General features: G+C 70.7%; 56 protein-coding genes and 4 pseudogenes (2 of these 60 cut by a window edge). 35 read left to right on the top strand and 25 right to left on the bottom strand.

Annotated features, from left to right (window positions below):
- From prmC to OHA65_RS25835, 15 genes are all read left to right on the top strand, one after another.
- On the top strand, positions 1-473 hold the 3' portion of the coding sequence (gene prmC, locus OHA65_RS25765; RefSeq protein ID WP_327285488.1) for a peptide chain release factor N(5)-glutamine methyltransferase. 373 nt of this gene lie to the left of the window's left edge; only the last 473 of its 846 coding nucleotides appear in the window; its start codon lies beyond the left edge, outside the window; it ends in the stop codon at positions 471-473.
- A 49-nt stretch (positions 474-522) separates the two neighbouring features.
- Positions 523-1170 (top strand): L-threonylcarbamoyladenylate synthase, encoded by a 648-nt coding sequence (locus tag OHA65_RS25770; protein ID WP_030153769.1) that lies wholly within the window; start codon positions 523-525, stop codon positions 1168-1170.
- Entirely contained in the window at positions 1167-1823 is a 657-nt protein-coding gene (locus tag OHA65_RS25775; protein WP_405762514.1) for a protein-tyrosine-phosphatase, read from the top strand. Before OHA65_RS25770 ends, OHA65_RS25775 begins: the two co-directional genes overlap by 4 nt.
- Positions 1824-1985: 162 nt before the next feature.
- The gene (glyA, locus tag OHA65_RS25780; protein WP_327285490.1) at positions 1986-3215 is read left to right on the top strand and encodes a serine hydroxymethyltransferase; all 1230 of its coding nucleotides are present in this window, start codon (positions 1986-1988) and stop codon (positions 3213-3215) included.
- A gap of 116 nt (positions 3216-3331) precedes the next feature.
- The gene (locus OHA65_RS25785) at positions 3332-4654 is read left to right on the top strand and encodes an MraY family glycosyltransferase (RefSeq protein ID WP_327285491.1); all 1323 of its coding nucleotides are present in this window, start codon (positions 3332-3334) and stop codon (positions 4652-4654) included.
- 283 nt (positions 4655-4937) lie between these two features.
- Positions 4938-5375 (top strand): hypothetical protein, encoded by a 438-nt coding sequence (locus OHA65_RS25790; RefSeq protein WP_048476400.1) that lies wholly within the window; start codon positions 4938-4940, stop codon positions 5373-5375.
- Between the two features lie 210 nt (positions 5376-5585).
- The gene (gene atpB, locus OHA65_RS25795; protein WP_328765234.1) at positions 5586-6425 is read left to right on the top strand and encodes a F0F1 ATP synthase subunit A; all 840 of its coding nucleotides are present in this window, start codon (positions 5586-5588) and stop codon (positions 6423-6425) included.
- A gap of 76 nt (positions 6426-6501) precedes the next feature.
- Positions 6502-6735: an ATP synthase F0 subunit C gene (atpE, locus tag OHA65_RS25800; protein WP_030857147.1), complete on the top strand. Its 234-nt coding sequence runs from the start codon at positions 6502-6504 to the stop codon at positions 6733-6735.
- 43 nt (positions 6736-6778) lie between these two features.
- Positions 6779-7318: a F0F1 ATP synthase subunit B gene (locus OHA65_RS25805; RefSeq protein ID WP_327285492.1), complete on the top strand. Its 540-nt coding sequence runs from the start codon at positions 6779-6781 to the stop codon at positions 7316-7318.
- On the top strand, positions 7315-8130 hold the full coding sequence (locus OHA65_RS25810; RefSeq protein ID WP_328763732.1) for a F0F1 ATP synthase subunit delta: 816 nt from the start codon (positions 7315-7317) through the stop codon (positions 8128-8130). Before OHA65_RS25805 ends, OHA65_RS25810 begins: the two co-directional genes overlap by 4 nt.
- Positions 8131-8259: 129 nt before the next feature.
- Positions 8260-9855, top strand: a complete 1596-nt coding sequence (atpA, locus tag OHA65_RS25815; RefSeq protein WP_327285494.1) for a F0F1 ATP synthase subunit alpha — start codon at positions 8260-8262, stop codon at positions 9853-9855.
- Positions 9856-9875: 20 nt separating this feature from the next.
- On the top strand, positions 9876-10793 hold the full coding sequence (locus OHA65_RS25820) for a F0F1 ATP synthase subunit gamma (protein ID WP_327285495.1): 918 nt from the start codon (positions 9876-9878) through the stop codon (positions 10791-10793).
- Positions 10793-12235 (top strand): F0F1 ATP synthase subunit beta, encoded by a 1443-nt coding sequence (gene atpD / locus OHA65_RS25825; protein WP_327285496.1) that lies wholly within the window; start codon positions 10793-10795, stop codon positions 12233-12235. The genes OHA65_RS25820 and atpD overlap by 1 nt, the downstream gene beginning before the upstream one ends.
- A gap of 128 nt (positions 12236-12363) precedes the next feature.
- Positions 12364-12738 carry a F0F1 ATP synthase subunit epsilon gene (locus OHA65_RS25830; protein ID WP_008738187.1) on the top strand — a complete coding sequence of 125 codons (375 nt, stop codon included), beginning with the start codon at positions 12364-12366 and terminating at the stop codon, positions 12736-12738.
- A gap of 155 nt (positions 12739-12893) precedes the next feature.
- Positions 12894-13340, top strand: a complete 447-nt coding sequence (locus tag OHA65_RS25835; RefSeq protein ID WP_327285497.1) for a DUF2550 domain-containing protein — start codon at positions 12894-12896, stop codon at positions 13338-13340.
- A gap of 155 nt (positions 13341-13495) precedes the next feature.
- On the opposite strand, the gene OHA65_RS25840 is transcribed toward OHA65_RS25835, so the two are convergent.
- The 3 genes from OHA65_RS25840 to OHA65_RS25850 all read right to left on the bottom strand — a co-directional run bounded on the left by OHA65_RS25840 (position 13496) and on the right by OHA65_RS25850 (position 17405).
- Positions 13496-15319, bottom strand: a complete 1824-nt coding sequence (locus tag OHA65_RS25840) for a glycosyl hydrolase family 18 protein (protein WP_371646932.1) — start codon at positions 15317-15319, stop codon at positions 13496-13498.
- Positions 15320-15534: 215 nt separating this feature from the next.
- Entirely contained in the window at positions 15535-16188 is a 654-nt protein-coding gene (locus OHA65_RS25845; protein WP_327285498.1) for a response regulator transcription factor, read from the bottom strand.
- Positions 16185-17405 (bottom strand): sensor histidine kinase, encoded by a 1221-nt coding sequence (locus OHA65_RS25850; RefSeq protein WP_371644857.1) that lies wholly within the window; start codon positions 17403-17405, stop codon positions 16185-16187. The genes OHA65_RS25845 and OHA65_RS25850 overlap by 4 nt, the downstream gene beginning before the upstream one ends.
- Before the next feature lie 189 nt (positions 17406-17594).
- Here OHA65_RS25850 and OHA65_RS25855 point away from each other — a divergent pair, with 189 nt between their 5' ends.
- A complete protein-coding gene (locus tag OHA65_RS25855; protein ID WP_371644859.1) occupies positions 17595-18170 on the top strand; it encodes a hypothetical protein in 576 nt (191 codons plus the stop codon).
- A gap of 8 nt (positions 18171-18178) precedes the next feature.
- Here OHA65_RS25855 and OHA65_RS25860 read toward each other — a convergent pair whose 3' ends face one another.
- Positions 18179-18751, bottom strand: coding sequence for a cob(I)yrinic acid a,c-diamide adenosyltransferase (locus tag OHA65_RS25860; RefSeq protein WP_328763736.1), 573 nt, complete (start codon positions 18749-18751; stop codon positions 18179-18181).
- 416 nt (positions 18752-19167) lie between these two features.
- Here OHA65_RS25860 and OHA65_RS25865 point away from each other — a divergent pair, with 416 nt between their 5' ends.
- The 4 genes from OHA65_RS25865 (at position 19168) to OHA65_RS25880 (ending at position 23504) form a co-directional block, all read left to right on the top strand.
- Entirely contained in the window at positions 19168-19329 is a 162-nt protein-coding gene (locus tag OHA65_RS25865) for a hypothetical protein (protein WP_405756789.1), read from the top strand.
- Positions 19330-19487: 158 nt separating this feature from the next.
- Positions 19488-20336 (top strand): 3-hydroxyacyl-CoA dehydrogenase family protein, encoded by an 849-nt coding sequence (locus OHA65_RS25870; RefSeq protein WP_327285503.1) that lies wholly within the window; start codon positions 19488-19490, stop codon positions 20334-20336.
- 202 nt (positions 20337-20538) lie between these two features.
- A complete protein-coding gene (locus tag OHA65_RS25875; RefSeq protein ID WP_030153791.1) occupies positions 20539-20862 on the top strand; it encodes an STAS domain-containing protein in 324 nt (107 codons plus the stop codon).
- A 194-nt stretch (positions 20863-21056) separates the two neighbouring features.
- Positions 21057-23504: an ATP-binding protein gene (locus tag OHA65_RS25880; RefSeq protein WP_405756792.1), complete on the top strand. Its 2448-nt coding sequence runs from the start codon at positions 21057-21059 to the stop codon at positions 23502-23504.
- 129 nt (positions 23505-23633) lie between these two features.
- Here the strand turns inward: OHA65_RS25880 and nucS are convergent, their stop codons facing one another.
- The gene (nucS, locus tag OHA65_RS25885; RefSeq protein WP_327285505.1) at positions 23634-24305 is read right to left on the bottom strand and encodes an endonuclease NucS; all 672 of its coding nucleotides are present in this window, start codon (positions 24303-24305) and stop codon (positions 23634-23636) included.
- A gap of 220 nt (positions 24306-24525) precedes the next feature.
- Between nucS and OHA65_RS25890 the strand changes: the two genes are divergently transcribed.
- Positions 24526-24918, top strand: a complete 393-nt coding sequence (locus tag OHA65_RS25890; protein ID WP_030153794.1) for an SCO5389 family protein — start codon at positions 24526-24528, stop codon at positions 24916-24918.
- A gap of 148 nt (positions 24919-25066) precedes the next feature.
- Here OHA65_RS25890 and OHA65_RS25895 read toward each other — a convergent pair whose 3' ends face one another.
- Positions 25067-26086, bottom strand: coding sequence for an LLM class flavin-dependent oxidoreductase (locus OHA65_RS25895; RefSeq protein WP_329314572.1), 1020 nt, complete (start codon positions 26084-26086; stop codon positions 25067-25069).
- Positions 26087-26337: 251 nt separating this feature from the next.
- Here OHA65_RS25895 and OHA65_RS25900 point away from each other — a divergent pair, with 251 nt between their 5' ends.
- Positions 26338-26697, top strand: coding sequence for an ATP/GTP-binding protein (locus OHA65_RS25900; protein WP_327285507.1), 360 nt, complete (start codon positions 26338-26340; stop codon positions 26695-26697).
- Positions 26698-26715: 18 nt separating this feature from the next.
- Here OHA65_RS25900 and OHA65_RS25905 read toward each other — a convergent pair whose 3' ends face one another.
- The 7 genes from OHA65_RS25905 to mce all read right to left on the bottom strand — a co-directional run bounded on the left by OHA65_RS25905 (position 26716) and on the right by mce (position 37056).
- A complete protein-coding gene (locus OHA65_RS25905; protein WP_327285508.1) occupies positions 26716-27549 on the bottom strand; it encodes an ABC transporter permease in 834 nt (277 codons plus the stop codon).
- Positions 27546-28673 (bottom strand): ABC transporter ATP-binding protein, encoded by a 1128-nt coding sequence (locus OHA65_RS25910; protein ID WP_327285509.1) that lies wholly within the window; start codon positions 28671-28673, stop codon positions 27546-27548. The genes OHA65_RS25905 and OHA65_RS25910 overlap by 4 nt, the downstream gene beginning before the upstream one ends.
- A gap of 178 nt (positions 28674-28851) precedes the next feature.
- Complete coding sequence (locus tag OHA65_RS25915; RefSeq protein WP_327285784.1) at positions 28852-29631, bottom strand: ABC transporter permease subunit; 780 nt, start codon at positions 29629-29631, stop codon at positions 28852-28854.
- Between the two features lie 2 nt (positions 29632-29633).
- Complete coding sequence (locus OHA65_RS25920; protein WP_327285510.1) at positions 29634-30632, bottom strand: ATP-binding cassette domain-containing protein; 999 nt, start codon at positions 30630-30632, stop codon at positions 29634-29636.
- A 138-nt stretch (positions 30633-30770) separates the two neighbouring features.
- Entirely contained in the window at positions 30771-31709 is a 939-nt protein-coding gene (locus tag OHA65_RS25925; protein ID WP_030153801.1) for a cellulose-binding protein, read from the bottom strand.
- A 193-nt stretch (positions 31710-31902) separates the two neighbouring features.
- Positions 31903-36435, bottom strand: a complete 4533-nt coding sequence (scy, locus tag OHA65_RS25930; RefSeq protein ID WP_328763738.1) for a polarized growth protein Scy — start codon at positions 36433-36435, stop codon at positions 31903-31905.
- A gap of 192 nt (positions 36436-36627) precedes the next feature.
- On the bottom strand, positions 36628-37056 hold the full coding sequence (mce, locus tag OHA65_RS25935; RefSeq protein ID WP_327285512.1) for a methylmalonyl-CoA epimerase: 429 nt from the start codon (positions 37054-37056) through the stop codon (positions 36628-36630).
- A gap of 135 nt (positions 37057-37191) precedes the next feature.
- On the opposite strand from mce, the gene OHA65_RS25940 reads away from it, so the two are divergent.
- Positions 37192-38391, top strand: a complete 1200-nt coding sequence (locus OHA65_RS25940; protein ID WP_327285513.1) for an acetyl-CoA C-acetyltransferase — start codon at positions 37192-37194, stop codon at positions 38389-38391.
- 105 nt (positions 38392-38496) lie between these two features.
- A complete protein-coding gene (gene meaB / locus OHA65_RS25945; protein WP_327285514.1) occupies positions 38497-39459 on the top strand; it encodes a methylmalonyl Co-A mutase-associated GTPase MeaB in 963 nt (320 codons plus the stop codon).
- A gap of 80 nt (positions 39460-39539) precedes the next feature.
- On the opposite strand, the gene OHA65_RS25950 is transcribed toward meaB, so the two are convergent.
- The 6 genes from OHA65_RS25950 to OHA65_RS25975 all read right to left on the bottom strand — a co-directional run bounded on the left by OHA65_RS25950 (position 39540) and on the right by OHA65_RS25975 (position 43043).
- Positions 39540-39614, bottom strand: a complete 75-nt coding sequence (locus tag OHA65_RS25950; protein ID WP_099895366.1) for a 50S ribosomal protein bL37 — start codon at positions 39612-39614, stop codon at positions 39540-39542.
- An 83-nt stretch (positions 39615-39697) separates the two neighbouring features.
- Complete coding sequence (locus OHA65_RS25955) at positions 39698-40261, bottom strand: PepSY domain-containing protein (RefSeq protein WP_327285515.1); 564 nt, start codon at positions 40259-40261, stop codon at positions 39698-39700.
- 126 nt (positions 40262-40387) lie between these two features.
- Positions 40388-40864 (bottom strand): MarR family transcriptional regulator, encoded by a 477-nt coding sequence (locus OHA65_RS25960; protein WP_327285516.1) that lies wholly within the window; start codon positions 40862-40864, stop codon positions 40388-40390.
- A gap of 63 nt (positions 40865-40927) precedes the next feature.
- The gene (locus tag OHA65_RS25965) at positions 40928-41758 is read right to left on the bottom strand and encodes an AIM24 family protein (protein WP_371644863.1); all 831 of its coding nucleotides are present in this window, start codon (positions 41756-41758) and stop codon (positions 40928-40930) included.
- Entirely contained in the window at positions 41755-42405 is a 651-nt protein-coding gene (locus OHA65_RS25970; protein WP_327285517.1) for an AIM24 family protein, read from the bottom strand. Before OHA65_RS25970 ends, OHA65_RS25965 begins: the two co-directional genes overlap by 4 nt.
- Positions 42405-43043, bottom strand: coding sequence for an AIM24 family protein (locus OHA65_RS25975; protein WP_327285518.1), 639 nt, complete (start codon positions 43041-43043; stop codon positions 42405-42407). The genes OHA65_RS25970 and OHA65_RS25975 overlap by 1 nt, the downstream gene beginning before the upstream one ends.
- A gap of 161 nt (positions 43044-43204) precedes the next feature.
- Here OHA65_RS25975 and OHA65_RS25980 point away from each other — a divergent pair, with 161 nt between their 5' ends.
- A complete protein-coding gene (locus OHA65_RS25980; RefSeq protein ID WP_327285519.1) occupies positions 43205-43555 on the top strand; it encodes a DUF3817 domain-containing protein in 351 nt (116 codons plus the stop codon).
- Positions 43552-43677 (top strand): annotated as a pseudogene (locus OHA65_RS25985) (MTH1187 family thiamine-binding protein); the annotation flags it as partial. The gene OHA65_RS25980 and the pseudogene OHA65_RS25985, both read left to right, overlap by 4 nt.
- 86 nt (positions 43678-43763) lie before the next feature.
- Here the strand turns inward: OHA65_RS25985 and OHA65_RS25990 are convergent.
- Together OHA65_RS25990 and OHA65_RS25995 are read right to left on the bottom strand one after the other, a co-directional pair.
- On the bottom strand, positions 43764-43982 hold the full coding sequence (locus OHA65_RS25990; protein WP_327285520.1) for a hypothetical protein: 219 nt from the start codon (positions 43980-43982) through the stop codon (positions 43764-43766).
- Positions 43982-44197, bottom strand: coding sequence for a hypothetical protein (locus OHA65_RS25995; RefSeq protein ID WP_329314574.1), 216 nt, complete (start codon positions 44195-44197; stop codon positions 43982-43984). The genes OHA65_RS25990 and OHA65_RS25995 overlap by 1 nt, the downstream gene beginning before the upstream one ends.
- A gap of 114 nt (positions 44198-44311) precedes the next feature.
- Here OHA65_RS25995 and OHA65_RS26000 point away from each other — a divergent pair.
- Both OHA65_RS26000 and OHA65_RS26005 read left to right on the top strand, forming a co-directional pair.
- Positions 44312-45054: pseudogene (locus OHA65_RS26000) on the top strand (XRE family transcriptional regulator).
- 4 nt (positions 45055-45058) lie between these two features.
- Entirely contained in the window at positions 45059-45529 is a 471-nt protein-coding gene (locus OHA65_RS26005; protein ID WP_327285522.1) for an NUDIX domain-containing protein, read from the top strand.
- Between the two features lie 11 nt (positions 45530-45540).
- Here the strand turns inward: OHA65_RS26005 and OHA65_RS26010 are convergent, their stop codons facing one another.
- Positions 45541-46119 carry a recombinase family protein gene (locus tag OHA65_RS26010; RefSeq protein ID WP_328763739.1) on the bottom strand — a complete coding sequence of 193 codons (579 nt, stop codon included), beginning with the start codon at positions 46117-46119 and terminating at the stop codon, positions 45541-45543.
- Positions 46120-46720: 601 nt separating this feature from the next.
- Positions 46721-48100: a recombinase family protein gene (locus OHA65_RS26015; protein ID WP_328763740.1), complete on the bottom strand. Its 1380-nt coding sequence runs from the start codon at positions 48098-48100 to the stop codon at positions 46721-46723.
- A gap of 73 nt (positions 48101-48173) precedes the next feature.
- Between OHA65_RS26015 and OHA65_RS26020 the strand changes: the two are divergent.
- Positions 48174-48332 (top strand): annotated as a pseudogene (locus tag OHA65_RS26020) (MTH1187 family thiamine-binding protein); the annotation flags it as partial.
- Between the two features lie 89 nt (positions 48333-48421).
- Positions 48422-48651 (top strand): annotated as a pseudogene (locus tag OHA65_RS26025) (glycosyl transferase); the annotation flags it as partial.
- Positions 48652-48769: 118 nt separating this feature from the next.
- Here the strand turns inward: OHA65_RS26025 and OHA65_RS26030 are convergent.
- Entirely contained in the window at positions 48770-49768 is a 999-nt protein-coding gene (locus tag OHA65_RS26030) for a DUF5937 family protein (RefSeq protein WP_327285525.1), read from the bottom strand.
- An 85-nt stretch (positions 49769-49853) separates the two neighbouring features.
- On the opposite strand from OHA65_RS26030, the gene OHA65_RS26035 reads away from it, so the two are divergent.
- The 4 genes from OHA65_RS26035 (at position 49854) to OHA65_RS26050 (ending at position 53859) form a co-directional block, all read left to right on the top strand.
- Positions 49854-51137 (top strand): MFS transporter, encoded by a 1284-nt coding sequence (locus OHA65_RS26035; protein ID WP_327285526.1) that lies wholly within the window; start codon positions 49854-49856, stop codon positions 51135-51137.
- A 21-nt stretch (positions 51138-51158) separates the two neighbouring features.
- Positions 51159-51668, top strand: a complete 510-nt coding sequence (locus OHA65_RS26040; RefSeq protein ID WP_054223644.1) for a MarR family winged helix-turn-helix transcriptional regulator — start codon at positions 51159-51161, stop codon at positions 51666-51668.
- A 58-nt stretch (positions 51669-51726) separates the two neighbouring features.
- Positions 51727-52062 carry a DUF3817 domain-containing protein gene (locus OHA65_RS26045; RefSeq protein WP_327285527.1) on the top strand — a complete coding sequence of 112 codons (336 nt, stop codon included), beginning with the start codon at positions 51727-51729 and terminating at the stop codon, positions 52060-52062.
- A 96-nt stretch (positions 52063-52158) separates the two neighbouring features.
- Entirely contained in the window at positions 52159-53859 is a 1701-nt protein-coding gene (locus OHA65_RS26050; RefSeq protein ID WP_327285528.1) for a methylmalonyl-CoA mutase family protein, read from the top strand.
- A gap of 96 nt (positions 53860-53955) precedes the next feature.
- Here the strand turns inward: OHA65_RS26050 and OHA65_RS26055 are convergent, their stop codons facing one another.
- Complete coding sequence (locus OHA65_RS26055) at positions 53956-54582, bottom strand: TetR/AcrR family transcriptional regulator (protein WP_327285529.1); 627 nt, start codon at positions 54580-54582, stop codon at positions 53956-53958.
- A 261-nt stretch (positions 54583-54843) separates the two neighbouring features.
- On the opposite strand from OHA65_RS26055, the gene OHA65_RS26060 reads away from it, so the two are divergent.
- A protein-coding gene (locus OHA65_RS26060) for a tetratricopeptide repeat protein (RefSeq protein WP_327285530.1) crosses the window boundary here: on the top strand, positions 54844-55177 show its 5' portion. 671 nt of this gene lie beyond the right edge of the window; the window shows 334 of its 1005 coding nt (coding positions 1-334); it begins with the start codon at positions 54844-54846; its stop codon lies beyond the right edge, outside the window.

The raw sequence follows: 55177 nt of genomic DNA on the forward strand, positions 1-55177 counted from the left end.
TCGCGCTGGCCATGGCACAGGAGGTGCCGCGCTCGCGCGTGCACGCGGTCGAGCTGTCCGAGGACGCCCTGCGGTGGACCCGCAAGAACGCCGAAGGCTCCCGGGTCACCGTCCACCAGGGCGACGCGCTGAGCGCCCTGCCCGAGCTGGACGGCCAGGTCGACCTGGTGATCTCGAACCCGCCGTACATCCCGCTCACCGAGTGGGAGTACGTCGCCCCCGAGGCCCGCGACCACGACCCCGAGATGGCGCTGTTCTCCGGCGAGGACGGCCTCGACACCATCCGCGGCATCGAGCGCACCGCGCACCGCCTGCTGCGGCCCGGCGGCATCGTCGTCATCGAGCACGCCGACACCCAGGGCGGCCAGGTGCCGTGGATCTTCGCCGACGAGCGGGGTTGGGCCGATGCCGCCGACCACCCCGACCTGAACAACCGCCCGCGCTTCGCCACCGCCCGCAAGGCCCTGCCGTGACGGGCGCGACCCCTACCGCCACCCCCCTGCTGCACGAGGAGTCCCGCTGATGGCCCGGCGATACGACTGCAACGACGCGACGGACCGCAAGACGGGTCTGCGTGAAGCCGCATCCGCCGTGCGCCGCGGCGAGCTCGTCGTGCTGCCCACCGACACCCTCTACGGGATCGGCGCGGACGCCTTCAGCGCGGAGGCCGTCGGTGACCTGCTCGCCGCCAAGGGCCGTGGCCGCAACATGCCGACCCCGGTGCTCATCGGCTCCCCGAACACCCTGCACGGCCTCGTCACGGACTTCTCCGAGCAGGCCTGGGAGCTCGTCGACGCCTTCTGGCCGGGCGCGCTGACGCTCGTCGCCAAGCACCAGCCCTCGCTGGCCTGGGACCTCGGCGAGACCCGCGGCACCGTGGCCGTCCGGATGCCGCTGCACCCCGTCGCCATCGAGCTGCTGACCGAGGTCGGCCCGATGGCCGTGTCCTCGGCCAACCTGACCGGGCACCCGGCGCCGGAGGACTGCGACGCGGCGCGCGAGATGCTGGGCGACTCCGTGTCCGTGTACCTGGACGGCGGTCCGACCCCGGGCATCCAGCCCTCGTCGATCGTCGACGTCACCGGGAAGGTTCCCGTCCTGCTGCGCGAGGGGGCGCTGACCGCCGAGCAGCTGCGGGAGGTCGTACCCGACCTTGAGGTGGCCCCGTGAGCCCTCGGGGGCGTGGCATAGCAAACGGGCACTCCCCGGCGGCCGCCGGAGGGGGCACCTTCCGCATCCTTCACGTCAGCACCGGCAACGTCTGCCGCTCGCCGATCACCGAGCGGCTGACCCGGCATGCGCTGGCGCACCGGCTGGGTGGCATTCCGGCCGGCGACCTGATCGTGGAGAGCGCGGGGACCTGGGGCCACGAGGGCGCGCCGATGGAGGCGAACGCGGCCGCCGTGCTCGCGGACTTCGGCGCGGACGCGTCCGGGTTCACCGGCCGGGAGCTGCTGGACGAGCACGTCATACGGGCCGACCTGGTGCTGACGGCCACCCGCGACCACCGGGCCCAGGTCATCTCGATGGGGCACTCGGCGGGCCTGCGGACCTTCACGCTGAAGGAGTTCACCCGGCTGGTCCGGGCGATAGATCCGGCCACCCTCCCGCCGCTGGACGACGGGGTGGCGGAGCGGGCGCGGGCGCTGGTACGGGCCGCGGCGGCGCTGCGCGGGTGGCTGCTGGCCCCCTCGCCCGACGCGGACGAGGTGTACGACCCGTACGGTGCGCCGATCACCTTCTTCCGCTCGATCGGCGACGAGATCAACCAGGCGCTGGACCCGGTCGTCACGGCCCTGACGGGCGTGACGGCTTCCCGCTGACGGTGGCCGGCCGGAGGCCGGCGCAGCCGGTCCTGACGGGCGACACGGCCCGCACCACCGACGGGCCGGGAGCAGGGCGGCGCGTCCCACAGCGCTGAGGGGCGGGATCTGGGCCGCGGGCCTACAGTGGCGAGTACCGGGACAGCCCACTGGAGTCGCGCCATGAGCGTCATCACCCCGCCGACGGACCTGCTGCGGCAGCAGGATCCGCAGATGGCCGACGTGCTCGCGGGCGAGGCGCAGCGCCAGGCCACGACACTGCAGCTGATCGCCGCCGAGAACTTCACTTCTCCCGCCGTGCTCGCGGCACTGGGCTCTGCGCTGGCCAACAAGTACGCCGAGGGGTACCCCGGTGCGCGCTACCACGGCGGCTGCGAGTACGCGGACCTCGCCGAGGGACTGGCCGTCGAGCGGGCCCGGGCGCTCTTCGGGGTCGAGCACGCCAACGTCCAGCCGCATTCCGGTTCCGCCGCCGTACTGGCCGCGTACGCCGCGCTGCTGCGGCCCGGGGACACCGTGCTGGCGATGGGGCTCACGTACGGGGGGCACCTCACGCACGGCTCGCCCGCCAACTTCTCCGGACGCTGGTTCGACTTCGTCGGGTACGGGGTCGACGCCGAGAGCGGCCTGATCGACTACCTGCAGGTGCAGGAGCTGGCGCGGACGCACCGGCCCAAGGCGATCGTCTGCGGGTCGATCTCCTATCCGCGGCACCCGGAGTACTCGGTGTTCCGGGAGATCGCCGACGAGGTGGGGGCGTACCTCATCGCGGACGCCGCCCATCCGATCGGGCTCGTCGCCGGCGGGGCCGCGCCCAGCCCCGTCCCGTACGCCGACATCGTCTGCGCGACGACCCACAAGGTGTTGCGCGGCCCGCGCGGCGGGATGGTGCTGTGCGGCGCCGAGTTCGCCGAGCGGATCGACCGGGCGGTGTTCCCCTTCACCCAGGGCGGCGCGCAGATGCACACCATCGCCGCGAAGGCGGTCGCCTTCGGCGAGGCCGCGGCGCCGGCGTTCACCACGTACGCCCACCGGGTCGTGGCCAATGCGCGGGCGCTGGCCGACGAGCTGGCGGCGCACGGTTTCGCGGTGACGACGGGCGGCACCGACACCCACCTGATCACCGCCGACCCGGCACCCCTCGGCGTCGACGGCCCGGTCGCCCGTGGCCGGCTCGCCGCCGCCGGCATCGTGCTGGACACCTGCGTCCTTCCGTACGGGGACCAGCGCGGGATCCGGCTCGGCACGGCCGCCGTCACCACCCAGGGCATGCGGGAGCCCGAGATGGCCCGGATCGCCGAGCTGTTCACCGCAGTACTGCGCGGCGCGGGGACGGGTATCCGCGCAGAAGTGGCCGAGCTGACGCGTAGATTTCCCCCATACGGGGAGTAATCAGTGCAAGCAGGGCGTACCGCAACCGCGGTAACGCCCCCTCGCGTCCTCGGTGAGGGGTACATCGCAGCTAATGTGTGGGGCTGAGATGGCCGGCGATACATCTGGGGCAGCCCGTGCGTGAATATCTGCTGACGCTTTGCGTCACGGTCGCGGTGACCTACTTGCTCACCGGGCCCGTGCGGAAGTTCGCGATCGCGGCCGGTGCGATGCCGGAGATCCGCGCCCGCGACGTGCACCGCGAGCCCACTCCGAGACTCGGCGGCATCGCCATGTTCGGCGGACTGTGCGCGGGGCTGCTGGTGGCGGACCACCTGCGCAACCTCAACGGCGTCTTCGAGCTGTCGAACGAACCGCGGGCGCTGCTCTCCGGAGCGGCGCTGATCTGGCTGATCGGCGTGCTCGACGACAAGTTCGAGATCGACGCCCTGATCAAGCTCGGCGCGCAGATGATCGCCGCCGGTGTGATGGTCATGCAGGGTCTGACGATGCTGTGGATCCCCGTCCCCGGCATCGGGACGGTCGCGCTGACCCAATGGCAGGGCAACCTGCTCACGGTGGCCCTCGTCGTGATCACCATCAACGCGGTGAACTTCGTGGACGGGCTCGACGGCCTGGCCGCCGGCATGGTCTGCATCGCCGCCACGGCGTTCTTCCTCTACTCGTACCGGATCTGGTTCGGCTACGGCATCGAGGCGGCAGCGCCCGCGACCCTCTTCGCCGCGATCCTGATGGGCATGTGCCTGGGCTTCCTGCCGCACAACATGCATCCGGCCCGGATCTTCATGGGCGATTCCGGATCGATGCTCATCGGCCTGGTGCTCGCCGCCTCCGCGATCTCGATCACCGGGCAGGTGGACCCGGACACCATGGCGCTGTTCGCCGGCGGTGAGCGCAACGCGACGCACGCGATGCTCCCGGTCTTCATTCCGCTTCTGCTCCCGCTGACGATCATCGCGATCCCGATGGCGGACCTGGTCCTGGCCATCGTGCGCCGCACCTGGAAGGGCCAGTCGCCCTTCGCGGCCGACCGCGGACACCTGCACCACCGACTGCTGGAACTCGGGCATTCGCACAGCCGCGCGGTGCTGATCATGTACTTCTGGTCAGGACTGATCGCCTTCGGCGCGGTGGCGTACTCGGTGCACTCGGCGTCGATGTGGATCGTGCTCGCGATCGTCGCGCTGAGCGCGGTGGGCCTGGTCCTCCTGCTCCTGCCGCGCTTCACCCCGCGCGCCCCGCGCTGGGCCGAGGGTCTGGTCCCGCCGCGCTACCGGCACGCGGAGCGCGCCGCCGAGGCGGCCGCCCAGGACGCCTCGGGCCGCGAGCCGGATCCCGCCCGTCAGATCAGGGTCGGCGTCTCGGGCGTCAACGGAGCGACCGCCGTAGGCCCCCGTTCGCGCTTCCCCGACCGGCGTAAGGCCGAGTCGACGCGCTGACGGCCGCGGTACATGTCGGACATGGAACGCCTTTACCACACACAACGACGGGTTGTCGCGCACACACGGGCGGGTTAGCTCTCATGTGTGACAGTCGGCACACTCCACAGGTAAAGCTCTCATCAAATAGTTTGTGATACCGTTCACTAAACCCGGCGACAGAGCCGAAGGACCGTAGTGCGACGGTCCATTGGCCCGAGGCTCGATCTCGGACCGGGCTTACGCTCGTCCCGTACGAGTCCGTACGAGTCCGTGCCCCCACCACCACGCGGAGCAACCCGCCATGCGGTCAGATGACGTCCGATCCCTCCTGCATGCCGCTGTACCCACAGCTGTCGCCGGCGCTCTCGCCGCCGTCATCAGCGCCGTGGTGGCAGGCGGCAAGGGGGCCCTTGGCGCTGTCATCGCGACGCTGCTGGTGATGCTGTTCATGGGCATCGGATTCGTCGTTCTGCAACGCACCGCGAAATCGCTGCCGCACTTGTTCCAGGCCATGGGGCTGATGCTCTACACGGCCCAGATCCTGCTGCTCTTCGTCTTTCTCGCCGTGTTCAAGAACACGACGCTGTTCAACCCCCGTGCATTCGCGATCACGCTCGTCGCCACCACCCTCGTGTGGATCGGTGCACAGACGCGTGCTCACATGAAGGCCAAGATCCTGTACGTCGAACCGGACTCGACAAAGGGCGACAAGCCCGAAAATTCGGGGCCGAAGTCGTGAGGGGTAGGGCCGGGATAAGTGAGCGTTCGAGATGCTGCTATCGTCCGGTTCCAACTGCGGCATTGCGGGCGCGGGCATCTGAGCTGACGCCTGTTCCATCGCGAGGCTCGATGCCTGATCGCCGCCCCCACACCCGTAACACCAGTCCAGTGCCGAACAGCGGCTGTGCGCCGCGCCGACACAACGAGGTTGCCGTACCTATGCGCCACGCTGAAGGAGCCCGCGGTGAGTGCTGACCTGACGCAGGTGCTCGCTTTCGAGACCGACTGTCACATCTTCGACGGATGTGGCTTCCCCGGTCCGGGCCTGCACTCGTTCCTCTTCGAGCCGCTGTGGGGCGAACCCGGCCTGACCAGTGTGTACTTCAACAAGCCGATGCTGCTGGCCCTCCTGGGCTCGCTGATCATCGTCGGTTTCTTCTGGGCCGCGTTCCGGAAGCCGAAGGTCGTTCCGGGCAAGCTTCAGATGGTCGCCGAGGCCGGTTACGACTTCGTGCGCCGCGGCATCGTGTACGAGACGCTGGGCAAGAAGGAGGGCGAGAAGTACGTCCCCTTCATGGTGTCGCTGTTCTTCTTCGTCTGGGTCCTGAACGTCTGGTCGATCGTCCCCGTGGCGCAGTTCCCGGTGACCGCGATCATCGCGTACCCGGCGATTCTCGCGCTGATCGTCTACGTCATCTGGATGTCGGTGACGTTCAAGCGTCACGGCTTCGTCGGCGGATTCAAGAACCTGACCGGCTACGACAAGTCGCTCGGCCCGGTCCTCCCGCTCGTCATGGTCATCGAGTTCTTCTCGAACGTCCTGGTCCGCCCGTTCACCCACGCGGTCCGACTGTTCGCGAACATGTTCGCGGGTCACACCCTGCTGCTGCTGTTCACCATCGCCAGCTGGTACCTGCTGAACGGGATCGGGATCGCCTACGCGGGCGTCTCTTTCATCATGGTCGTCGTGATGACGGCCTTCGAGCTCTTCATCCAGGCTGTCCAGGCCTACGTCTTCGTGCTGCTGGCCTGCAGCTTCATCCAGGGCGCGCTCGCCGAGCACCACTGAGTCCGGCCCTCCCCCAAACCCCCTGTCGTCCGGTGGCCAACCCCCACCGGTCCGTGAAAGAGAAGGAAGAACTGGCATGTCCCAGATCCTCGCTGCCGCCGAAGGCGTCACCGGTTCCCTCAGCTCCGTTGGTTACGGTCTCGCGGCCATCGGCCCGGGTGTCGGCGTCGGCATCATCTTCGGTAACGGCACGCAGGCTCTCGCCCGTCAGCCCGAGGCTGCCGGTCTGATCCGCGCCAACCAGATCCTCGGCTTCGCCTTCTGTGAGGCGCTCGCCCTCATCGGTCTGGTCATGCCGTTCGTCTACTAAGACGAGCCACGACCACTAGTCCGATTAGACGAAAGGCACTGATGTGAACCTCCTGGTTCTCGCGGCTGAGACGGAAAACCCGCTCTTCCCGCCGATCCCCGAGCTCGTCATCGGTCTGATCGCCTTCGTCATCGTCTTCGGTTTCCTCGCGAAGAAGCTCCTCCCGAACATCAACAAGGTTCTGGACGAGCGCCGCGAGCAGATCGAGGGCGGTATCGAGAAGGCTGAGGCCGCTCAGACCGAGGCCCAGAGCGTGCTGGAGCAGTACAAGGCCCAGCTCGCCGAAGCCCGGCACGAGGCCGCGCGCCTGCGCCAGGAAGCGCTGGAGCAGGGCACTGCGCTCAAGGAAGAACTGCGCGCAGAGGGCCAGCGGCAGCGTGAGGAGATCATCGCTGCCGGCCACGCCCAGATCGAGGCCGACCGCAAGGCCGCCTCTCAGGCGCTGCGCCAGGACGTCGGCAAGCTCGCCACCGACCTGGCCGGCAAGCTCGTCGGGGAGTCCCTTGAGGACGCCGCCCGGCAGAGCCGCACGATCGACCGCTTCCTCAGCGAGCTTGAGGAGAAGGCCGAGGCGGCCCGATGAACGGAGCGAGCCGCGAGGCGCTGGCCTCCGCGCGCGAGCGTCTCGACGCGCTGACGGACAACACGTCCGTCGACGTGGCGAAGCTCGCCGGCGAGCTGGCAGCCGTCACCGCGCTGCTCGACCGTGAGGTCTCGCTGCGTCGGGTCATCACGGACCCGGCGCAGTCCGGCGAGGCCAAGGCCGAGCTGGTACGCCGGCTGCTGGGCGCCCAGGTCGGCGGGGAGACCCTCGACCTGGTGTCGGGCATGGCCCGGTCCCGCTGGTCGCAGTCCCGCGACCTGGTGGACTCGCTTGAGGAGCTGGCGGCCACCGCCGACCTCACGGCGGCCCAGCAGGCCGGTGGACTGGACGAGGTCGAGGACGAGCTGTTCCGCTTCGGCCGGATCGTCGCCTCGAACACCGAGCTGCGCGCCGCGCTGACCGACCGGGCGGCCACCGCCTCCGCGAAGAGCGCGCTGCTGAGCAGCCTGCTCGGCGGCAAGGCGAACGCCGTCACCGAGCGTCTGGTCACGCGTCTCGTCACGCACCCGCGTGGACGTAGCCTGGAAGCGGGACTGGAGTCCCTCTCCAAGCTCGCCGCCGAGCGCCGTGACCGCATGGTCGCCACCGTGACCACCGCGGTTCCGCTCAGCGACGTGCAGAGGCAGCGTCTCGGCGCGGTGCTGGCCAAGCTGTACGGCCGCCAGATGCACCTGAACCTCGACGTGGACCCCGCGGTCCTCGGCGGGATCTCGGTGCGGGTCGGCGACGAGGTCATCGACGGCACCATCGCGGACCGCCTCGCCGAGGCGTCCCGCCGCATGGCCGGCTGACCAGCCACCAATAGAACAACGCATTCCTAGCGGCCCGGTTGGGCCGTGCAGAACTTGCAGAAGATTCCTGGGGGTCGCCCCCAGACCCCTAAGAAGCTTCAGGCCCAACAAGGAGAGCAGGGAACCCAGATGGCGGAGCTCACGATCCGGCCGGAGGAGATCCGGGACGCACTGGAGAACTTTGTCCAGTCGTACCAGCCGGACGCGGCCTCGCGCGAGGAGGTCGGAACGGTCAGCGTTGCCGGCGACGGCATCGCGAAGGTGGAGGGCCTGCCCTCCGCCATGGCGAACGAGCTGCTGAAGTTCGAGGACGGCACCCTCGGTCTCGCCCTCAACCTTGAGGAGCGCGAGATCGGTGCGATCGTCCTCGGCGAGTTCAGCGGTATCGAGGAGGGCCAGCCGGTGCAGCGCACCGGTGAGGTTCTCTCCGTAGGTGTCGGCGAGGGCTACCTCGGCCGTGTTGTCGACCCGCTCGGCAACCCGATCGACGGCCTCGGCGAGATCGCGACCGAAGGCCGTCGCGCCCTCGAACTGCAGGCCCCGGGCGTCATGGTCCGTAAGTCGGTGCACGAGCCCATGCAGACCGGCTACAAGGCCGTCGACGCGATGGTGCCGATCGGCCGTGGCCAGCGTCAGCTGATCATTGGTGACCGTCAGACCGGCAAGACCGCTCTGGCCGTCGACACGATCATCAACCAGCGCGACAACTGGCGCTCGGGCGACGTGAACAAGCAGGTCCGCTGCATCTACGTCGCCATCGGCCAGAAGGGCTCGACCATCGCGTCCGTTCGCGGCGCCCTGGAAGAGGCCGGCGCGCTGGAGTACACGACGATCGTCGCCGCCCCGGCGTCCGACCCGGCCGGCTTCAAGTACCTGGCGCCGTACACCGGCTCCGCCATCGGCCAGCACTGGATGTACGCCGGCAAGCACGTCCTGATCATCTTCGATGACCTGTCGAAGCAGGCCGACGCCTACCGCGCCGTGTCGCTGCTGCTGCGCCGCCCGCCGGGCCGTGAGGCCTACCCGGGTGACGTCTTCTACTTGCACTCGCGTCTGCTGGAGCGCTGCGCCAAGCTCTCCGACGAGATGGGTGCCGGTTCGATGACCGGTCTGCCGATCGTCGAGACCAAGGCGAACGACGTGTCGGCGTTCATCCCGACCAACGTCATCTCCATCACCGACGGCCAGTGCTTCCTGGAGTCCGACCTGTTCAACGCGGGCCAGCGCCCGGCGCTGAACGTCGGTATCTCGGTCTCCCGCGTCGGTGGTTCCGCGCAGCACAAGGCCATGAAGCAGGTTTCCGGCCGTCTCCGCGTGGACCTCGCCCAGTACCGCGAGCTGGAGGCGTTCGCCGCCTTCGGTTCCGACCTGGACGCCGCGTCGAAGAACTCGCTGGAGCGCGGCAAGCGCATGGTCGAGCTGCTGAAGCAGGGCCAGTACCAGCCGATGCCCGTCGAGGAGCAGGTCGTCTCCGTCTGGGCCGGCACCACCGGCAAGATGGACGACGTTCCGGTGGCCGACATCCGTCGCTTCGAGTCGGAGCTTCTGGAGCACCTGCGCCGCGAGCGCAAGGACCTCCTGACCTCCATCGCCGAGGGCGGCAAGATGTCGGACGACACGCTGACCTCGATCGCTGACGCCATCGCTGCCTTCAAGCAGCAGTTCGAGACCTCGGACGGCAAGCTCCTGGGCGAGGACGCGCCGGCCGTCAACGTCTCCAAGTGACGACGGAAGGGACCTGACTCATGGGAGCGCAGCTCCGGGTCTACAAGCGTCGCATCCGTGCCGTCACGGCGACCAAGAAGATCACCAAGGCGATGGAGATGATCGCCGCCTCGCGCATCGTCAAGGCGCAGCGCAAGGTGGCGGCATCGATGCCGTACGCGACCGAGCTCACCCGTGCGGTGACCGCGGTGGCGACCGGCTCGAACAACAAGCACGCCCTGACCACCGAGGTCGAGGCGCCGACCCGCGCCGCGGTCCTGCTCATCACGAGCGACCGCGGTCTGGCCGGCGGCTACTCCTCGAACGCCATCAAGCAGGCGGAGCGGCTCACCGAGCGGCTGCGTGCTGAGGGCAAGGACGTCGATGCCTACATCGTCGGCCGCAAGGGTGTCGCCTACTACGGCTTCCGCGAGCGCAAGGTCGCGGACTCGTGGACCGGCTTCACCGACAGCCCGGCTTACGCCGACGCCAAGCGCGTCGCGGCGCCCCTGATCGAGGCCATCCAGCTGGACACGGCCGAGGGCGGCGTCGACGAGCTGCACATCGTCTACACGGAATTCGTGTCGATGATGACGCAGAACGCGGTGGACGGCCGGATGCTGCCGCTCAGCCTCGACAAGGTTCAGGAAGAGACCGGCACGAAGGGCGAGATCCTTCCGCTGTTCGACTTCGAGCCGTCGGCGGAGGACGTCCTCGACGCCCTGCTGCCGCGCTACGTCGAGAGCCGTATTTACAACGCACTGCTGCAGTCGGCTGCCTCCGAGCACGCCGCCCGCCGCCGCGCGATGAAGTCGGCGACCGACAACGCCGGAGACCTCATCAAGAGCCTCTCCCGGCTTGCCAACGCGGCCCGCCAGGCCGAAATCACCCAGGAAATCAGCGAGATCGTCGGTGGCGCGAGCGCCATGGCTGACGCGACCGCGGGGAGTGACAAGTAATGACGACCACTGTTGAGACGGCCGCCGCCACGGGCCGCGTCGCCCGGGTCATCGGCCCGGTCGTCGACGTGGAGTTCCCCGTCGACGCCATGCCCGAGATCTACAACGCCCTCAAGGTCCAGGTCGCAGACCCGGCCGAGGACGGCAAGCTCAAGACCCTGACCCTTGAGGTCGCGCAGCACCTGGGTGACGGCATGGTCCGCACCATCTCGATGCAGCCGACCGACGGTCTGGTCCGCCAGGCCGCGGTGACCGACACGGGCGAGGGCATCACCGTCCCCGTCGGTGACTTCACCAAGGGCAAGGTGTTCAACACCCTGGGCGAGGTGCTCAACTACCCCGAGGCGAACGCCGAGGTCACCGAGCGCTGGCCGATCCACCGCAAGGCCCCGAACTTCGACGAGCTTGAGTCGAAGACCGAGATGTTCGAGACCGGCGTCAAGGTCATCGACCTTCTCACCCCGTACGTCAAGGGTGGAAAGATCGGTCTGTTCGGTGGTGCCGGTGTCGGCAAGACCGTTCTGATCCAGGAAATGATCTACCGCGTCGCCAACAACCACGACGGTGTGTCGGTGTTCGCGGGCGTCGGTGAGCGTACCCGTGAGGGCAACGACCTCATCGAGGAGATGGGTGACTCGGGCGTCATCGACAAGACCGCCCTCGTCTTCGGCCAGATGGACGAGCCGCCGGGCACGCGTCTTCGCGTCGCGCTCGCCGGTCTGACCATGGCGGAGTACTTCCGCGATGTTCAGAAGCAGGACGTGCTCTTCTTCATCGACAACATCTTCCGGTACACCCAGGCCGGTTCCGAGGTGTCGACCCTGCTCGGCCGCATGCCCTCCGCGGTGGGTTACCAGCCGAACCTGGCCGACGAGATGGGTCTCCTCCAGGAGCGCATCACCTCGACCCGTGGTCACTCGATCACCTCGATGCAGGCGATCTACGTCCCCGCGGACGACCTGACCGACCCGGCGCCGGCGACCACCTTCGCCCACCTCGACGCGACGACGGTTCTCTCCCGTCCGATCTCCGAGAAGGGCATCTACCCGGCCGTGGACCCGCTGGACTCGACGTCCCGCATCCTCGACCCGCGGTACATCGCGGCGGACCACTACGCGGCCGCCATGCGTGTCAAGGGGATCCTGCAGAAGTACAAGGACCTCCAGGACATCATCGCGATCCTCGGTATCGACGAGCTGGGCGAGGAGGACAAGCTCGTTGTCCACCGTGCCCGTCGCGTCGAGCGCTTCCTGTCGCAGAACACCCACGTCGCCAAGCAGTTCACCGGCGTGGACGGTTCGGACGTTCCGCTCGACGAGTCGATCACCGCGTTCAACGCGATCTGCGACGGTGACTACGACCACTTCCCCGAGCAGGCGTTCTTCATGTGCGGTGGCATCGAGGACCTCAAGGCCAACGCCAAGGAGCTGGGCGTCTCCTGAAGCCGCGCTCCTCATGAGCACAGCTGATTGACGGAGAGGGGCGGGTGTGTCCCGTCCCTCTCCCCACGCCCATTAGAATTTGACCCAACACCCGGCTGACCCGCCGGGTGGTGACCCGAGGAGCCACCTTGGCTGCTGAGCTGCACGTCGAGCTGGTCGCGGCGGACCGCAATGTCTGGTCCGGCGAGGCCACCCTGGTCGTCGCCCGCACCACGTCCGGCGACATCGGCGTCATGCCCGGTCACCAGCCGCTTCTCGGTGTGCTGGAATCGGGCCCGGTGACCATCCGTACCAGCGAAGGCAACACTGTCGTCGCAGCGGTGCACGGCGGATTCATCTCGTTCGCGGACAACAAGCTGTCCCTGCTTGCCGAGATCGCCGAGCTCGCCGACGAGATTGACGTCCAGCGGGCGGAGCGGGCACTGGAGCGCGCGAAGTCGGAGGCCGATGCGGCCGCCGAGCGTCGCGCCGATGTCCGACTGCGCGCGGTCACGGGGCACTGAGCCCCGTACCGAACTGGTTTGAGACCTCAGCCGCGGTCCGTTCTGGAATTTTCCAGACCGGGTCGCGGCTGAGGCAATGTACGTCCGCCCCCAGACTTGTCTGGTGATGGGCGGAGTCGTGTGCGGTATCTCGATGAGCGAGGAGGTCGGTGAAGATGCTCCTCGCTCTGCTTGTGAGCGGCCTGGTCGTAGCCCTGGTGGTGATCGGGCTGTTTGTCTTCGGCCTTCGCCGCAGACTCATCCAGCGTTCCGGCGGGACCTTCGACTGCAGCCTGCGCTGGGGTGTCTCCGAGGAACCCGACATCTCCGGCAAGGGCTGGGTGTACGGGGTCGCCCGCTACAGCGGTGACCGCATCGAGTGGTTCCGCGTCTTCTCGTACTCCCCGCGCCCGCGCCGGCTGCTGGAGCGCTCTTCCATCGAGGTGGTCGCCCGCCGCGCCCCCGAGGGCGAGGAGGAGCTGGCCCTGCTGTCCGACGCCGTCGTCCTCTGCTGTCTCCACCGCGGGACCCGCCTGGAGCTGGCGATGAGCGAGGACGCGCTGACGGGTTTCCTGGCCTGGCTGGAGGCGGCGCCTCCGGGGCAGAGGGTGAACGTGGCCTGAGGGCCGGCGGCGTTTGCCGTCCCCGTCGGACGGAGTCCGGCGGGAAGGCCCCGGGGCCGAGCCGTGCGAGTGGCGCGTGGCGAAGAGAAGCCGGGGAGCCGGGGGGCGGACCCCGGCTCCCCGGCTTCGTCGTTCACCGGGCCGGCAGGTGGGGGCTACTGGAGACCGGTGTGGATCGCCTGGGCGAGTTCGCCGTTCGCCGTGTCGCCGCTGAACTCCCAGAAGAAGGCGCCCCTGAGGCCCTGCTGCTTGGTCCAGTTCATCTTTCCGGCGATGGTGGCGGGGGTGTCGTAGCTCCACCAGTTGCTGCCGCACTTGGCGTAGGCCGTGCCGGCGACGGTGCCGTTGGCCGGGCAGCTGCCCTTGAGCACCTTGTAGTCCTCGATGCCCTGCTCGTACGTGCCGGGGGCGGGCCCGGTGGCGGTGCCGCCGGGGGCGTCCTGGGTGACGCCGGTCCAGCCGCGGCCGTAGAAGCCGATCCCGAGGTTGAGCTTGGAGCCCGCGATCCCCTTGCCCTTGAGCTTGGTGATCGCGGCCTCGGAGTTGAAGCCGGCGATCGGGATGCCCGCGTACGAGGTGAGCGGGGAGTGCGGGGCGGTCGGGCCCTTGGCGTCCCACGCGCCGAAGAAGTCGTACGTCATGACGTTGTAGAAGTCGACGTACGGGGAGGCGCCCGCGTAGTCGGCGAGGTCGAGCTTGCCGCCGTTGGAGCCGTCCGCGGAGATCGCGGCGGTCACCAGGTTGCTGCCGCCGAACTTGGTGCGCAGCGCGGACAGGACGTTCTTGAGGGAGGCGGCGCCGCTGGTGTCGCAGGACAGGCCGCAGGCGTTGGGGTACTCCCAGTCGATGTCGATGCCGTCGAAGACGTCCGCCCAGCGCGGGTCCTCGACCAGGCTGTAGCAGGAGTCGGCGAAGGCGGCCGGGTTGGCCGCGGCCTGGCCGAAGCCGCCGGACCAGGTCCAGCCGCCGAAGGACCACAACACCTTGATGTTCGGGTACTTGGCCTTGAGCTTGCGCAGCTGGTTGAAGTTGCCGCGCAGCGGCTGGTCCCAGGTGTCGGCGACGCCGTCGACGCTCTGGTCGGCGGTGTACGCCTTGTCGTAGTCGGCGTAGGAGTCACCGATGGTGCACTTGCCGCCCTGGACGTTGCCGAACGCGTAGTTGATGTGGGTGATCTTCGCGGCGGAGCCGGAGGTGACCAGGTTCTTCACGTGGTAGTTGCGCTGGTAGACGCCCCAGTCGGTGAAGTAGCCGAGCTTGACCTTGCCGCCCGGGTCCGGGGGAGTGGTGCCGCCGCCGGTCGTGGTGACCGAGAGGGATCCGGAGGCCGGGCCGCTCTGGTCCGCGGTGTCGCGGGCGATGACGCCGTACGTGTACGTCGTGCCCTTGGTCAGGCCGGAGTCGGTCCAGCTCGTACCGGTGACGGTCGCGACCTTGGTGCCGCCGCGGTAGACGTCGTAGTTCTTGACGCCCTTGTCGTCCGTTGCCGCGGCCCAGCCGATGGTCAGCGAGGTGTCGGTGACGCCGCTCGCGGTGGGGGTGCCGGGCGCCGACGGCGGGCTGTCGGTGGGGGTCGTGCCGCCGTCGCAGGAGCCGCCGTTGACCTTGCAGCCGCTCGGGGCGCCGGGGCCGGCGCCGTTGAAGCCGAAGCTGATGGTGGCACCGGGGGCGAGGGTGCCGTTCCAGCCGACGTTCTTGCCGGTCCAGTGGGCGCCGGAGCTGGTGACGGTGGCGTCCCAGGCGGAGGTGACCGTCGTACCCGAGGGGTAGTCCCATTCCACGGTCCAGCTCGTGAGGGTGGTGGTGCCGGTGTTCTTCACCGTCCACTTGCCCTCGAAGCCGGTTCCCCAGTCGGAGACCTTCGTGTAGGTGGCCGTCGCGGAGGCGGCGGCCTCGGCGGGACCCGCCAGGGCCACGAGTCCGGCGACGGGCAGGGCGAGGGCGGCCACGGTCGCGGCGAGCCTTCTGAACAGACGGATGCGGGGTGGGGGTGCTGTGCTCAAGGGTGCTCCTCCGTAGGTCCGTCGTGGCCGTGGGGCCGGCTACGACATGGGGGTGGGACCTGCGCCGCCCGTGAGCACGCTTGTCATGGCACGCTCACCACAGTTGCCGCGAGCCTAGAAAGGTCTGGACCAACCGTCAAGAGGTCCAGACCTCCACCGGACCCTCGCCCCCGCTCCGCTCAAGTGCCGCACTAGAGGCCCAACTCCTGTGCCAACACGGCCGCTTGGAGCCGACTGCGCAGCCCCAGCTTCCCCAGCAGCCTGCTGACGTGCGTCTTCACCGTCGCCTCCGCCATCTCCAGCCGCACCGCGATCTCCGCGTTCGACAGCCCCTCTCCCAGACACCCGAACACCTCCCGCTCCCGCCGCGTCAGCGAGTCCACCGCCGCGGCCGTCTCCGGAGCCACCGCGGCCTTCAGCGGCCGCGGAGCCGCGAACTCGGCGATCAGCCGCCGGGTCACCGACGGGGCGATCAGGCCCTCCCCGCGCGCGACCGTCCGTACCGCCCCGATCAGCTCGGCCGCGTCCGCGTCCTTCAACAGGAAGCCCGCCGCCCCCGCACGCAGGGCGCCGAACACGTACTCGTCCAGGTCGAAGGTGGTCAGCACCAGCACATCGGCCAGCCCCTCCGCGACCACCTGGCGGGTCGCCGACACCCCGTCGAGCCGCGGCATCTGCACGTCCATGAGGACGAGATCCGGCCGCAGCTCCCGCGCCGTCCGCACCGCCTCCTCGCCGTCCGCCGCTTCGCCCACGACCTCGATGTCGCCCGCGCTGCGCAGGATCAGCACCAGCCCGGCCCGTACCGCGCTCTGGTCCTCGGCCACCACGACCCGGATGCTCATCCGGCCACCGCCTTCTCCTCAGCGGGCAGCTCCGCCCGCACCAACCAAACCGATCCCGCCCGGCCCGCCGAGAACTCCCCGCCCAACAGCTCGGTCCGTTCCCGCATGCCGACCAGCCCCGCTCCCGAGCCGGGGGCGCGGGGGCCCGGCCGGTCTCCGTACGGGGATTCCACGCGTACGGTCAGCAGCCCGTCCGCGCGCGTCACGCGGACCCGGACCGTGCCCGGGACGGCGTGCTTGAGGGCGTTCGTCAGCGACTCCTGGACGATCCGGTACGCCGCCAGCTCCACCGGGGCCGGCAGCGGCTCCCCGGGCAGCAGGCCGCCCTGGAGCACGAAGTCCAGCCCGCTCGCGGCCCCGTTGACCCGGGCCTGCCCCAGCAGGGCGTCGAGCGCAGCGAGGGACGGCGTGGCGACCGCCTCCTGGTCCGCGCCCGCGTCCCGCAGCAGCCCGATCAGGCGGCGCATTTCGGCCAGCCCCTGCACGCTGTTCTCCCGGATCACCCCGAGGGCCTCCCGGCTCGTCGCGGGGGAGTCGATCGACAGCGCGGCCGTGGAGTGGATGGCGATGGCGGACAGGTGGTTGGCCACCATGTCGTGCAGCTCGCGGGCCATCCGGGCCCGCTCGGCGACGACGGCCTGACTGCGGTCCATCTCGGCCAGCAGCGCGGTCTGCTCGGCGCGCAGCCGGGCGGCCTCGGCGGCCTCGCGGTGGTTGCGCAGGGTGGCACCGGTCAGGGCCGGGCCGAAGCACACGATGCCGGTGATCACACCGATCATCAGCGACTGCGGGGTGCGCAGCCAGGCCACGGACGCGACGGTGACGGCGATGGTGACCAGGCCGGTGTGGACCGGGAGGCGCCGGGCCATGGCGGGTTTGCCGTAGACGACGGCCGCGTACATCAGGTCCGTGAAGACCAGAACGGTGGCCAGATTGCCCACGGTGAACTGGTCGGCGATCACCCCGACGGTGCCGACGGCCAGCGTGACGCGCGGCGCGGTGCGGCGCAGCAGCTCCATCGGGCCGAGCGCGAGGAGCGGGACCAGGGCCGCCCAGGCGGGGAAGAAGTGCCGGTCGCTCGTGTTGTAGATGCCGAGCGACCACAGCAGCAGGCCCGAGAGCACGCTGACCACCGCGAGGAGGACGTCGTCGCGGTGGGGGCGGAAGATCCGGGCGTGCGCGGGCGTGTGCGCGGTCGGGGTGGTGGTCGGGGTCACGGTTCCATCCAACAGGGTGCGGGAGGTCCCGGCCTCGGTACCGGGGCTGAGACGGGCGGGGTCGGCACTACACCGAAGGATGCAGTCACGGTTCGTCAGCGGCGACGACGAAGCGGCCCGCACCCGGCGCCAGGCTGGATGCAGTGGTCGCCGGTCGTCGGCGGCCGGCCGTCGTGGAAGGGGAATCCGGTGCTCGTCGCCCTGATCATCGCCTGTGAGATCGGCTTCTGGGTGCTGCTGGCCGGCGGACTGGCCCTGCGCTACCTCGCGAAGATGCCCCGGCTCGGGGCGGCGGTCCTGCTGTGCGAGCCGTTGCTGGAGCTCGCCCTGCTGGTGGTCACCACCCTGGACCTCAAGAACGGCGGCGAGCCGAGCTGGACGCACGGCCTGGCCGCCCTGTACATCGGCTACAGCGTCGGCTACGGCCACTACACCGTGCAGTGGCTCGACCGGCACGCGGCGCACCGCTTCGGAGGGGGCCCGAAACCGCCCGGACCGACGTACGGGAAGGCCAGGGCGGTCCACGAGTGGAAGCTGTGGATCCGCACCCTGGCCGGCGTCGCCGTCGCGCTCGGACTGCTCCAGGGCGCGATCTGGTACGTGGGCGACGCGGCCGACACCGGCGGCCTACAGGCCTGGCAGTTCGCCGCCCTGCGGGTGCTCGGCATCCAGGCCGTCATCGCCGCCACGTACACGATCTGGCCGCGCAAGCCCCCGGCGGCGCAGCCGCAGGAGGAGCCGGCCGCGGCCGGGCGCGAGCGCTAGCCCTAGCTCTAGCGCTCGCCGCCGGGCACCCAGAGGACGTCGCCGAGCTCCTTGTTGGCCGTACGGGCGAGGATGAAGAGGAGGTCGGAGAGGCGGTTCAGGTAGGTGGCGGTCAGCGGGTTCATCACCTCGCCGTGCACCTCCAGGGCCGCCCAGGTGGAGCGCTCGGCGCGCCGGACCACCGTGCAGGCCTGGTGCAGCAGGGCCGCGCCGGGGGTGCCGCCGGGGAGGATGAAGCTGCGCAGCTTCTCCAGCCGCTCGTTGAAGAGGTCGCAGTCCGCTTCGAGCTTGTCGACGTAGAACTGCTCGACGCGCAGCGGCGGGTACTCGGGGTTCTCGACGACCGGGGTGCACAGGTCGGCGCCGACGTCGAACAGGTCGTTCTGCACCCGAACCAGGACCTTCACGACATCCTCGGGCAGGCTGCCGAGGGCGATCGCCGTGCCGATGGCCGCGTTGGCCTCGTTGGCGTCGGCGTACGCGGAGATCCGCAGATCGGTCTTGGCCGTGCGGCTCATGTCGCCGAGCGCGGTCGTGCCCTTGTCGCCGGTGCGGGTGTAGATGCGCGTGAGGTTCACCATGCGGCCAGCGTAGTGAGGCCCGCCGGTAAATCGCACGCGGTGGCGCTCCCGTGCCCGGTACCGTCCACCGCCGGCCCCTGAAATGGGAGCAGGAGGGCGCAGAGGTGATGGTTTGACCGAGATGTTCGGAATCTGGCAGTGAGCCGAACTGGCCGCGGCCGTCGGGGCGGGGCGCGCGGCGGTGGCAGCAGGGGACGTCGGGGCGGCCCGGCGTCCGCGCTCCTTCCTGCGCGGCCGGGCCGACCTCGCGGCCGGGGACCCGCCCTGGCCGTGGGCGCCGCGGCCCGCCGAACGGGACGCCCTGGTCCGGGACTACGCGAAGGACCTGCTGGGCGCGGAGCTCCCGCCGGGGGAGTCGAACCTGCACGACGTGGGCTGGGCGCGGTTCCGTCCGGAGGGGATCTCCAGGCGGTCCAGTGCCCGGCTGGAGGGCGACACGAGGGCCCCGGGAGGGCCTCCGCCACCTCGCGGGCCGGGCCGCCGTGGCGCTGGAATCCGGGGACCTCGCGGCCGCCGAGCGGGACATGGCCCGCATCCGGGAGCTGGAGGAGGCGTACGTCGATCCGGGCGATCGGTGAACTGGACGGCCGGGCCGAGGGGCTGAGCCGTACCGGTGTGATGTCCGTCAGTTGAGACGTGACGCGTGTTACTTCGCGGTCACACGAACCCCCGCGAGCGCTAGTCTCCGCCGGAGAGGCTACGAAGCTGGGCCGTATGGAAGAACGTGGGGTGTGCAGTGGCTGGGAAGCTCGCCGTCATCGGTGCCGGACTTATGGGTTCCGGAATTGCTCAGGTCTCCGCTCAGGCGGGGTGGGACGTCGTTCTGCGTGATGTCACCGACGCCGCGCTGACCCGCGGCACCGACGGCATCAAGGCCTCGTACGACAAGTTCGTCTCCAAGGGCAAGATGACGGCCGAGGACGCCGAGGCCGCGCTCGCCCGCATCAAGACGACCACTGACCTCGACGCGGTCGCCGACGTCGACATCGTCGTCGAGGCCGTCTTCGAGAAGCTTGAGGTCAAGCACGAGATCTTCCGCGCGCTCGACAAGCTCGTCCGGGACGACGCGATCCTCGCGTCCAACACCTCCGCCATCCCGATCACCAAGATCGCGGCCGTGACGGAGCGTCCGGAGCGGGTCGTCGGCGCGCACTTCTTCTCGCCCGTCCCGATGATGCAGCTCTGCGAGCTCGTCCGCGGCTACAAGACGAGCGACGAGACCCTCGCGGCCACGCGCGCGTTCGCCGAGTCCGTCGGCAAGACCTGCATCGTCGTCAACCGCGACGTCGCCGGTTTCGTGACGACCCGTCTGATCTCCGCCCTGATCGTGGAAGCCGCGAAGCTGTACGAATCGGGTGTGGCCTCCGCCGAGGACATCGACATCGCCTGCAAGCTCGGCTTCGGCCACGCCATGGGACCGCTGGCCACCGCCGACCTCACGGGCGTCGACATCCTGCTGCACGCCACCAGCAACATCTACACCGAGTCCCAGGACGAGAAGTTCGCGCCGCCGGAGCTCATGCGCCGCATGGTGGACGCCGGCGACTTCGGACGCAAGAGCGGGCAGGGCTTCTACAAGCACTGAGCCGCCGAGCCGCGAGCGGCGTCCGATATGCGGGCGCCCGTTCGAATACCTGCACCCGCACGGGTGAATTAGGTATCGGTTCGCTCACGGTCGGCAACTTCCCTGCCCGCACGGCAGTCAGTTGCAGTGAGAGTTGCCGACCACGGACCAGTCGGATCCTTTCCCTCGGATCCCCACGTACCCAGGACTGCCGGGAGCACATATGCACATCAGGGGCGACCACGCCGAACTCGCTGTCGGGGGCCGCCTCGACGTGCGCAGCGCGGCGGACGCCCGTACGGCCCTCCACACCGCGCTCGACGACGGCCACGGCGACCTCGTGCTGGACCTCACCGGGCTCGACTCCTGGGACGCGACCGGACTCGGCGTGATCATGGGAGCCCACCGGCGGGCCGGCCGGACCGGCCGCCGCCTCGTCCTGCGCGGAGTGCCGCCGCAGATGCAGCGCCTCCTCGTCGCCACCCGACTGCACCGCATCCTCGCGATCGAGGGCGGCCTGGAAGCGGAATCCCTCCCGCGGGTCTGACGCGGTCCACCGTCCACGCTTCCTGCGGAAACGTAACGGTCCGGTGGTGATGGCACCCCTGCGGTTCCCCGCACGACCGGGCACCGTCTAGGGTTCGGGCGGAAACCGGACCCGTAGCGACAGCGGAATGTGCGAAGGCCGGACGGTACGACACGACGGCGATTGGCGCAGAGCGCGACCGGGGGGACCAGTACATGGACCGCACGCAGGGGCAGCCCGAACCGATGGAGCGGCCCGCGGCGGTGCCCGCGACGTCCGGGACTTCGGGGGCACCCGCACCGGCGGCCCCCGCCCCCGTCGCACGGATCGTGACCCTCACCACCGGGGACTTCACCCTGACCGTGAACCCCGTCGACGGCAGCGAGATCGAGCCGCGCCGGCCCGGCACCGGCGGCACCGCCCCCGCCAAGCGCGGCGCGGCCGACCGCATCGCCCGTGACGCCGCTGCGCGGCCGCCCGTCCTGCCCGGACCCGCCGTCCCCACCCCGCCGCTGCTCGCCCGCGACGAGGAACGGGAGCGGCTCGTACGGCTGCTGGGCCGCGGCCGCTCCGTACGGCTGACCGGACCCGCCGGGTCCGGCCGCACCGCCCTCCTCGACGCGGTCGCCGCCGCGTGCGCGGGGCTGGCGCCCGACGGTGTCGTACGGCTCAGCGGATACGGGCACCAGCAGCCCGGCGAGCTGCTTCACGCGCTGTACGCCGCCGTGTACGAGGCCTCCGTGGAGCGCCCCGATCGGACCCAACTCCTCACCCGCGTACGAGACATCGGCGCCATCGTGCTCCTCGACGACCTGGAGATGGGTGGCGCCCCCCTCGACGAGCTGCTCCGCGCCACTCCCGAATGCGCCTACCTGCTGGCCACCACCCCCGACACCCGCGCCCCCTCCGACGACTCGCACCTCGAAGAGGTCTTCCTCGGCGGCCTCGGCCGGGCCGAGTGCCTGGAACTCCTCGAAACGGGCACGGGGCGGCCGCTGACCGAGGAGGAGACCGCCTGGGCGGGAGACCTGCGGTTCGCCTCCGAGGGGCTGCCGCTGCGCTTCGTCCAGGCGGCCGCCCTGCTGCGCCAGCGCGACGAGCGCAACCTCGCCGCGTCCGACGACGAGGACGACGAACCCGGCGTCTTCGAAGAGCGGCAGCGGAACGCGGCGTTCACGCCCCTGCCGACCCTGGCCGAGGGCGCGGCCCCCGCCGAGCTGCTGGCCTCCCGGGTCAGCGAGTCGGCGCGGGCGGCGCTGCGGATCGCCTGCGCGCTCGGCGGCGAACTGCCGCACCACGCCCACCTGCCCGCCCTCGTGGGGGACACCCATGCCGACGCGGCGGTCGCCGAACTGCTCGGCTGCGGACTGCTCACCCCGGTCGGCACGCGCTACCGGCTGGCCGCCGGGGTCGCACGGCAGCTGGAGGAGGCCGGGTTCGGGGACACCGAGGCGGAGGAGGCCCGTACGGCCGCCCGCCACTACGCCTGGTGGACCGGACACGCCTCGGTGACCCCGGAGCGGGTCGCGGCGGAAGCCGACGCCGTGCTGGCGGCGCTGGCCGGTGCCGATGTGGTGGCCGCCGTACTGCTCGCCCGGACCGCGGCCCCGGCGTTCGCGGCCTCCCGGCACTGGGAGGCCTGGGAACGGGTGCTGCGCTCCGGTGCGGAGGCCGCGCGCAAGGCGGGAGAGGTCGCGGAGCAGGCGTACTTCCACCACGAACTCGGCGTACTCGCGCTATGCGAGGGGCGCCTGGACCGGGCGCGGGCCGAACTGGAGGCCTCCATAGGCCTGCGGGGCGCGCTCGCCGACAAGCGGGGCACGGTGGCGGGGCGCAGGGCGCTCGCACTGGTCACGGACCGCGAGAAGGCGGGCGTGGAGGTGTCGCCGCCGCTGCGGCTGGAGGCGCCGGTGGCTGCGGCTGACGCGGTGACGGCGGTGGTGCCGGCGGTGGCCGCGACCGCGAAGACCCCCGCGCTCCCTGCACTCCCCGCGTTCCCCGCACTCCCCGCGGCCCCTGCGGCTTCCGCCGCTCCCACGACCCCGATGGCGCCCGTCGTGCCGGTGATCGGGCGGCCGACGGCGGCGCCGACGACGTTGTCGGAGGTGTTCGAGGATGCGTTCCCCCTCGACCCGAAGCCGACGGTGGCCGCCGCGCCGGCCGCGCCCTCGGCCCCGCCGGCGCCGCGTGCGCGGACGCTGCGCAAGCCGGTGGTGTTGGCGGCGGCGGGGGCCCTGGCAGCGGTCGTGCTGGGCACGGTGGTGGGCCTGGCGCTGACGGGCTCGGACGACGCCGAGACCCCCGCGGGCGGTACCGGAGGTCCGGCGGCGTCGTCGACGCCTACGCCTGGGCAGGGCGTGCCGAACACGAGCGGGAACGATCCTGCACCGGACCCGGGGACCCCGGCCCCCGACGCCTCGGAGCCGGTCGCCCCGGAAGCGGGCTCCAGCCCGGACCCGAACCAGCCGTCCCGCACCCCGTCCCGCAAGCCGCAGACCCCGGCGACGCGCACCCCGGCGACGACGAACCCGAAGCCGCCGACCTCGGACCCGGACCCGGACCCGACCCCCCCCACGACGACTCCGCCTGCGACCCCTACTCCGACTCCGACCCCCACGCCGACGCCGACGGCGGGCCCGGTCGGCAGCCCGACGGCCACGTAGTCACGGCTCCCGGGGGCCCGATCGCACGCGCGCGCCCGGCCGCGGGGCCGGCCCCGGACACGGCGACGCCCCGAAGGCCGGCGGGCCCGGAAGCGGCCGGCGTTCGAGGCGTCGAGGGGCGGGGAGCCGTCAGAACAGGCGGAGTTTGTCGTCTTCGATACCGCGCAGGGCGTTGTAGTCCAGGACCACGCAGTCCATCCCGCGGTCCGTGGCCAGAACACGGGCCTGGGGCTTGATCTCCTGGGCCGCGAACACACCGCGCACCGGTGCGAGGTGCGGGTCGCGGTTCAGGAGCTCCAGGTAGCGGGTCAGCTGCTCGACGCCGTCGATCTCGCCGCGCCGCTTGATCTCCACGGCCACCGTCCCGCCGGAGGCGTCCCTGCACAGGATGTCCACCGGCCCGATCGCCGTCATGTACTCGCGCCGGATCAGCGTGTAGCCCTCGCCCAGGGTGTCGATCCGGTCGGCCAGCAGTTCCTGCAGGTGTGCCTCGACGCCGTCCTTGATCAGGCCCGGGTCGATCCCCAGCTCGTGGGAGGAGTCGTGGAGGACTTCCTCCATGGTGATGATGAGTTTCTCGCCCGCCTTGTTGACGACCGTCCAGACGCCGGCCTCATCGCCGCTCCCCTCTTTGAGGGTGCACGGGGGCGACATCCAGTTGAGCGGTTTGTACGCCCGGTCGTCCGCGTGGATCGAGACACTGCCGTCGGCCTTCACGAGGATCAGACGGGGTGCCGAGGGCAGATGGGCGGTGAGCCGGCCCGCGTAGTCGACGGAGCAGCGGGCAATGACGAGACGCATGGTCGGCAACGCTACTCGACGAGAAGGCCTCCACGCGATTCGCCCCCGAAAGCCCCGTTCGCGGATGGCGCGTTGTATGCGCATTCTCCTGGTGCGGCACCCACGGGGCGCCTACCGTGGTGAGCGGGAGGTTGCGGAGCGTGCACTCTGCGTCGCGGTCTCCTTCCCTGCCCGTAAGACTCCGGCAACCCAAACGGCCGGGGTCGCGAGAGGAGAACCCATGTCGCTCGACGTCTCACCGGCCCTACTCGAACAGGCCGAGCGAGGCGAGGTCGACGAAGCCGCTTTCGTCGACTGCGTCCGGACCTCCCTGCCCTTCGCGTGGGAGATGATCAGCTCGCTGGTGGCCCAGCTGAAGGTGGACGGCGGAGAGTTCGCCGACAACCAAACGCCGCCGCCCGACGAGCAGGCGCGTGGCCAGCTTCTGCGTGCCCTCGCGAGTGACGCGATACGTGGTGCGCTGCAGCGGCACTTCGGGGTGCGCCTGGCGTTCCAGAACTGCCACCGTGTGGCCGTGTTCCCGCTGGATCCTTCCTCGGACGACCGGCTCGCCAAGTTCACTTCGATCCGTGGCCAGCTGCTCAACCAGTCGCCCGAGCTCCGGGACTGCTGACCGTACGCCCCGCACCACCCGCACGACCGCGTTCGACCCGCACGACATGCACGGCCCGCACGATCCGCAAGAACCGCACCATCCGCTCGACCGTACTCCGCTGCCGCTCCGTATCGCGGGAGGTACCACTGATACCGGAGCGGCAGCCTCAGCCGAGGCGGGGCAGGACCTCGTCGCCGAGGCGCCGTACGTTCTCCTCCGTCGAGGCGAGATCGCCGGACCCCTCGGACATCAGGGCGAACCGCGTGATGCCCGTCCGCTCCGCCGTGGCCGCCAGCCGGTCCGCCGCGAGCCGCGGGGTGCCCACGGGGTGCAGATCGCAGAGCAGCTCCGTGTAGGCGACGGGGTCCCGCATCGCGCGTGCCCGGCCGTCCACGGTCACGTGTGCGTCCAGCCCCTGCTTCAGCCAGCCCGGCATCGCCTTCAACAAGGCCTCCCGGGCGTCCACCGTGCGGTCCGCCAGCTGGCACACGCCCGCCGAAACGTGCGGGGCGTCCGGGCAGTGGCCCGCGGCCGCGGCCGTACGCCGGTACAGCGCGACCATCGCCGCCTTCTCCTCGTCCCCGCAGTGCATGCCCAGCAGCATCGGCAGCCCCCGCTCGGCGGCCAGCAGCACCGACGCGGGGGAGGTGCAGGCGACGATCACTTCCGGCCCTGATCCGTCCCCGTCCAGCGCCTCCGACGGGCGGGGTACGACGGCCACCTCGCGGAACCCGTACCGCTCGCCGGCGGCCGCTACCCGCGGCTCGGTCAGCCAGCGCCGCAGCAGGTCGAGGTCTTGCGGGAATTCCTTCTCGTAGGCGCCCAGGCCTCCGCCGAACACTTCCAGGTCCACCCAGGGCCCGCCCCGGCCCACCCCCAGGGTGAACCGGCCGCCCGAGGTCAGGTGCAACAGTGCCGCCTGCTCCCCGAGGGCCACCGGATGCGTGCTCGGCAGCACGCTCACCGCCGTGCCCACCCGCAGCCGCCGGGTCCGCCCCAGCAGCAGGGCCGCCAGGGTCACCGCCGACGGGCAGACCCCGTACGGGACGAAATGGTGCTCTGCGAGCCAGACCGAGTCCAGCCCGGCCTCCTCGGCCACCTCCGCCGTCCGCACCGCCCGGTGCAGCGCCTCCCCCTGCCCCTGGCCCGGGAACTGGGCCGCCAGTACAAACGCTCCTACGCGCATCGCCTTTACCCTCCTCGTGGCTGACGCGGCCTCCCCCAGGTGGACCGGTTTCCTCTTTTGGCAACAACGTCTGACACGTGCCAAAGGCACGGCCTGACAGGAAAGTTATTGGGATAGTCAGGCCAGTCGACGCCATGGCAGCGGCGTCGGCTCCGTCAGCCGGCCTCTGTCAGCCACCCTGCGGGTACCCGGCCTCGCTGCGCGTAGTCTTGGGAGAAAGTCACTGCCGTCCGCCCATCCGTGAGGTATACGTGTCACCGCGCCACAACCGCCCCAGGGGCGGCGGGAATCCAGCCGACCGCCCGGAAGCCGGTTCGGGATCTGGTTCGGGGTCCGGTTCGGGAGGCCTGGACCGGTTCGGTCTGGAACGGACCGAGGAGTACCAGGGCGAGGAGTGGAAGGTCCGGCACGTCGCGGGCGCGAGCGCGGTGGGCAAGCGCTACCGCTGCCCGGGCTGTGACCAGGAGATCCCCTCGGGCACCCCGCACCTGGTGGCTTGGCCGGAGTACGGCGGCGTGGACGACCGCCGGCACTGGCACAAGGCCTGCTGGAACGCGAAGGACCGCCGCACCTCACGGGTGCAGCGGTCCAGGAACGCCCCCAAGTACTAGGTCTCGCGGAGCGGCGGATCAGACGTCGCGGCGGCCGACCACCACGTACGAGCCCGCCACCGAGGCGCCCGTCACCAGCAGGATCAGCAGCAGATGGGCCGGGTTGCCGGGCACGTTCCCGGTGTCGGCGTTCGGCAGGCCGAACAGTTGCATGAGGGCGACCGGGGCGTTGTACCGCAGGATGGTGCTGCCGAGCGGGGCCATGGTCTCCCACATGCTGAGCATCCCCCCTATCACCGGCGGCAGCGTGACCAGGCCCAGCATCACGGCGATCGCCCCGGCGGAGTGCCGCAGCATCGCCCCGACGGCGAGGGAGAGCACCCCGAGCATGGTGACGTAGAAGCAGCCGGCCATCGCGTGGGCCCATTCGCCGCCGCCGTGCCGTCCGGAGGCCGTGCCGCCCCGCAGGATCGCGGAGGACAGCCCCACCACCACCACCGAGCCGGCGACGGACAGGAAGGCGACGGTGGCGAAGACGAGGTACTTCGCGGTCAGCACCCGCGCCCGGTCGGGGGCGGCGGTGAACGTCGTACGGATCATGCCCGTGCCGTACTCGGAGGTGATCGTCAGGACGCCGAGCACCATCACGGAGATCTGCCCCACCAGCAGCCCGAACAACGCGGGCGCCGTGAGCGGCACCTCCTGGTAGTCCGTGGTCCGGGTCTCGGCGACGGCCAGCACCCCGATGCCGACGACGAGCAGCACCATCGAGCCGAGCGTCCACACGGTGGACCGCACCGAGATCATCTTCGTCCACTCCGAGGCCACGGCGTGCCCGAGGTGCGGGCGGGGCGTCGGCAGGGGCGAGGTGTAGCCCTTCGGCTGCTCCGCGGTGCTCGTGGGGCCGGTCATCGGGTGTCCTTGCGGGGGTCCGTCGGGGTGTTCTGGGCGGTGCCGGCGAGCTCACCGGGGCTGGCGGGCATCAGGAAGGGCTGCCCGCCCGCTCCGGGCGGAGGGGGAGCGAAGAATCCGTTCTGCGGCACCTGCGGCGCGGGGAGCTCGTCCTCCCAGGCGGGCAGGCTCAGCGGCTCGGGCTCCCACAGCTCGTTGCGCGGGTCGTCGGTGGAGCCGAACTCCACGGACGGCTGGGTCATCCGCATGTAGGCCTCCTCCAACGAGGCCCGGTGCGGGGACAGCTCCCACAGCCGTACGCCGGCCCCGTGCGCGAGGTCGGAGATCCGGGGCAGCTCCAGGCCGGTCACGCGCAGTGCGCCGTCGGGCTCCTGGAGCACCCGGCCGCCCGCCCCGATCAGGGCCGCACCCAGTGCATCCCGGCCATCGTGATCATTGTCGGCCGCGCGCACCCGCGCGAATCCGGCCGAGTTGTGCGCGATGAATTCCTGGGTGCCCATGTCGGCCAGCAGCCGCCCGCGGCCGATCACGACGAGGTGGTCGGCGGTCAGCGCCATCTCGCTCATCAGGTGTGAGGAGACGAACACGGTGCGGCCTTCGGCGGCGAGGCGGCGCATGAGGGTGCGGACCCAGAGGATGCCCTCGGGGTCGAGCCCGTTGACCGGCTCGTCGAAGAGGAGCACCTGGGGGTCGCCGAGGAGCGCGGCGGCGATGCCGAGCCGCTGGCCCATGCCGAGCGAGAAGCCCTTCGTGCGCTGCTTGGCGACGTCCTGGAGGCCGACGACGGCCAGCACCTCGTCCACCCGCTTCTCGGGGATGCCGGAGAGCTGGGCGAGGGACAGCAGGTGCCTGCGGGCCCGGCGGCCGCCGTGCACGGCCTTGGCGTCGAGCAGGGCCCCGACGTGCCGCTGGGCGTTGGGCAGCTGACGGAAGGGCATGCCGTTGATGGTCACGGTGCCGGCCGTGGGCCGGTCCAGGCCGAGGATCATGCGCATGGTGGTGGACTTCCCGGAGCCGTTGGGCCCCAGGAATCCCGTCACGTGACCGGGCCTGACCTGGAAGGACAGCTGGTCGACGGCGGTCTTGGCGCCGTAGCGCTTGGTCAGGCCGACTGCCTCGATCATTGCTCTGCCCCTTGCCAGGACCGGACGGCTTTCGTCCGCGTAAGGGTTAAGAGGATATCGAGTCGCCTACGGTTCCACCCCGCACCGGATCCCTGAGCTGTCCCTGAATCCGACCCGGGGATGACCCGTAGTACGCGGGACGTCCGTCCCAGGGGGACGTCCCGCGTACCCGTGTCCGTCAGGCGTCGCGCTTCTTCAGCACCAGGTAGCCCCCGAGTACCGAGGCCAGGACCCACAGCGCCATGATCCCGAAGCCGCCCCACGGACTGTAGGGGGCTTCACTGCTGTCCATCGCACCGGGAACCACCTGCATGATCTTGGAGCCCGCCTGGTCCGGGAAGTACTGGGCGACCTTCCGGGTGGCGCTGACCGCCCCGAGGATCGTCGAGACCAGGAAGAAGAACGGCATCAGGATGCCGAGCGACAGCATCGAGCTGCGCAGGATGGTGGCCACGCCCATCGAGAACAGCGCGATCATGGCCATGTAGAGGCCGGCGCCGATCACGGCGCGCAGGACGTTCGGCGCGTCGATGCCGATGCTGCGGTCGCCCAGGATGGCCTGTCCCAGGAAGAAGGACAGGAAGCTGGTGACGAGGCCCACGGCCAGCGCGAGACCGGTGGCCACGATGAGCTTGCCGGCGAGGAAGCTCGCACGGCGCGGTACGGCGGCCAGCGAGGTGCGGATCATGCCCGAGCTGTACTCGGTGCCGACCACCAGCACACCGAAGACGATCATGGCGAGCTGGCCGAGGGTCATGCCGGCGAAGCTGGCCAGGGTCGGGTCGAAGGTGACCTGCTGCTCCTTCGGCATGTCGTTGAAGGTGGCGTTGAAGACCGCGCACAGGCCGGCGCTGACGCCGACCGTGACCACCAGTGCGGCGACCAGGGTCCAGATGGTGGAGGCGACGGTGCGGATCTTGGTCCACTCGGACCGGAGGACGGCGGGGAAGGAGTACATGGTCACTGCCCGCCCTTGCGCGTCGCCTCGTAACCGGCGCCCCACGCGGGTGCGTCGGCCGGGCCGGGGCCCGGGGGGATGCCCGGGGCGCCGGGTGCGTGGGCGTGGTACTCGACGGAGTCCGCCGTCATGCGCATGAACGCTTCCTCCAGTGAAGCCCGTTGCGGGCTGAGTTCGTGCAGCACGATCTGGTGCTGGGCGGCCAGCTCGCCGAGCTGTTCCGCGGCCACCCCGTCGATCTCCAGCGCGCCGGTGGCGGGGACGCTGATGGCGTCGATCCCGGCCTCGTGCAGGACGTCCTTGAGCCGCTCCTGCTGCGGCGAGCGCAGCCGGACGTAACTGCGCGAGTTCTTGTGAATAAAATCAGCCATCGACATATCGGCCAACAGCTTTCCCTGACCGATGACGATCAAATGGTCTGCGGTCAGCGCCATTTCGCTCATCAGATGGGACGAGACGAAGATCGTCCTCCCCTCCGACGCCAGCCCCTTCATGAGATTCCTGATCCAGAGAATTCCCTCCGGGTCCAGACCATTGACGGGCTCGTCGAACATGAGGATCTCCGGGTCGCCCAGCAGTGCAGAGGCGATTCCCAGCCGCTGGCCCATGCCCAGCGAAAATCCTTTCGACTTCTTCTTCGCCACGGGCGTCAGCCCGACGAGATCCAATACCTCCGCGACCCGGCTCACCGGGATCCGGTTCGACTGGGCGAGGCAGAGAAGGTTGTTGTACGCGCTGCGGCCGCCGTTCATGGCTTTGGCGTCCAGCAGCGCCCCGATGTGCTTCAGCGGTTCCGGCAGGTCCCGGTAGTGCTTGCCGTCGATCCGGACCGTACCGCTGGTCGGGTTGTCGAGGTCGAGCATCATGCGCATGGTCGTGGACTTCCCTGCCCCGTTGGGGCCGAGGAAGCCGGTCACCACCCCCGGTCTGACCTGGAAGCTGAGGTGGTCCACGGCGGTCTTCGCGCCGAATCGTTTCGTAAGGCCCTCAAGCTCGATCATGCCGCTCACGCTAGAACGCCCAAGGGCCCCACGCCACCTCAAAAGGGTGACACAGGGCCCTCGGGCAGGACGTTCGTCCACCAGCCGGTAGACACGGGCCGTCCGACCGGTCGACCAACCGGTGAACTGCCGTGCGTACTAGCGGCTCTGCTGCGCGGGAACGCCACGGGTGACCGGCTCGTCGTCGACGATCGGGTTGGCCGCCGCGACGGCCGCGCCGGTCAGCGTCGCCAGCATCTCGCGGACGTTGGTGAGCTGGGCGTTGATCGAGTCGCGGCGGTTGGTGAGCGCCGCCAGCTCGCGCTCGGACTCGCTGCGGATGCGGTCCGCCTTCGCGTTGGCGTCGGCGACGATGTCCTCGGCCTGGCGCTGCGCGGTCTCGACGGTCTGGCGGGCGCGGCGCTCGGCGTCCGTACGCAGCTTCTCGGCCTCCAGGCGCAGCTGCTCGGCGCGGTGCTCGATCTCCGCGAGGCGCTTCTCGGCCTTGGCCTGACGCGAGGCCAGGTCGCGCTCGGACTGCTCGCGGCGCTTGGCCAGGTTGGTCTCGAAGTCGGCGGCGGCCTGGGCGGCCTTGGCGCGCGTCTCCTCGAACAGGGCGTCGGCCTCCTCGCGCTTGGAGGCGGCGTCCTTCTGGGCCTCGGCGCGCAGGGTGGAGGCGTCGCCCTTGGCCTTCTCGACGATGCGGACGCCCTCGTCCTCCGCCTTCGACTTGCGGTCGGCGGCGAACGACTCGGCGTCGTTGCGCACCTGCTGGGCAGCCGACTCGGCGAGCTCACGGTGCTGCTCGGCCGCGCGACGGGCCTCCTCGCGCAGGTCCTTCGCCTCCTCCTCGGCCAGGCGCAGGATCTTCTCGACCCGGGCGCCGAGGCCGGCGTACGACGGCTCGGCGTCGCTCACCTGGGCCTGGGCGTTCTGCGTTTCGAGGTGCAGCTCCTCGATCCGCTTTTCCAGAGAGTTGATACGTCCAAGGGCGCTGTCGCGGTCGGAGACCAGCTTGGTAATGCGGTCGTCCACCTGACCGCGGTCGTAACCACGCCGCACGAGCTCGAAGCCGAAGGGGGAGGAAGTGTCGCTCATGGGGTTCCTGTCGAATGAGACCGATGAGGTGCTACGTGAGGTGTTAGGGGAATCCTAGGCGCCGAAGCGGCGTGTCATCGAGTCAATCCACGTTTGATCTGGACAATGACACCCCTTTTGAGTGGCAAGACGACAGAATGCTTGTCACTCGTTCGGCTGAATCTTCATCAGGAACACACATCCTGAGCGATTGCTAGCCCTCCGACGCCTTGCCACCCGAACGAGTGGAACCGGCTGTAGCCCCCGCCTTCACGCCCCCCGCGCCCTGACCGCCGACCGCCGGCTTTCCGCCCGAAGGCGCCTCGAATGATTCCAACGCCTCAAGAACGTCCTGGACACGGGAGATCTCCGCCTGAATGTCCTCGCGCCTGCGCACCAGGACCTCCAGCTCACGCCGCCCCTCGTCGACCAGCCGCTCGGCCTCCGCCTTCGCCTCCGCGAGAGCCTTGTCGGCCTCCCGGGTCACCTCGGCCTTCTTCTGCTCGGCCTCCTTGAGCAGCGCCTCCGCCTTGCGCACCGCCGCGATGCGGACCTTGCTCGCCTCGCTGCTCGCGTCCGACACCAGCGCCTTGGCCTTCGCCTCGGCCTCGACGCTCTGCTCGGTCGCCGCCCGCACCAGCTTGTCCACGCGCTCGCCGGCCGACTTCATCTGCTCGGCGGACTCGCGGCGGGCCCGCTCGTGCAGCTCCTCGACCTCGCCCTCGACGCGCGAGCGCAGCTCCTCCGCCCGCTCCCTTATGGCAGCGGCGTCCCTGCGCGCGCCGACCAGCAGCTCGTCCGCGTCCGTACGGGCCTTCTCCACCAGGGAGTTGCCCTCGACGGTCGCCTCCGAGGAGATGCGCGCCGCCTCCTTGCGGGCCGCGTCGACCATCGCGTCGGCCTGCTCCTCGGCCGCCGTCGTGGCGGCCAGGGCTTGCGCCTGCGCGTCGGCGGAGAGCTTGTCCGCCTCCGCCGCGGTCTCGGTGATGAGCCGGTCGACCTGCTCCGCGGCCTCGCTGCGCCGCTTGTTGGCCTCCTCGCGGGCCTCGTCCAGCAGCCGCTCGGACTCCTCGCGGGCCTCCGTACGGGTGCGCTCCGCCGCGGTCGCCGCCTCGGCCTTGACCCGCTCGGCCTCCGAGCGGGTGCGCGTCGCGTGCTCCTGCGCCGACGCCAGGGCCTCCGAGGCCTCCGCGCGCAGCCGCTCGGCCTCGGCCTGGGCCTCGCCGACCGTGCGCTCGTTGTCCTTGCGGGTCTGCTCGGTGAGCTTGTCCGCCTCGGACGCCGCCTCCGTGATGAGCCGGTCCGCCTGCTCCGCGGCCTCGCTGCGCAGCCGGCCCGCCTCCGCGCGCGCCTCGTCGAGCGTCTGCTCCGACTCCCGCTCCGCGCTGGCCAGCGTCTCGTTCGCCGCGACCGTGACCCGGTCCGCCTCCGCGGTGGCCTCGCCGATGATCCGGCCGCCCTCGGCACGGGCGTCCTCCAGGGCCTGCGCCGCCTCCCGGCGCAGCCGCTCGGCTTCCTCCGCGGCCTCGCCGACCGTGACCTCGTTCGCCGCACGCGTCTCGTCGACCAGCCGGTCGCCCTCGTTGCGGGCGTCGACCAGGATGCGGGTCGCGTCCCGCTCCGCAGCCGCCAGCATGTCGGTGGCCTGCCGGGTGAGCCGCTCGGCCTTCTCCGTCGCCTCGCCGACCGCGCTCTCGTTCGCGGCGCGCGTCTCCTCGGTGAGCCGCTCCGCCTCGGACACGGCCTCGGTGACGAGCCGGTCGGCCTGCTCCGCGGCCTCCGTGCGCAGCCGGCCCGCCTCCACGCGGGCCTCGTCCAGCGTGCCCGCCGCCTCGGTACGGGTGGCGTCCGCGGCCTCGGCCGCCTCGGCGGTGAGCCGCTCCGCCTGCGCGGTGGCCTCGCCGACGGTCGCCGCGTTCGCCGCCCGGGTCTCCTCGGTGATCCGCTCGGCCTCCGCCGTCGCCTCCGCGACGATCCGGCCGCCCTCGGCGCGCGAGGACTTCAGGGACTCCGCCGCCTCGCCGCGGATCCGGTTCGCGTCGTCACGGGCGTCGGCCCGGGTGCGCGCCGCGTCCCGCTCGGCCGAGGCCAGCGCGTCCGTCGCCTCCGTACGCACCCGCTGCGCGTACTCGGCGGTGTCGCCGCGCAGCTGCTCGGCCTCGGCGATCGCGTCGCCGACCGTGCGCTCCGCCAGCGCCTTCGCCGCGTCCGTCTCGGCCCGCGCCTCGCCGCGGATCCGGTTGGCGTCCTCGGTGGCCCGCTCGCGCTCGGAGTGGGCGTCCGCGCGGACCCGCGAAGCCTCCTCCTCGGCCTCCGTCTTCGTACGCTCCGCCGCGTGTTCGGCGGCGCTGCGCAGCCCGGTGATCTCCTCCTCGGCCTGCTCGTGCAGACCGGCCACGGAGTCCCGTACCTGCTGGGCGGTGGTCTCGGCGGCCGTCACCAGCTCCGCGGCGCGCCGCTCCGCCTCTTCGGTCAGGCGGGACGCCTCGGCCTGCGCCTCTTCGGAGCGCCTGCGGGCCGCGGCCAGCAGTTCTTCGCTCTGCTCGCGGGCCTGGGCCCGCTCGCTGTCCGCGTCCGTCCGGGCCGACGCGAGGGTCTCCTCGGCCTCCCGGCGGCGCCGGGCGGCCTCCTCCTGCGCGGCGGCCAGCGCCTCGGCGGCCTCCGCGGCGACCCGCTCGGCGGCGGACTTCGCCTCCGCGCGCAGCCGGTCCGCGGTCTCCTGCGCCTCGGAACGCACCCGCTCCGCCTCGGACTCCGCCTCGCTGCGCAGCCGTACGGCGACCTGCTCGGCCTCCGCACGCACCCGACCGGCGTCCTGCGCCGCGTCCGTGCGCAGCTGGTCGGCCTCCGCCTCCGACTGCGACTGGAGGCTGCGGATCCGCTCCGCCGACTCGGCACGCAGCCGGTCGGCCTCCTCGCTGGTCTCCCGGCGGATGTTCTCCGCCGCCCCGCGGGCATCGCGCAGCGTCTGCTCGGCCGTGCCCAGCCGGCTCTCGGCCTCCGTGTGCAGGCGGACGAGCTCCTCGTCCGCCGCCGCCCGCTTCGCCGCGAGGGCCTGCTCGATCTCCTCGCGCCGCGCACGGGCCGCAGCGTCGGCCTCGGCCCGTACGGACTCCGCCTGCTCCTCGGCCTCGGCGCGCAGCCGCTCCGCCTCGGCGCGGGTACGCTCCAGCGTCTCCTCGGCTTGCTTGCGCAGCGTGGTGGCCCGCTCGACGGCTTCGGCGCGGACCCGCTCGCTCTCGGCGCTCGCCCCGCCGCGCAGCTCGTCCGCGTCCGACTTGGCCTTGCCGAGCAGTTCCTCGGCGGTCCGGGCCGCCTCCTCGATCTGCTGGACCGCCTCGCGGCGTGCCTCGCCGCGGATCCGCTCGCCCTCGGCGACGGCCTCGGCGCGCAGCTGCTCGGCCTCGCCGCGCAGCCGCCGGGCCTCCTCCTGGAGCTCGACGGTCCGGGCCCGGTACTCCTCGGTGTCGTCCTTCGCCGCGCCCTTGAGCTCATCGGCCCTGGCCGCCGCCTGGGCGCGCAGCCGCTCCGACTCGGACTCGGCCTCGCGCCGGATCCGCTCGGCCTCCTCGGACGCGGCACGGGTGGTGGCCCGTGCGTCCTCCGAGGCCTTGTTCAGTACGTCCTCCGCCGTGCGGGCGGCCTTCGCCAGCTGCGCGGCCGTGTCCTCGGCCGCCGCCGCGCGGGCCTGCTCCGCAGCCTCCGCACGCAGCCGCTCGACGCCGGCGCGGGCGTCGGCGAGGGTCTGCTCGGCCTCGGCCTTGAGGACCTCGGCCTCCTTCGTGGCCTCGCCGACCAGCCGGGCCACCTGCTCCTTGGCGGTGCGGGTGCGCTGCTCGTTGACGGACTCCGCCGACGCGAGCTGCCGGGCGGCGCTCTCCTTGGCGTCCGCGAGGAGCTTCTCGGCCTCGGAGCGCGCGGTGCGCAGGGCGCCGTCGGCCTCCTGGACCCGCTGCTCGGCCACCCGGCCGAGGTCGAGGGTCTGCTGCCGGGTCTGCTCGGCTTCGGCGGTGGTGCTCGTACGCAGCCGCTCGGCGTGCTCGGTGGCCTCCTGGGCCTGCGCAGAGGCGGCGGTCAGCAGCCGCTCGGCCTCCTTGCGGGCGCGCAGCAGGGTCGCCTCGGTCTCCGTACGGGCCGCCTCGGCATCGGCGGCCAGCCGGCGCCGGGTCTCCTCGGCGACGCGCGCGGCCTCGCCGCGGGCGGCGTTCAGGGCCTGCTCGGCTTCGGCGCGGGACTCGTCCATGAGCCGGCGGGCCTGGGACTCGGTACGGGCACGCAGCTGCTCGGCCCAGGCGACGTTCTCGTTGACGTGCGCCTCGACGGTCTGGCGGCGCTCGTTGAGCTCCTGGTCCAGCCGCTGGCGGCGGTTGACGGCCTCGGCGTGCAGCTCGGCCTGGAGGCGCGCCTGGTGTTCGGCGTGCTCCTGGAGGATGCGCTGGGTCTGTGCCCGGGCGTCGCGCAGTTCGCGCTCGGCGTCCGAGCGCATCTGGTCGGCCTGGATCTGGGCATTGCGGAGCAGCTGCTCCGCCTGGTAGCCCATGTCCGCGCCGTCGTAGGCGGGCCGGGACGCCAGGTTGCGGCGTACCTCGTGGAGCTTGGCGCGCAGCACCTCGACCTGGTAACCGAGGTCTTCGGCGTGCTGGACGGCCTTCCCGCGCTCCTTCTTCAGCCGCTCCATCTCGGCTTCGAAGCGCGAGAGATGGTCGGCTTCAGCCTGATGGCTCTCCTGGCTTTCGTAGCCCCGCACAGCGCGGTCCCATCCGTCCCCTGGTCGCAAGCTCACTCCCAATTGAGCATCGCTCGCCCGCTGAACGACGCCCCCGGGGAATGGTGTCAGATACCGGGGCAGGGGTCACAGGCCCCGACCCCGTCTCCGCACCGAACCCCGGCCGAGCCATGGCCACTCTACCGGCCGGGGAATCGGGCCATCAGTGGTCCATCAATGGTCGGGGTTGGAGGTGACCAGTTCGGTGAGGACTCCGTGGCAGTCCTTGGGGTGCAGGAAGGTGATGGAAGAGCCCATCGAGCCCGTGCGGGGCTGGTCGTAGAGGACCCGCACGCCCTTGCTGCGGATGGCCTCGGAGTCGCCCTGGACGTCCTCCGTGCCGAAGGCGATGTGGTGCACGCCCTCGCCGTTCTTGGCCAGCCACTTGCCCACTGCGGAGTCCTCGCGGGTGGGTTCCAGGAGCTGGAGGTAAGAGGCGCCGCCGTCGGAGGTCTCGTTGATCTTGAGCATGGCCTCGCGGACGCCCTGCTCCTCGTTGACCTCGGAGTGGAACACCTCGAAGCCGTACGTGGCACGGTAGAACTCGACGGTCTTGTCCAGGTCGAAGCAGGCGATCCCGATGTGGTCGATTCTTGTCAGCATGGTGACAGTGCACTCCTGAAGGGGGTGGTCACGCAACGTGCGCGCGATCACACCGGCAGCCCGGTGACCGCTGCGGTACCGCCCAGTACATTCACGTAAACCCTCGTTCACTCCTCATCCAAGGGGCTGTGCCTCATGTCCGGATCGAACAACACCACTTCTGTGATCGTCGCCGGGGCCCGCACGCCCATGGGGCGGCTGCTCGGCTCGCTGAAGTCCTTCTCGGGTGCCGACCTCGGCGGCTTCGCCATCAAGTCCGCGCTGGACCGGGCCGGGATCTCCGGCGACCAGGTGCAGTACGTGATCATGGGCCAGGTGCTGCAGGCCGGCGCGGGCCAGATCCCCGCCCGCCAGGCGGCGGTCAAGGCCGGCATTCCGATGAACGTGCCCGCCCTCACGATCAACAAGGTGTGCCTCTCGGGCCTGGACGCGATCGCGCTGGCCGACCAGCTGATCCGCGCCGGTGAGTTCGACATCGTGGTCGCGGGCGGTCAGGAGTCCATGACCAACGCCCCGCACCTGCTGCCGAAGTCCCGAGAGGGATTCAAGTACGGCGCGATCGAGATGCTGGACGCGATGGCCTACGACGGTCTCACCGACGCCTTCGAGAACATCGCGATGGGCGAGTCCACGGAGAAGCACAACACCCGCCTGGGCATCGAGCGCGCCCCGCAGGACGAGTTCGCCGCCGCCTCGCACCAGCGGGCCGCGGCCGCGCAGAAGAACGGCGTCTTCGAGGCCGAGATCGTCCCCGTGGAGATCCCGCAGCGCAAGGGCGACCCGGTCATCTTCTCGGCGGACGAGGGCATCCGTCCCGAGACGACCGCGGAGTCCCTCGGCAAGCTGCGTCCGGCCTTCGCCAAGGACGGCACGATCACCGCCGGCACCTCCTCCCAGATCAGCGACGGCGCCGCCGCCGTCGTCGTGATGAGCAAGGCGAAGGCGGAGGAGCTCGGTCTGGAATGGATCGCCGAGATCGGCGCCCACGGCAACGTGGCCGGTCCCGACAACTCCCTCCAGTCGCAGCCGTCGAACGCGATCCTGCACGCGCTGAAGAAGGAGGGCCTGGAGGTCTCCGACCTGGACCTCATCGAGATCAACGAGGCCTTCGCGGCGGTCGCCGTGCAGTCAATGAAGGACCTCGGCGTGACCCCGGAAAAGGTGAACGTCAACGGTGGCGCCATTGCCCTGGGCCACCCGATCGGCATGTCCGGAGCCCGTGTGGTGCTGCACCTGGCGCTGGAGCTCAAGCGCCGCGGCGGCGGCGTCGGCGCGGCCGCCCTGTGCGGCGGCGGCGGCCAGGGCGACGCGCTGATCGTCCGCGTCGCCAAGTAGGCGGCGCCAGGCCGCCGGGCCCCGCCACGCGGGCCGGCGGCCCCCTGAGTCCCGGGCCCGGCGGCCCTCACGTATCCCGTACGAGAACCGAGGAGCGCAGCACGTATGACGGCGGTGGACGTCCCCCAGCTGGTGGCCCAGGCGCGTGACGGCAGGCCGAGAGCGGTGGCCCGGTTGATCTCGCTGGTCGAGGGGGCGTCCCCGCAGCTGCGCGAGGTGATGGCGGCCCTGGCCCCGCTGACGGGCGGGGCGTACGTGGTGGGCCTGACCGGCTCCCCGGGCGTCGGCAAGTCCACGTCCACCTCGGCGCTGGTCTCCGCGTACCGCAAGGCCGGCAAGCGGGTCGGCGTCCTCGCCGTCGACCCGTCCTCGCCGTTCTCCGGCGGTGCGCTGCTCGGCGACCGGGTCCGGATGTCGGACCACGCCTCCGACCCGGGGGTCTACATCCGCTCCATGGCCACCCGCGGCCACCTGGGCGGCCTGGCCTGGGCCGCCCCGCAGGCGATCCGGGTGCTGGACGCGGCGGGCTGCGACGTGATCCTCGTCGAGACCGTGGGCGTGGGCCAGTCGGAGGTGGAGATCGCCTCCCAGGCCGACACCTCCGTGGTGCTGCTGGCCCCCGGGATGGGCGACGGGATCCAGGCCGCGAAGGCGGGAATCCTGGAGATCGGCGACGTGTACGTGGTGAACAAGGCGGACCGCGACGGTGCGGACGCGACCGCCCGGGAGCTGAACCACATGCTGGGCCTGGGGGAGTCCCGGGGCGCGGGCGACTGGCGGCCGCCGATCGTCAAGACGGTCGCGGCGCGCGGCCAGGGCATCGACGAGCTGGTCGAGGCCCTGGAGAAGCACCGGGCGTGGATGGACGAGCGCGGGGTGCTGGCCGAGCGGCGTACGGCCCGGGCCGCGCGCGAGGTGGAGACGATCGCGGTGACGAGCCTGCGGGCCCGCATGGCGGACGTGCGCGGGGACGCGCACCTGGACGCCCTCGCGGCCCGGGTCGCGGCCGGCGAGCTGGACCCGTACGCGGCCGCGGACACCCTCCTGACGACGCTGACGGAGGCCTGAGCAGCCCCTGCACGCGTACGCGAGAGCCGCGCCCCGGTGCGTGCGGGGCGCGGCTCTCGCGTGTGTGCGGGGCGGACCGGTCAGGCGTTGGGACGCTTGCCGTGGTTCGCCTTCTTCTTCTTGCGTGCTCGCTTCTTGTTGCCGCGCTTGGCCATGACGCCACTCCCTCGAAGATCGGGGTAATCCGGGCGCTCGCCAGTCTAGGGGCGCCCGATCCGCTCCGCATCAGAACCGCGGATCAGCCGTCGTCGTTCGAGTCCGACCCGGACACCGTCGCCTTCCCCGACGTGGGGTCGACGTGGACGTTGGTGGTCTTGCCGCCGGACGTGATCTCGACGTTCCAGTAGCGCTTGCCGCTGTCGTCATCGTCGTCCCACTCGACCGACCGGACCTGGCCGGCGTGGGCGGCGAGGGCGGCCTTCATCGCTTGTTGCGCGGTGACCTTCGCGCCGACCAGCGCCTTGTTCCCGCCGTTGTCGTCGCCGTCGTCGTCGTTCGCGTTCTCGGTGAAGACCTTGCCGCTGCGGGTGTCGACCGTCAGCTCCGCGTGCTTGCCGTTCTTGCCGATGATGTCGACGTGCCAGACGGCGTCGTCCTTGTCGACGGACTCCACGACACCGGGGTACTTCTTCAGCGCTGCGGCGACTGCGCCCGCGGCGTCCGTGTCGGCGCGCGCCGGGGCGGCCGCGGGGGCCTTCCGCGCCGCGTCGGCCGGGTGTGCGACGGCGGCCGCCGCCGGGCCCCCGACCAGCAGGAGCGCGGCCGCGGCCGTCGAAACGTACGCCTTGTGCTTGCAGTGCATGGCTGACCTCCTCAGGCCGGCCATGCGCTTGCGGTTGCTCGGCGGGCGGCCGGCGAGCGAGCGTTACCGCCCATTCTCCGGGCCGCCGCGCGGGACGGCACCCGGGAGGGGCGCCGTCCGGCGGTGTCAGGACTTGCCGCGCTCTTCGCGCAGGTGGCCCGCGACGGGCTCCAGCGAGGCGCGCAGCGCCGCCAGGGCCTCCGGCGGCAGCAGGTCGATGAAATGCCGGCGTACGGACGCCACGTGGTGCGGGGCGACCTTCCGCATGAGCTCCATGCCCTCGTCGGTCAGTACGGCGTACAGCCCCCGGCGGTCGGACTCGCAGTTCACGCGGACGACCAGACCGGCCGTCTCCATCCGGGTGATCTGGTGGGACAGCCGGCTCTTGGACTGGAGCGTCGACGTCGCGAGGTCGCTCATCCGCATCCGGTGGTCCGCGGACTCCGAGAGGTTCACGAGGATCTCGTAGTCGTTGTTGGTGAGTCCGAAGGGCTGGAGATCCTTTTCCAGCTGGTGCATCAGCAGTCTGCTGACGTCCAGGTGGGTGCGCCAGGCGCACTGTTCGGCGTCGGTCAGCCAGCGCGTGGCCGTCTCGGTCTCCATGGTCTCCATGAATGAACTCTACCTAAGAAGTTGAATTACGTACAAAAACAGGAAAGCTGAAGATCACAGTCCGAGGCGCCGCTGGAGATCACCCAGCTGCCCCGGCATCCGCGGCACGCCCAGCTGCCCCAGCGGACCCTGCTGCCCGTGTCCGCCGCCGTACCCGGCTCCGGGCACGCCCGCCGACTCCGCCCCGGCGCCGACGGCCCCGACCGCATGCTCCGCCATCAGCATCTCCGAGGACTGCAGCAGCACCGTCCCCGCCCCCACGAACTCGAACTGGTGCTCCTCGCCGGAGCTGCCGCCGATGCCGGTCAGCGAGCGCAGCCCGCCGATGACGCCCGACATGTAGCCGTGGTCGTAGTGGTGGCAGGGCGACGGGCAGTCCGCCCAGCCCACCAGAGCCTGCGGGTCCACGCGCAGCGGCGGCTCCATGAACACCACCGGCCCGTTGGACGCCGCCACGAACTTCCCCGTGCCGATCAGGGTCAAGAACCCCGGCACGATCGACTGCTTGAGGGCGAGCGAAGGCTGGTAGGCCAGCAGGTTGCCCGACCTGATGGTCAGGTTCCCATTGTCCAGGTCGTACGAGTTCACGTCGAAGGCGCGGTCGGCCAGCAGCATCTTGCCCTGGCCCTCGGCCACCACCCAGTCACTGGCGTGCAGCGGCGAGTGGAAGCTCGTGCGCAGCAGCCGGTCGAAGCGGCCGTTGCCGATGCCGTTGAACTCCATGCGCCCGTAGTAGGCGATCATCTTGCCCTTCTGCAGGAACCACTGGCTCCCCTTGAGCTCCACGCAGAAGGTGTACGCGTTCACGTTGTCGTCGGAGGGCAGGGTGTGCGGGTCGAAGACCGTCGGGCCGCCGGGCCCACCGATCACGGGACCAAAGTTCACAGCTTCTCCTCCGAGGCCTGCACGTACACGGCACCCTGGCCCGACAGCTCCAGCTGGAACGCCTCGCCCGAGCCGCGCCCCACCATGTCCCGCCAGCCGAGCGCGGTGGAGAGCTTGTTCCTGACGTCCCCGTGGTGGGCCACGTACGCCTGCGGGTCGACGTGGACCGGCCGGTTCGGGGTGATGGGGAGCTCGATGACCCCGCCGTGCGCCATCACGGCGACCGAGCCGTGCCCCTTGAGGGTGGTGGTGAACAGGCCCTGGCCGGTCACCTGGCCGCGGACCATGCCCATGACACCGCCTTGCGAGCCCATGAACATCGTGCCCTGCTGGAGGGTGCCGTCGAAGGCGAGCAGCCGGTCGGCCTCGACGTACAGGGTCTCGCCGGTCAGGCCGATCACCTGAATGTGGTGACCGCCGTGCCCGAACATCACGGTGCCGCTGCCCTCCACCTCCATCAGCGGAGTCTGCTCGTTGGCCACCCGGCGCCCGATCATGCCCATCACGCCGCCCTGACCACCGGTCAGGCTCGGGGTGAAGGAGACCTCGCCGCGGTACGCGAGCATCGCGCCGCGCTGGCTGAACATCTTCTGCCCCGGGATCACCTGGGCCTCGACCATCTTCGAGTTGATCTCGCGGAACGGCATCAGATGTCGCCCCCGATGGTGTTGCGCTCGCTGGGCTGCACGTAGACCAGGCCCTCGCCCTCGAAGCGGATCTGGAACGCCTCGCCGGAGCCCTCGCCGATCAGGGTGCGGAAGGTGACCCCCGACTGGAAGGACTGCTGGAGGTTGCCGGTGTGCGCGATGTACGCCCCCGGGTCGACGGAGAGCGGGTACTGGGCGCTGACGCGCAGCACCACCGCCGGGCCGTCGGACGTGATCGCCGCCTGGCCGCTGCCCTCGACGGTGGTGGTGAACAGGCCGTTGCCCGTCGCCCCGCCGCGCAGGCCCGTGAAGGTGGTGCCGGTGCGCAGGCCGGCGTCGGTGCACAGGAGGTTGCTGGACTCCACGTACAGCTTCTCGCCGCGCAGATTGACCAGATTGATTTCGCTCGCGCGGTCGGCGAAGAAGCAGGTGCCGTGGCCCTGCACTTCCATCACGGTCATCTGTTCACCCGTCAGTCGACGGGTCACCATGCCGCGCAGGCCTTCGCCGCCGCCGGTCATCTTCTTGAAGGCCACCTGGCCGTCGTACGCGACCATGGAGCCGTTCTTCGCTTTGACGGCGTCCCCGGTCAGGTCGACGGCGAGCACCTTGCTGCCTTGGAGTCGGAACTGAGCCACGGGATGACGTTATCGGCAGCGGGCGGAGGCGAACAGGGCCCGGTGGCCGATATCCGGCGACTGCGGCATCTCACACACCCGGCGCACACCCCGGGTCAAGATCCCGCAAACCGGCTGAGACACTGGGACGGACCCCAGGCCACCATCCCGAAGGTTCACACGTGGACATCAAGACCGCTTCCGCCCTGCACCGCCTGCGCCTCATCTCCGTTCCGGAGGCGCTGTCGTTCCCGGCCCTGCTGATCTTCGGCTCGCTGCTGAGTCGGATCTCCGACGTCGACTACCTGATGATGCCGCTCGGCATCCTGCACGGGATCCTGTTCGTCATCTACGCGGTCTTCCTGCTGGACGTCTGGAACAAGGCGAAGTGGCCCGCCAAGAAGGCGGCGCTGTTCTTCCTGCTGGCACTCCTGCCCTTCGGCGGCCTGTACGGCGACAAGCTGCTCAAGCGCGAGGAGGCCGACAGCGTGCTGGCGGCCCGTGCCCGGCGCGAGGCGGCGAAGGCCGCATGATCGTCGCGTTCTCGGTGACCCCGCTGGGGGTCGGCGAGTACGTGGCCGACGCGGTGCGCGTCGTACGGGAGTCGGGGCTGCCGAACCGCACCGACGCCATGTTCACCTCGATCGAGGGCGAACGAGTGTACCTCTGAGTACATGGTGAAGCCCCGCCCGGCTGTCATGCTCGCCGTCGCCGGACGGGGCCGTTTGGGGGCGTCTCTCCTCAGTGGGAGGACGGCAGCCGAAGGGCTTCGGCCATCTGTTCCACCACGTCAGCCCGGATCATCCCCAAGTGCACGTAAGGGGTGCCGTTGTGGGTCACGGCGGGCCGCACGGTGTTCCACGTCGTCTCTGGCACATCGAGGGCAGCCAGGGCGGCCGCGAGGGCTTCCCGGGCGTCCGTGGCCCGTGTGTGCGCGTCCCGCCAGGTCTGCATGTCCATCACGCGGTCACCGCCTGGCCGGGGCACTCGTCGCTGTCGGTGTGCCGGTAGATCACGGCGGGCGGCCCGGACGTGCGGTCCTCGTGTCCCCGGCGGACGGGTTCAAGGGGCTTGATCACCTCCTTGCAGGCGGAACAGCGCGCACCCTTTGGCGCGTAGGTCACGTACTCCCACACCCGTGTATCCGTGGCTTCGTCCGTCACCGTGTCACTCACCCTGGACCCCTTCGCCGCACCCGCTGTGTCCTTGATCGTGCCGCCGGTCGCCGGGACGGAGGAACCTCGTACGTTCGCCACTTCGGGACGTCCCATGGCATGTAGAACGTCCCTATGGGCAACGAGCGGTTAAAAGGGCCGTGATGGCATCGGGCGGTTGGACCCATGCAGGGCTGGCGACTGCCACGGGAGTGGACCCGAAGAGCGTTGAGCGGTGGGTGAACCTCGGGCGTACCCCCCGACGAGCGACGGCACTCAGGGCCGCCGAGACGCTGGGCGAAGACGTTCATGCCCTCTGGCCGGCTCTCAGGCAGGCACGCGCCGCGCGGGCCGTCAGCCCGGAACTCGTTGCGTTGTACGACCAGCGCGCAGACCTCCCCGTATCCGTGCTCGTGGATCTCCTCGCAGCAGCGCGAGAGCGCATCGACGTCTTGGTCTACGCGGCAGTGTTCCTCCATGAGGCGTACCCCCGGTTGAACGATCTCCTACGGGAACGGGCCGCCGATGGCTGCGCCGTCCGTATCGCAGTCGGTGACGCGGACAGTGAGAACGTCCAGCAGCGAGGGAAGGAAGAGAAGTTCGGGCACGGCATCGAGTCCCGTTGCCGCCTTGCCCTCATGCACTACCGGCCGTTGGTCGACGTTCCGGGGATCGAACTGCGGACGCACGGGACGACTCTCTACAACAGCTTGTACCGGGCGGATGATCAGGCGTTGGTCAACGCCCACGTCTGGGGCGTGAACGCGTACGGAGCGCCCGTGTGGCACCTTCGACGCAACGGCAACGGGGGCATGTTCGACGCCTACGCGGACAGCTTCAACGCCGTGTGGGAGACAGCGCGCCCCGCGGAGGCATGACCCGATGACCCGGACCGAGTACTACGACGATCCTCACGCACCCGCGCCGAACAGCATGGTCGTGGCAGCCTCAGCGGTCGTCACCGACGACAAGGGCCGCATCCTCCTGCAACGCCGCCGGGACAACGACCTATGGGCACTCCCCGGAGGTGGCATGGACCTGGGCGACTCGTTGCCCGGCACGGCCGTCCGGGAGGTGAAGGAGGAGACCGGTCTCGACGTGGAGATCACGGGACTCGTCGGCACCTACACCGACCCGCGCCACATCATCGAGTACAGCGACGGGGAGGTGCGGCGACAATTCAACGTCTGCTTCACGGCGCGCGTCGTCGGCGGCACGCTGGCCATCTCCGACGAGAGCACGGAACTACGGTTCGTTGCGCCGGCGGAACTCGACTGCCTGGCCCTGCACCACACGCAGCGGTTGCGGCTGGAGCACTTCCTGGAGCACCGCTCCACGCCCTACCTGGGGTAGCGGCCTCAGCCTCAACGGCCCTCGTCCAGCGCCCGGTACAGCGTCGCGCGGGACACCCCGAGGGCCTTGGCGATGGCTGTGACGCTCTCGCCCTCGGCCTTCCGAACCTTGGCCGCAGCGAGCTTGTCCGCGTCCATCACAGCCGGTCGACCCCCCACGCGCCCCTGAGCCCTGGCAGCGTCCAGCCCCGCCCGGGTCCTGTCCTTGATCAGGCTGCGCTCAAACTCCGCCATGGCGCCCACCACCTGGAGCATGAGCCGCCCGTCCGGGGTGTTCGGGTCGATGCTCGCCAGCGCACCCGTCAGCACCTTGAAGCCGATCCCACGGGCAGCGAGTGAGTCCACCAGGGTGACGAGGTCGATCAGCGAGCGAGCGAACCGGTCCAGCTTCCACACGCACAGGGTGTCCCCGGGGCGGGCGTAGTCCAGAGCGGCCGTCAGCTCCTGCCGGTCCGTGTTCTTGCCGCTCGCCTTGTCCGTGAAGATCCGGGCGCAGCCTGCCTCAGCCAGCGCGTCGTGCTGCAACTGCGCTTCCTGGTCATCGGTGGAGACTCGCGCGTATCCGATCAGGTGTCCCGTGTTCGTCGGCATGCAGAGATCGTCACACAACCCGTCTCAAAACCTCAAGGGTTTTCGAGAGGTTCTGAGACGGGTTTTGGAACACGACTCGGTCGCTCTCGGGTCACCGTCGCGGGTGTCTCATAAACCATCGTTTCTGCGACGTCTCGCACTCGTCACGCTGCGCCACGACTCCCTGATGTCCGCGACTGTCAGACCCGTACAGACCGGGGAGGGCAGACACCTGACGGTGACTCGGGCTGTCCATGGGGGTTCATCCCCTGCCCCGCCACCCCGCTCGCGTCGACACCTGGGCGCATGGGGTCGGAAGTGCCGAACTAATTGTCTTTTTCAATTTCTCTCTAACGCGTCTAGTAGAAAAATGAAAACAGGGTTAGGTGGCGCACTTTGGCGCACTCTGGCGACAGAGGGTAGCGAAGCGAGTGTTTCTGTGACGCTATGCAGTCGGCATCGCAGTGAGGTTCCTTTCGGGCTCCCGCCCAGCTGTCGACGGGGGGCGACGCATCGAGCGACGAGTGGCGGAATGGCGTGGCTTCCGTGGCGCCGGAACGCGGAACGGCCCGCCGCCAGGCTTCCCCAGCGGCGGGCCGTGAGCGGTGGTGCTCAGGCCGGCTTACGCAGCCTCGCTCTGGGCGATCGCGGCAAGCTCGGCATCTGCGGCATCTTCCGGGTTCGGCCCCCACTCGACCGACAGGCGGTCGGCTACCCCACGTGGGTGCAGGGTCACGCGAAGATTCAACAGCTCCAGCAGGTGCTTGCGTCCCCTCTCGCCTTCAGCGGCCCACGCCTGCTCCATGGTGCGTCCCGTCAGCACTGAAACCTCACGGGTCTCCGGTTCGTGCTCGGCTTGCAGTCGGGCGTATGCGGCCTCAAGGTCCGCTGCCTTGCGCTCAAGCGTCGGCAGCATCAGCGCACCAGCGGTTGTCATGCGCTCTGCCACCCGCTCGGCTTGTTCCTGGATCTCTTCGATTTCCGCCGACAGGTCGTTGCCGCCCTCAAGGTGGACATGCCATTCCTTGATCCTGCCGAACGCAGTCAGGAACTCACGCTCCACGCGCTGATCAAGAGTCTCCGCGTAGACAGTGGTGTGGCCTGCCTTGCAGCGGTAGAGCGGTACGCCCTTGTCGGACGTTCCGCCGTTCAACTTGCAGCCGCGATAGCAGACCGCCATGCCGGAGCACATCGGCGTGGCACGTCGAGGCGCGCGATCCTTGCCCGTGGCCAGGGCGTCCATACGGTCCCTCGCCGCCCTCAACTCCGCAGCTGACAGGATCGGCTCGGCGAACTGGACGGGGGTGACGCCGTCAGCCGCTGTGATCAGCTTCCCTCTGTGGGTGCGTTGGCCGCGCAGCGTCGGGGCTTTCAACAGTCGTCGCCACTGCGGTTCGCTCACACCTACGATCCTCGCCGTGCCGGCCACCGTTCCGCCGCTGACCAGGGTGGCCACAGCGTCCCGGATCTGTGCCGCTTGCTCGGGTTCTATCTCAAGGTAGGCGGCATCGTCACGCCGTATGATGCGGTACCCGCGAGGTGCGCGCCCTGATGCCCAGCGTCCTTGCTGGCGGCGTGTGGCGTGGCCTTCCGTGATGCGGTCCTTGATCATCTCGCGTTCCCACTCGGCCAGTGCTGCCAGCACGACAGCGACCATGCGGCCTGTGGGCGTGATCGTGTTGATCGTGCCGTCGGTCGTGGCGATGTTGACGCCGTAGCGCTCGCCCCACGACACGAGACGCAGGAATTCCGACACGCTGCGCGCGTACCGGTCCAGCTTCCACGCGATCACGAGATCCGGACGGGAGGCCATGAGCGCGCTCATCTGCTGTCGCGCTTCAAGTGGCTTCGCGCCCGACACGCCGGCGTCGGAGTACTCCACGGCGTCGGCAGGGTCGTACCCGTTCGCGGTGAGCCACCGCCGGGCCGCCTCTCGCTGGGTCTCCAGCGAAGTGGAGTCGTCGGACTCCCGGGACAGCCGCAGATAGATCGCAATGCGCATGCCTCAATCCCTCCCACCCCAGAACAGGGATCACCATGTTGTCAGAGTGTGTTGTCAGAGGTGCCCTCTTTATGGCGAGTGGGACGAGGTGATGGACGTGGTCAAGCGCGCGGTGGCGGCCGTGGAGGAGAGGGCGCCGCGGGTGTCGCTGGTCCTGAAGGCCGATATCCGCCCCGGGGTGGTCGACGGGCTGACGATGAAGGTGGAAACGGTGGAACGCCACCTGGCCTGACCCCCGTTCGACGGAGCCCGTTCGACACATCCGAGGTTCGTCACCTTTCGTGGTGATATCAACCCTGGACTTCGAGCACTGCAGGGGCCGTGCGGCCGGAAGGCTTCGACTACGAGCCGCACAGCCGACTCGCCGGCCCGTTCGTCGAACCGGACCGCACCGCCTACCGGGTCGGCCAACGCGCCCTGCTATCGCGCGAGGAGCTCCGCACCCGAATGCGCGCCGTCCTCCTGATGGCGCTGGCCCCCTCGCCGCCGCCGGGCTGCTGCTCTACCTCGTCTGGCCCACGCACCGGACCGTCCGGGAGGGCGGAGAGCGCGGCTGGTCCGGTGTGACGCCGTGATGCGGATGCTCGGATACTTCCGCGCCCCCGACACCGCCTTCGGCGTCGGCCCGCGCGTCCCGCCGCCCGGCGACACCCCGGCCCGGGGCGGGGCCTACGGCGGCGAGCCGCCCGTCGTCAGGGCGATGGCGAGCGGGGTGCGCTCGTACAGGATCCGGTGGCCGTGGCGGGCCGAGATCAGCAGGCCCGCCCCGTGCAGGACCTTCAGATGGGCCGAGACCGTGGCCGGCGCCAGAGCGAGCCGGCGGGCCAGCTCCGTCGTGGAGGCCGGCTCGTCGAGCGCGCAGAGCACGTCCGCCCGGCCCCGGCCCAGCAGCCGAGCCAGCGCCCGCGGGGTGGCGTCCTGCGTCGCCGCCGTCCACAGTGCGCCGATGCCCCGCGCCGGGTAGACCAGCGTCGGCTGCCACGGCGGGTCGTACCCGCCGACCACCTCCGGCCAGACGAACGCACTCGGCATCAGGAGCAGGCCCTGCCCGTCCAGGGAGCGGTCGTGGTGGGTCGGGCGGTCGATGGTGAGCGTCCCGGCCGACCACCGCAGGTCCGGGTGGAGGCCGTCGAACAGCGCCTCCAGCCCGCCCGCGGCCAGCCGCCGCGAGTGGAACAGGACGTCCGCCTCCAGCAGGGCCCGCAGCCGCGGCCAGTGCGGGGCGATCAGCGCGTCCCACGCCTGCTCGTACAGATCGGCCAGCTCCCGTACCGCCCGGGCCGGATCCGCGAGCATCCGCCGCCCGAGGTCGCTCTCGGCGGCGCCCCGGGTGCAGACGAGAGCGCGCCGCAGGTCCTCCCGCACCGCGTCCGGATCGGCGGCCGCGGACCGGACCCGCGCCAGCTCCTCCTCGAAGGTGACGGACGGGCCGGCCGGCGGCGGGCTCAGGAAGTCCGGGTTGTGGCCGGCGCGCGGCATCAGCAGCCACAGCGGCCGTAGGTCCAGCCCGGCCGCGGCCGCCCGGATCCGCCGCAACCAGGGCAGGTGGTACGCCTGCCGGTCCGGCCGCAACAGGGTCCGCACCGCCTCCTGCGTCTCCCAGCGCGGCGAGAGCGAGAACCGGCAACGCAACAGGTCCCCGTCCCCGAACCGAAAATGGAACGCCATGCGCTGCCTCCCCTCGGACGCCGCAGTGATTCGGTACGGGGCGAATCACTGCCGTCCGGTCACCGTAGCCCTGCAGGGTGTCCGCATGTCCAGTGCCCGTCAGGCCGTGCCCGCCCCGGCCGCCGCCCCCGACGGCGGCTACCGATCCGTTTTCCGGGTCCGGGAGTTCCGGCCCGTTTTCGCTGCCCATCTGTTGTCCGTCCTCGGCATCGTCGTCGCCGAGATCGCCCTCACCGTCCTCGTCTTCCGCACCACCGGCTCGCCCCTGATGAGCGCGCTCACCTTCGCCCTCGGCTTCCTCCCGTACGCCCTCGGCGGCACCCTCCTCGCCGGGATCGCCGACCGTCGGCCCGCCCGCCGGGTCCTCGTCGGCTGCGACCTCGTCTGCGCCGCCTGCGCAGCGGCCATGGTCCTGCCGGGCACCCCCGTCGCCGGGCTCCTCGTCCTGCGCTGCGCCATGGCCTTCGTCGCCCCGCTGTTCCAGGGCACCCGCAACGCCTCCCTCGCCGACATCCTCGGCCCCGGCGACCCCTTCGTCCTCGGCCGCTCCCTGATGCGCATGGTGGCCCAGAGCGCCCAGCTCATCGGCTTCGGCCTCGGCGGCCTCCTGCTGACCGTCCTCGCCCCGCGCGCGGCCATCGCCCTGACCGCCGCCGGGTTCCTCTGTTCGGCCCTGCTGCTGCGCTTCGGCACGGCCGTCCGGCCCGCGCGGGCCGCCGCCGCCCGCACCTCCCCGCTCGCCGGACTGCGCGCCGTCCTCGGCGACCGCCGCCTGCGCGCACTGACCCTGCTGTTCTGGCTGCCATCCGTCTTCGTGATCGCCCCCGAGGCGCTGCTCGCCCCGTACGCCGACGGCATCGGCGCCGGCACCGCCGCCCTGGGGGTGATGATGTGCGCCCTGCCCGTCGGCACCATCGCGGGTGAACTATGGGCCGGCTCGGTGCTCGCCCCCCGTACCCGGTCGCGGCTCGTGGCCCCGCTCGCGGCCGCCGGGATGCTGCCGCTGCTCGTGTACGCGGCCCGGCCCCCAGTGGCAGCCGTCATCGCCGCCCTGGTGCTCGCCGGTCTGGCGCACGCCTACACCCTCGGCCTCGACCAGTGGTACGTCGATGCCGTCCCCGAGGAGCTGCGCGGCCGGGCGATGACCCTGCTGAGCACCGGTCTGATGACCTTCCAGGGCGTCGGCATGGCCCTGGCCGGGCTCGCCGCCGAGTTCGTGGCGGTGCACGTGGTCGTCGCGGGCGCCGCGGTGCTCGGTACGGCGGTGGTGTTGCTCCTCCTCGCCGAACTGAGGTCCGCCGCCCGGCGGGACGGCCGACCGGAGCGGGACGTCCGACCGAAGAATGAGACGGGCCCCGCGGTCAAATGACCGCCCGGTAGGGTCGGGTGCGTGTCCAAGCCGCTCAGCCTCCCCTTCGATCCCATCGCCCGCGCCGACGAGCTCTGGCAGCGCCGCTGGGGACCGGTGCCCTCGATGGCCGCCATCACCTCGATCATGCGTGCGCAGCAGATCCTGCTCGGCGAGGTCGACGCCGTGGTCAAGCCGTACGGGCTGACCTTCGCGCGGTACGAGGCGCTGGTCCTGCTCACCTTCTCCAAGGCCGGCGAGCTGCCGATGTCGAAGATCGGCGAGCGGCTGATGGTCCACCCGACGTCGGTGACGAACACGGTGGACCGGCTGGTGCGGTCCGGGCTCGTGGCCAAGCGGCCGAACCCGAACGACGGCCGCGGCACGCTCGCGTCCATCACGGACAAGGGCCGCGAGGTCGTCGAGGCGGCGACGAAGGACCTGATGGCGATCGACTTCGGGCTCCGCGCGTACGACGCCGAGGAGTGCCAGGAGATCTTCGCGCTGCTGCGCCCGCTGCGGGTGGCCGCGGCGGACTTCGAGGAGCAGTAGCCCGCCACCACCGGGCCCCCGTCATGATCGTGCAAAACGGGTGGTTACGCTCGTGTCCATGAAACGAAGCGTGCTGACCCGCTACCGCGTCATGGCCTACCTGACCGCGGTCATGCTGTTGATCCTCTGCACCTGCATGGTTTTCAAGTACGGCTTCGACACCGGCGCCGATCTGACCCTGGCGGTCTCGCAGGTCCACGGCGTGCTGTTCATGATCTACCTGGTGTTCGCCTTCGACCTGGGCTCCAAGGCCAGGTGGCCGTTCCCGAAGCTGCTGTGGGTGCTGGTCTCCGGCACGATCCCGCTGGCCGCCTTCTTCGTCGAGCGCGGCGTGCGCGCCGAGATCGAGCCGCTCGTCGCCGACGCCGAGGCCGCGGCCACCGTCGACGCCTAGGGTTTCGCCGGAGCCGGACGGTTCCGAGGCACCCCGGGGAGACTCCCCGGGGTTTCCCATCGACATTTACTAGGACGTCCTAGTAAATTCATGGGTATGGACGCTGACGCCATCGAGGAGGGCCGCCGCCGCTGGCAGGCCCGTTATGACAAGGCCCGCAAGCGCGAGGCCGATTTCACCACGCTCTCCGGGGATGACGTCGATCCCGTCTACGGCCCCCGGCCCGGTGACGCGTACGAGGGATTCGAGCGCATCGGCTGGCCGGGGGAGTACCCCTACACCCGCGGCCTGCACGCCACCGGATACCGCGGCCGGACCTGGACCATCCGCCAGTTCGCAGGCTTCGGCAACGCCGAGCAGACCAACGAGCGCTACAAAATGATCCTGGCCGCCGGCGGCGGCGGGCTCTCCGTGGCCTTCGACATGCCCACCCTGATGGGGCGCGACTCCGACGACCCCCGCGCCCTCGGCGAGGTCGGCCACTGCGGGGTCGCCATAGACTCCGCCGCCGACATGGAGGTCCTGTTCAAGGACATCCCGCTGGGCGACGTGACCACCTCGATGACGATCTCGGGCCCGGCCGTGCCCGCCTTCTGCATGTACCTGGTCGCCGCCGAACGCCAGGGCGTGGACCCGGCCGTCCTCAACGGCACGCTCCAGACGGACATCTTCAAGGAGTACATCGCCCAGAAGGAGTGGCTCTTCGAACCCGAGCCGCACCTGCGCCTCATCGGCGACCTGATGGAGTACTGCGCGAAGGGCATCCCGGCGTACAAGCCGCTGTCCGTCTCCGGCTACCACATCCGCGAGGCCGGGGCGACGGCCGCGCAGGAGCTCGCGTACACCCTCGCCGACGGTTTCGGGTACGTGGAGCTGGGCCTCTCCCGCGGCCTGGACGTGGACCACTTCGCGTCCGGCCTCTCCTTCTTCTTCGACGCGCACCTCGACTTCTTCGAGGAGATCGCCAAGTTCCGCGCCGCCCGCCGGATCTGGGCGCGCTGGATGAAGGAGGTGTACGGGGCGCAGAGCGAGAAGTCGATGTGGCTGCGCTTCCACACCCAGACGGCCGGTGTCTCGCTGACCGCGCAGCAGCCGTACAACAACGTCGTGCGCACCGCGGTCGAGGCCCTCGCGGCCGTCCTCGGCGGCACCAACTCGCTGCACACCAACGCCCTCGACGAGACCCTCGCGCTGCCGAGCGAGCAGGCGGCCGAGATCGCCCTGCGCACGCAGCAGGTGCTGATGGAGGAGACCGGGGTTGCCAACGTGGCCGACCCGCTGGGCGGTTCCTGGTACGTGGAGCAGCTCACCGACCGCATCGAGGCGGACGCCGAGAAGATCTTCGACCAGATCAAGGAGCGCGGCCTGCGCGCCCACCCGGACGGGCAGCACCCGATCGGGCCGATCACCTCGGGCATCCTGCGCGGCATCGAGGACGGCTGGTTCACCGGCGAGATCGCCGAGTCGGCCTTCCAGTACCAGCGGTCCCTGGAGAAGGGCGACAAGCGGGTCGTCGGCGTCAACGTGCACCACGGCTCGGTGACCGGGGACCTGGAGATCCTGCGCGTCAGCCACGAGGTGGAGCGCGTACAGGTGGAGCACCTGGCCGCGCGCAAGGAGCGGCGCGACGACGCCAAGGTGAAGTCCTCGCTCGGCGCGATGCTGGCCGCCGCCCGCGACGGGTCGAACATGATCCCGGCGATGCTGGACGCGGTGCGCGCCGAGGCCACGCTCGGCGAGATCTGCAACGTGCTGCGCGACGAGTGGGGCGTCTACACGGAGCCGCCGGGCTTCTAGGGCCGTGGCCGCGGTCCGTACGTACGGCAGGCCGGTCGTGGCAGCCCCCGCGGGGGCGGTCGCGGCCGGCCTTCCGGTTTCCGGGGCCGGCCCGGGTCAGGCGTGGGCCGGGCCCTGGAGGCCGTGCACCAGGAGGGCCGTGAAGGTGGACGCCCACAGTTCGTCCACCGGCTCGGAGCTGACCAGCGCCCGGTGGACCACCGTGCCCGCGATCACGTCGAAGATCAGGTCCGTGGTGCGGCAGGCCAGCTCCTCGTCCTCCTCGTACGGGAGTTCGCCGCGGGCCTGGGCCCGTTCGCGACCCAGTACGACGAGACGTTTCTGCCGGTCGACGATCGCCGAGCGGATCCGGTCGCGCAGGGCCTCGTCCCGGGTGGACTCGGCGACGACCGCCATCAGGGCCGTACGGGCCTCCGGCCGCCGCAGCAGCGCCGCGAACTGGAGGACCACGTCCTCGATGTCGGCTTCGAGGCAGCCCCGGTCGGGGAGTTCGAGGGAGTCGAAGAGTTCTGCGACGGCGTCCACGACGAGCTCGCTCTTGCCCGCCCAGCGGCGGTAGAGGGTGGTCTTGGCGACCCCGGCCCGCGTCGAGACGTCGCCCATCGTCAGCTTCGACCAGCCCAGCTCGACCAGCGCGTCCCGCGTCGCGGCGAGGATCGCGGCGTCCGCCGCGGCGCTGCGGGGGCGTCCGGTGCGTCCGGTCGGGGAGCTGGGGTTGCGCATGGCGCAGACCATACCCGTCGGTAGCGGAACCGTAGGGCCCCGAAATGCTGTGCTTCAGATCACGGGGCGCGAAGGGGCGCGGGGAGTTACGCTACGGCTCGTAGCGTAAGAGCGACAACCACGCGAAGAGCTACCGGCGCCAGGTGGGGACCCGGGGCCAACACCACACGAACACCGCACAAGCGATCGGCCCGACGCGGGCGAGAAGGTATTTCGGCCGATCTTTTTCGTCGGCGCGCGCACACGGGGGAGGATGTACGCATGCAGCCCAGAAACATGTCCATGAGCGGCGTCGTCGACCTCGCCGCGGTGAAGGCGGCCGGCGAGGCCAAGGCGAAGGCCGAGCAGACCCGCGCCGAAGCGGCCCGGCAGGCCGCCCAGGGCGGCGCGCCCGCGTCCGCCGGTGCCGTTCCGCCGTCCGCGCTCGTGATCGACGTCGACGAGGCCGGCTTCGAGCGCGACGTCCTCCAGCTCTCCGCCGAGGTACCGGTCGTCCTGGACTTCTGGGCCGAGTGGTGCGAGCCGTGCAAGCAGCTCAGCCCGCTCCTGGAGCGCCTGACGATCGAGGCGAACGGCCGCCTCCTGCTGGCGAAGG

This window comes from Streptomyces sp. NBC_00045 (genome assembly GCF_045041095.1).
GTDB lineage: Bacteria > Actinomycetota > Actinomycetes > Streptomycetales > Streptomycetaceae > Streptomyces.

Coding starts and splice junctions, on each gene's coding strand:
- OHA65_RS25770 (WP_030153769.1), top strand. CDS start 523: ATGGCCCGGCGATACGACTGCAACGACGCGACGGACCGCAAGACGGGT.
- glyA (WP_327285490.1), top strand. CDS start 1,986: ATGAGCGTCATCACCCCGCCGACGGACCTGCTGCGGCAGCAGGATCCG.
- OHA65_RS25790 (WP_048476400.1), top strand. CDS start 4,938: ATGCGGTCAGATGACGTCCGATCCCTCCTGCATGCCGCTGTACCCACA.
- atpE (WP_030857147.1), top strand. CDS start 6,502: ATGTCCCAGATCCTCGCTGCCGCCGAAGGCGTCACCGGTTCCCTCAGC.
- OHA65_RS25810 (WP_328763732.1), top strand. CDS start 7,315: ATGAACGGAGCGAGCCGCGAGGCGCTGGCCTCCGCGCGCGAGCGTCTC.
- atpA (WP_327285494.1), top strand. CDS start 8,260: ATGGCGGAGCTCACGATCCGGCCGGAGGAGATCCGGGACGCACTGGAG.
- OHA65_RS25820 (WP_327285495.1), top strand. CDS start 9,876: ATGGGAGCGCAGCTCCGGGTCTACAAGCGTCGCATCCGTGCCGTCACG.
- atpD (WP_327285496.1), top strand. CDS start 10,793: ATGACGACCACTGTTGAGACGGCCGCCGCCACGGGCCGCGTCGCCCGG.
- OHA65_RS25835 (WP_327285497.1), top strand. CDS start 12,894: ATGCTCCTCGCTCTGCTTGTGAGCGGCCTGGTCGTAGCCCTGGTGGTG.
- OHA65_RS25845 (WP_327285498.1), bottom strand. CDS start 16,188: ATGAGCATCCGGGTCGTGGTGGCCGAGGACCAGAGCGCGGTACGGGCC.
- OHA65_RS25860 (WP_328763736.1), bottom strand. CDS start 18,751: ATGGTGAACCTCACGCGCATCTACACCCGCACCGGCGACAAGGGCACG.
- OHA65_RS25875 (WP_030153791.1), top strand. CDS start 20,539: ATGCACATCAGGGGCGACCACGCCGAACTCGCTGTCGGGGGCCGCCTC.
- OHA65_RS25880 (WP_405756792.1), top strand. CDS start 21,057: ATGGACCGCACGCAGGGGCAGCCCGAACCGATGGAGCGGCCCGCGGCG.
- nucS (WP_327285505.1), bottom strand. CDS start 24,305: ATGCGTCTCGTCATTGCCCGCTGCTCCGTCGACTACGCGGGCCGGCTC.
- OHA65_RS25890 (WP_030153794.1), top strand. CDS start 24,526: ATGTCGCTCGACGTCTCACCGGCCCTACTCGAACAGGCCGAGCGAGGC.
- OHA65_RS25895 (WP_329314572.1), bottom strand. CDS start 26,086: ATGCGCGTAGGAGCGTTTGTACTGGCGGCCCAGTTCCCGGGCCAGGGG.
- OHA65_RS25905 (WP_327285508.1), bottom strand. CDS start 27,549: ATGACCGGCCCCACGAGCACCGCGGAGCAGCCGAAGGGCTACACCTCG.
- OHA65_RS25910 (WP_327285509.1), bottom strand. CDS start 28,673: ATGATCGAGGCAGTCGGCCTGACCAAGCGCTACGGCGCCAAGACCGCC.
- OHA65_RS25915 (WP_327285784.1), bottom strand. CDS start 29,631: ATGTACTCCTTCCCCGCCGTCCTCCGGTCCGAGTGGACCAAGATCCGC.
- OHA65_RS25920 (WP_327285510.1), bottom strand. CDS start 30,632: ATGATCGAGCTTGAGGGCCTTACGAAACGATTCGGCGCGAAGACCGCC.
- OHA65_RS25925 (WP_030153801.1), bottom strand. CDS start 31,709: ATGAGCGACACTTCCTCCCCCTTCGGCTTCGAGCTCGTGCGGCGTGGT.
- mce (WP_327285512.1), bottom strand. CDS start 37,056: ATGCTGACAAGAATCGACCACATCGGGATCGCCTGCTTCGACCTGGAC.
- OHA65_RS25940 (WP_327285513.1), top strand. CDS start 37,192: ATGTCCGGATCGAACAACACCACTTCTGTGATCGTCGCCGGGGCCCGC.
- meaB (WP_327285514.1), top strand. CDS start 38,497: ATGACGGCGGTGGACGTCCCCCAGCTGGTGGCCCAGGCGCGTGACGGC.
- OHA65_RS25955 (WP_327285515.1), bottom strand. CDS start 40,261: ATGCACTGCAAGCACAAGGCGTACGTTTCGACGGCCGCGGCCGCGCTC.
- OHA65_RS25960 (WP_327285516.1), bottom strand. CDS start 40,864: ATGGAGACCGAGACGGCCACGCGCTGGCTGACCGACGCCGAACAGTGC.
- OHA65_RS25970 (WP_327285517.1), bottom strand. CDS start 42,405: ATGCCGTTCCGCGAGATCAACTCGAAGATGGTCGAGGCCCAGGTGATC.
- OHA65_RS25990 (WP_327285520.1), bottom strand. CDS start 43,982: ATGGACATGCAGACCTGGCGGGACGCGCACACACGGGCCACGGACGCC.
- OHA65_RS26005 (WP_327285522.1), top strand. CDS start 45,059: ATGACCCGGACCGAGTACTACGACGATCCTCACGCACCCGCGCCGAAC.
- OHA65_RS26010 (WP_328763739.1), bottom strand. CDS start 46,119: ATGCCGACGAACACGGGACACCTGATCGGATACGCGCGAGTCTCCACC.
- OHA65_RS26015 (WP_328763740.1), bottom strand. CDS start 48,100: ATGCGCATTGCGATCTATCTGCGGCTGTCCCGGGAGTCCGACGACTCC.
- OHA65_RS26030 (WP_327285525.1), bottom strand. CDS start 49,768: ATGGCGTTCCATTTTCGGTTCGGGGACGGGGACCTGTTGCGTTGCCGG.
- OHA65_RS26035 (WP_327285526.1), top strand. CDS start 49,854: ATGTCCAGTGCCCGTCAGGCCGTGCCCGCCCCGGCCGCCGCCCCCGAC.
- OHA65_RS26045 (WP_327285527.1), top strand. CDS start 51,727: ATGAAACGAAGCGTGCTGACCCGCTACCGCGTCATGGCCTACCTGACC.
- OHA65_RS26050 (WP_327285528.1), top strand. CDS start 52,159: ATGGACGCTGACGCCATCGAGGAGGGCCGCCGCCGCTGGCAGGCCCGT.
- OHA65_RS26055 (WP_327285529.1), bottom strand. CDS start 54,582: ATGCGCAACCCCAGCTCCCCGACCGGACGCACCGGACGCCCCCGCAGC.